Genomic DNA, 55518 nt, shown 5'->3' on the forward strand with positions numbered 1-55518 from the left:
TGCGAGGCGGCACCGTGCCGCAACGCCTACCTGGACACCTCGACCAACCGCTCACGGCGCTACTGCTCGGACCGCTGCGCGACCCGGGCCAATGTGGCCGCCTACCGGGCCCGCAAGCGCCTGGAGACGGAACGGTCGGCGGAGACGAGCCTCAGCGCGGACGCCGCCCAGCCCAGCCGGCCGAACACCGTCCTCTGATCCCGCTTCGGCGGCCGGTAGCGCGCCCGCACCCGGGCGAGCACCAGTTCCTCGGGCACGGTCCCGTAATCCGTACTGTCCCCACCCGCGAACGTGTTGTCCCCGAGCACCCACCAGCCGCCCCGGCGGCGCTCGGCGGCACGCTTCACGACCAGCAGATCCTGCTGGAAGGGGTGCCGCAGGATCACCACGTCCCCGGGGCGTACGGGCGCCCCGAACTGCACGAGCAGCCAGTCCCCGTGGTAGAGGGTGGGCACCATCGAGGGCCCCGTCACCTCCACCACCTGGAACCGTGCGCGCGTCGGCCACCCACGCCCCTGCCTCAGCCCCGGCATCTCCCTGCCACCTCCTGGTCCGTCCTCCAGTACACGCCACCCATGACGCCCCGTACTTCCGGCCACTGGTCCCATCCTCACCCTGGACTTTTGGCCTAAGCCCATGGGGGCACCCGCAAAAAGCCGGGCCTTACGGAGTAATGTCCCACCTGAGAAGACGATCACGAGGAAGGACAGCTCCATGCTTTCCCGCCTGTTTGCCCCCAAGGTGAAGGTCAGCGCACACTGCGACCTGCCCTGCGGTGTGTACGACCCGGCCCAGGCCCGCATCGAGGCGGAGTCCGTCAAGGCCGTCCAGGAGAAGTACCAGGCCAACGAGGACGCGGACTTCCGCACGCGCGCCGTTCTGATCAAGGAACAGCGCGCCGAGCTCGCGAAGCACCACGTCTCGGTGCTCTGGAGCGACTACTTCAAGCCCCCGCACTTCGAGAAGTACCCGGAGCTGCACCAGCTGGTCAACGACACCCTGAAGGCGCTCTCCGCGGCCAAGGGCTCGAACGACCCGGCGACGGGCCAGAAGGCTCTGGACCTGATTGCCCAGATCGACGCCATCTTCTGGGAGACCAAGAAGGCTTGATCTCTGGTTAGGCCGTCTGACCTGCGGTTTCGCTGGTCACATCGCCTACCGGTCCGCACCCGGTCCGCAGGCCGCCGAGAACGGCGTCCATAACGGTCCGGGTGCGGTCTTCTTCGCCCGGCCAAAGGTGCGCGTAGATCCGCAGCGTGATGACGGCGGACGCGTGGCCGAGGACCATCTGGACCTGCTTGACGCTCGCCCCGCCCGCGATGAGCGCGGAGGCGTAGAAGTGCCGCAGGTCGTGGGTCACCAGGTGCGGCAGCTCGACGGACTTGCGGCCCTCGCGCCCGGCCGCCTCGTTCTCCGCCGCTTGGAGCGCCTTGCGGGCACAGTTCCACTCGGCCTTCCACCGTCGGTAGTTCAGCGGCTCCCCCTCCTCCATCGTGAACAGCCACTCCGTGGAGGGGCGCGCGGCGAGGTGCCCGAGGAGCGCGTCTGTGACGACCTCTCCCACCGGAACCGTCCGCCGGGACTTGGCGGTCTTCGGCGGACCGATCTTCCCCGACTGCAGCCTCTGCCGCTCCACGCGGATGCTGCCGGCCTTGAAGTCGATGTCCGCCACCTTGAGGCCGAGCAACTCCCCTATCCGCAGACCTGATCCGGCGAGCGTGACGACGGCCGCGCGGATATACGGCGGCATCACGCGCGCCATGGCCTCGACCTGGGCGACGGTGGGCGGGGTGACCTCCTCGTCCGGAATGACCGGGAGGGTGATCCGGCGGCACGGACTGGAGGCGATGACCTTGTCGTCCACGGCCGCCGTCATGAGACGTACGAGGACGTCATAGACGTTTCGCACACTGCCGGGGGCGAGCTGATCGGACAGGTGCTTGAAGAGCACCTGTATGTCATTGCGGCGTATCGCCGCCAGTGAGCGCGCACCCAACGCCGGTACAAGGTGGAGCCGCAGCGCATTGTCCGTGATGCGCTCACCCGCCTCGCTGGCGATGAGCGAGCCCTGCCACCTCTCGGCGTATTTAGCGAAGGTGATGCGACCGGCGCGCGGGTCGACGTACTGACCGGTGACCACGCTGGCCGTGACCTCGTCGAGCCAGCGCTGGGCGTCGAGCTTCCGGTCGAAGTGGCGGGCGTGCTCCTTGCCGTCGAGGTCGCGGTAGCGGGCCCGCCATTTACCGTTGGGCCGCTTCTGGACGTTCGCCAAGTGACTTCTCCTTCGTGCTGGTTGTCAGTAGTGACCCCCGTCCTCGATGTCGCCGCTGAGGACACGGGCGTCTCGCTCGTCTCCCATGAGGCGGAGGCATTGCTCGTGGATCGCCCGCGAGCTGTCCGGGTGTGCCTTGATGTGGCCGGCGACGGCGACCACAGCACGGTGCAGACGATCGCGGGCGTCACGGGTTTCGTAGAACGCTTCGACGGCTTCCTGAACGAGCCGTCGGCTGTCGACGTCGAGCCCTTCGAGGGGCGGTGACATCAGCTCTTCGAGGGGGAGCTCGAAGACGCGGGAGAAGGCGAGCGCTTCGTCGAGGTTGATCCGCCTGCGGGGTGATCCGTTCTCGATGCGCCAGACAGCCGTCTGGTTCATCTTCACGCCCGCTCTGGTCACCCGCTCGGCCAGCTCGGTCGTGCTCCAGCCTCTGACCTCGCGCTCCAGGGCCACGCGGCCCGCCACGTTGCCTTCGCTGTAGAGCAGCGGCACTTCGCCGCCCTCGGCCTTCTCGCTTGCCATCGAACCTCCATCACGACCGTCGCTATCCAAATTGAAACATGGGCTTCCCGGTTTGGCTAACCGCCGATCATGAGGTACTGATTATGCAGATCGAATCACCACCTAGCCGAATGGGAACGCATGCGATACCTGACCACCGCCGAGGTCGCCGAGCGCTACCGCACCGCCGAGAGCACCGTCCGCTACTGGCGCCAGCTCAAGAAGGGGCCGCGCGGCATCAAGGTCGGCAAGCGGGTGCTCTACCCCGAGGCCGAACTTCTGCGCTATGAGGGCGCGCTGATCAACGGCGAGCACGAGTGGGGCCTGGCCTCATGAGCCGCCGCCGCCCCGCCCGGACACAGGAACGGCCCCCGGCGCGCCAACGCCGAGGGCCGGGAATTCCCCTGCACATCGCCCATTCCTGAACGATCGAACCGGTGGGGGCGAGACCTTGCCGTCTCGCCCCCACCCGAGAGGAACAGCTATGGGAGACCCTACGTCCCCCGCCGCCTCGAACACATCCGGTGTTGTCTGGCCGCCCATCGCAGTCCCGGGCCAGGGCCTGCCTCGTGACCGGGAAGCACGCCCCGCCGTCGGAGGCCCGGCCACCGATGCTCCGCACCGGAGCACGCGCGATTCGCGACCTGGCAAGGTCAGTGCCCCGACGACCGCGTCGGGCAGCGCAGGCGATCCTGCTCCAGGCGGACCAGAACCCCATGACGGCGGCGGGGCGGCAGGCGAAGGCACCGGGCTGCTGGACGACCTCCGCACGGCGATCGGGCGGTACGTGGTGCTGCCGAGCGACGAGGCCCTGACCGCCGTCACCCTCTGGGTCGCGGCCTCCCACATCCAGCCCGGCCTCCAGCACGCGCCACGGCTGGCGGTGGTCGGGCCGACCAAGGGGTGCGGCAAGTCCCGTCTCCTGGACGTTCTCTACGAGACCGTCCACCAGCCGATGATGACGGTGAACACCTCCCCCGCCGTCGTCTTCCGCGTCATCGGCAAGAACCCGCCGACGCTGCTGGTGGACGAGGCCGACACCATCTTCGGCCCCAAGGCAGGCGACAAGGAGGACCTGCGCGGCCTGCTGAACGCCGGGCACCAGCGCAACCGGCCCGCCTGGCGGATCTCCGGGCCGGAGCACAAGCCGACCGCGTTCCCCACCTTCGCCATGGCGGCGCTGGCCGGCATCGGCGACCTGCCGGACACGATCATGGACCGCGCGATCGTCATCCGCATGCAGAAGCGCAAGCCGGGCGAGCGGATCACCCCATTCCGCTCCCGGTACTCCGTCCCGGAACTGCACGCGCTTCGCGACCGGCTGGCCGACTGGCTGGTCCCGCTGCGCGGCACCGTCGCGGGTGCGGTGCCGAAGATGCCCGTCGAGGACCGCGCCGCCGACACATGGGAGCCGCTCGTCATCGTCGCCGATCTCGCCGGCGGGCACTGGCCAGCGCGGGCACGTGCCGCCTGCCTGGCGATGACGCGCAACGAGGTGGTCCAGGACGAGCAGACGACGCTGAAGACCCGGCTGCTGCGTGACATCCGCCGTGTCTTCGATCAGGAAGGCGGCAGGGAGGCTCTGCGCAGTCAGGACCTGCTCGCCGTGCTGATCCAGGACGCCGAGGCACCGTGGGCGGAGTACGGCACGAAGGGTCTGAACGCGTACCACTTGGCGAATCTGCTGCGCGACTTCGGCATCAGCCCGGCCAACCAACGGTTCGAGAACGGCAGGCAGGCCAAGGCGTACGCCCGTAACCAGTTCGTGGACGCCTGGGCCCGCTACTGCCCTGCCCCCGCCGCATCGGTACCCACCGCCGAGATCACGGCACGTCCGGCCCAGGGCAGGCCACCCGCCCCTCCGTCCGGGACGCTGCCCACCGGCCCGCCGGGAGGGCCCGCAGGGCCCAGGCCCACTCGCTGACACCAGGTCCGCATCAATCCGTCGCATCCGTCCCCGCGCAGGTCAGCGCGGGGACGGATCTCCTCGCCGTTACGGATCACTCCGTACCTGCGGCTCTCTCCGTACCTGTGCTGACCAGCCACGCGACGGATGCGACGGATGCGACGAAGCCCCACCCCCACGACTGACGGAGCACCACCATGCCCGAATCGAATGCCCACGACACCACCTCCCGCCGCCGCAGGAAACTGTTCAGCCTCACCCGACGACCAGCAGCAAGCTGGAGCGAACGAGCCTCTAACGAGGCTTCGTCCGCGCTTGCCCCCGCCCCAGGGGTGGCGGAGGACAAGGCCGAGCGCCAGGGGGCACCCGAGCCGGAGGAGGGGGCGGCCGGGGACTCTCGCCGGCCCGCAGCCGACCCCGTAGTTCCTCGCAATCCGCCGGCAGCCGATGTCCCGCTGCTCGTCGAGCAGCCGTCCTGGCGGGATATCGACGCGCCCGTCCTGCCCGCGCAGATGAACCGCAAGCGCACCGTCGAGAAGCGCGACCAGGAGAAGACCATCCGCTTCACGCGCACCGCGGTCCAGGTGATCAGCGCCGCTGCTCACCAGCGCGGTCAGAGGTTCGCCGGATTCGTCGGAGACGCCGCCCTGGCTGTTGCCCAGGGCAAAGCGGGGATGGTCGGCAGTCCGGAGGACGATCCTCTGCGCCCGCTGATCGAGGCCGTAGAGGCGCACACGGTCGCGCTGAACCGCATCGGCGGCAACCTCAACCAGATCACCGCAGCCATCAACCGAGGAACCGTGCCCGAGCGCGCCGAGGCGGTTCTGGACCGCGTCGAGCAAGCAGCACAGAACAGCTTCCACCTCATCGACCAGCTCTTGGCGGACGGCACGGCTCATGGTTCCTGACGTCTCCACCGGCTCCGACAGCCGCGGACTGATCGCCTACCTCTTCGGCCCCGGCCGCCGCGACGAGCACACCAGCCCCCACATCGTCGCCGCCTGGGACATGGCCGGCGCTCCCGACCCCGGCCACGACCCGGCAGTCACCTACTCCCAGCTCGCCAAGCGCCTCGACCACCACGTCGACCTACGCACCCGCGAGCTGGGCGGGAAGAAGCCAGCGCAGCACGTCTGGCACTGCCCGGTCCGCACCGCCCCCGGTGACCGCTACCTCACCGACGCCGAGTGGGCCGACGTCGCCCGCCGCGTCGTGCACGCCACAGGCATCGCCCCCGACGGCGACGAAAAGGCATGCCGATGGATCGCGGTCCGCCACGCCGACGACCACATCCACATCATGGCGACCACCGTCCGCGCCGACGGACGCCGCCCACGCACCCACCAGGACGGCCGACGGGCACAAGCGGAGTGCCGCAGGATCGAAACCGAGTTCGGCCTGCGCCGCCTGAAGTCCGGTGACCTCACGGCTCCCCGTACCCCCACCGGCGCCGAACGCGCCAAGGCCGAGCGTCAAGGCCAGACGATCACGGCACGACAGTGGCTGCGCGAGCGGGCCTACGCGGTCGCCGCCGCCGTACACACCGAGGCCGACTACTTCACCGTGCTCCAATCCCTCGGCATCAAGGTCAAGACACGCCTCGGCCCCGAGAGCGGCGACGTGATCGGCTACAGCCTCGCCGCGCCCAGCGACATCAACAGCGCCGGCGAACCCGTCTGGTACGGCGGCTCCAAGCTCGCCCCCGACCTCTCCATCAACCGCCTCCGCGAACGCCTGCCCGACCAGGAGGTGACCGACCGGCCCCGGTTCGCGGCAGATCCCGCCGAGCCGTGGCAGCACACCATCATGGCGATACGCACGGCACGCACCGTCCTCGACTCCGACGACGACGCTGCTGCCCAGGCCCACCTCGCTGCCTTCGGCGACGCCCTCTACAACATCGCCAGCGCCACACCCGGCCCGCACCGAGCAGAGCTACGCGCAGCGGCCACGGCGTTCAACCGAGCCCGCCGATCCGCCACCCGCGCGGACCACCAGGCCGCCACCTCCCTTCGCCAAGCCGCCAAGGAACTCGCCTACGCCTCCAACGAACCGGGCGGACTAGCCATCGCCCTACTCTTCGCCACCGTGCACCTGGCCCGCGCCGCCGCCACGTGGCACGAACAGCGCGGCCACGAACAGCAGGCCGCTGCGGCCGAGGAAGCCTTCCGCCACCTCCAGGCGGGCTACCAGCAGGCCGCCGCACCCGCCTTGGCGGAGCTCGCCCATCGCGCACCACGAGCCGCAACCACCCGCCGCTTCGAGCAGGACGTGCGCGCGGCCCTCCCCGACCACGCCGACCGGATTCTCACCGACCCCACGTGGACCGCCCTGACCACAACCCTCGCCCAAGCCGAAACCGCTGGCCACAACCCTCGACGTGTCCTGACCGAGGTGAGCGCCCAACGAGAGCTCGACAGCGCCGAGCGCCCCGCGGAGGTCCTCACCTGGCGCATCGCCGCCCAACCGAACCGGCGGACACAAGCCGCTCGCAGGCAAAGCGCCATCAGTGGCACATCGGCCAGGTCCGCCACGCCACGCCATCCGGCTACGCCAGTGGTTAAGAGGCCCGAGGAGCGCAGTCGGCACCGTTGACCCCGGTTTCTCCCTGCCAGATTCCCGACGAAGGGACCGGCAGGCGAAGGCCGGGCACATCCCCGGGTGCGACACGTTCCCCGTGGGAACACCGGAAGTGTTCCCACGGGGAACGCCCACCCCTGAGGAGACGGAGCTTTCCGTTCAGTTCCGGATGGCGTACCAGATCAGCTGGAGGGCTGAGCGGCCTGAAGGCGCTCATAGAGGAAGGGGGCGTCGAGACGTGTGTCGATGGCACGATCGCGCACGTCGGTGAGAAGCCAGCCCAGCAGTTCGGCAGTGGCGTCGTACTCATCGTAGAAGCCCATGCGCAAGTCGGTAATCTCGAACTCCAGCATCACGTCGTCAACGAGGTCTGCCAAGTGCGCGGCGGCGGCTGGGGTATTGGTCGCGGTCCATGTGTTCAGCCAAGGACGCAGGCTGTTGGTGGCCACGGTGATGGCGCTGAGGCAATCCCTGACGGGCACGGGGCTGGGATGGGTATGCCGCGTGCTCTGCCACCAAGCGGACCAGACGTCCCGCAGGGCCTCGGCCAAGGGCACGTCCCAGGTGGCCCAGCCCGCGTGGATCAGGCGGGAGGCGATGAGCTCCTCGTCGATGTGGAGCCGGCCGGTGACGAGTAGGCGAATGATGCGCGGGACGAGGTGACGATAGAGACGAGGAAAATCTTCCCAATGATCAGGCGTCTTTGCGGCAACCGAGGAAACCAGGTCGTCGCCTATGAGATGCAGCGGGCCGGAGAGTTCGGCGAAGTCGCGCTCGCCGTAGCAGTACGTGCATCCTGTGACGAGGAAGGGACCTTCTGAGGCGAAGGCGTGGTCCAGGGCATCGAGAGCTGTCATGAGCTGCTCAGAGCAAGACATGAAGACCTGCCGGGGGACTCCGTCCGGGTGACCGGCGAAGATCGCAGGCTATCAGGCCGTCCCCCGCCTATCACGGAATACCTTGATGGCCCGAGTCGAGGGAAGCGAAGGTCCGTGAAGGATCCATCTCCGATCCTCACACGGGCGACTCGATAGGGTCGGGCCATGATGGCGAGCCCCGTGGTCGAGCTACTTGAGACCGAGTACCGGCGCGTTTGGGACCGCTTCTACGACGATTTCACGTTCCGGCCGAGTACGAGTTCTCTCAAGTGGCCGGCCATCAAGGAGCCCGTCGCATCGGTTACCTGGAGCCTTGCCGCGCTTGACGACCCTGAATACGAGCGGTTGGACCGCTTGGTCGAGGTGGTCGAGCAGGGGCTGAAGTCCTGCATGGGCCCGAGCGGAACACTGCTCGCGCTCGACTGGCAGCACACGTCGTATCGCTTCGCACCGCTGGGCGTCGGTGGCCCGGGGCAGCCGGCCTGGCCTTTGAGCCCCTATCCCGATGGGGATTACTACATCTACCTCTCGGAAGACTTCCGGACGGGCAGTTTTGGGCACCCCTGGGAACAGTCGCTCTGTCTGTTCGGTCAGGAATTCCTCGACGCCGCATCCGCGGAGGTGGAGAAGCTCCTCGGCCAGCCGATCCGTAGGTCCGGCAGGGCAGTCGGCACCGCCTGAGTCGGGTTCCGACTTCACAGGCACCCAGAGAGTCAGACCCCACAGCGCATCCTGATGCCCTCGCTGCTCGCGGTAGTGAGGGCATCAGTCGTCAAACGGCGCGGGCTGTGGGTAACTGCGCGACCCACTTCGTCACCTCGGTCAGATGCTCGGGCTGCAGCCCGAGCTGCGGGTCGGGCTGAACGATCAGGGTCGGCGTTCCCCTGGCGGTACGCTCCGCCGCCCAGGCGCAGTCGAGGCTGGTGAAGTCGTCGTCGATCCAGACGGCGGGAGCGTCTGCCAGCCAGACCTCGACGTGGTCGCGTTTCCAGAGGTAGCCGTCGGGGTGACTGGTAGTGATCTGGGGGCGAGGCAGGTCGAGGTAGGGGAAGTCGGGCAGCCCCAGGAGAGGACCGATGATCGTGGTGGCGTCCCTGCGCCAGCTCGTGCACCACACGGGGGTGACGAGTCCGCTGGTCAGGAGGTCGGCGAGAAGGACGCCATGGCTCGGGTCGAGCCAGATGGGCACGGGGTCGTCTGGGTGCCGGCCGGTGGGCAGGACGGTGTGGCGGATGTGGGTGGGCGGGGTGCTGCCGTCGGCGGCCGGGAACGGTATGAGGACGCCGTCGATATCGAGGAGCAGGTAGGGCAGGGGCATCGTTTCCTCCATCGGTCAGCGTTTGCGGGCGGTGATCAGGAGGGTGGTGGGCCACGGGTCGCGGCGCGGGTGCCGCAGCTCCACCGTCGAGGTGACGCGCAGGCCCGCCCGGGAGAGGTGGGACCCCCAGCGGTGGGCGTCGAACTCCCATCGGGCGAGGGGCAGTCGGGTGCGGTCGGGCATGGTGACGTAGTCCTCGCGCGGACGGTCGTCCGTGGATGGATGTCTTCCGGCCCGTGCCGGGTGAGGGACTGAGAAGGCCAGGACACCGCCAGGCTTCAGGCGTCGTGAAACGGCGGTGAGGAGGAGCTCGGGGGCGACGAGGCCGACGGCGCCGAAGACGGAGTAGATCGCGTCGAAGGTCCGGCCGGTGGCCTGCAGGTGGTGCAGTGCGTGGCCGGCAGCGAATGTGGCGCCGTCAATGTGGCCGTAGTGGGAGCGGGCGCGGCGTACCTGGAGGCCGACCAGGTCCACGCCGGTGACGCGGGCCTGGTGGTGCTTCGCGAGGTGGGCCACGTTGTGGCCGGGGCCGCAGCCCAGCTCCAGGACGCGCTTGCCGCAGAGGTCCCGTCCCAAAATCTCGGCGCCAGGACCGATGCCGGCGTGGGTGCTCCATTCCATCCGGGCAGGCGCGGTGAGGGCGTGCGCGGGGGCAGCGGCTGTGCGCTGGGCTGCGTGGGCGTACCAAGGGCTGACCTGGGCGAGCACCTAGACCTCCAGGAGTTGGACCACATCGCCCAGGTGGCGGCGGACGACGGGAATGTACGCGGGGTCCTTGGCCGGATCGTCGATCCAGCGAATGGCCTGCTCCATGAACCACTCCACGGCCCACATGCGGTGCCAGCCCAGGGCCCATGCCCCTGCGGCCAGGCCGCCCCGCGCGGCGAGGGCGTCTTGATGGCCGCCTGCGGTGACGTACTGCTCCAGGAACACCCGCATGCGGAAGGGGCTCGGCACGTCGGTGGTGCCGTGGTACGAGGCGAGGTCGATCAGGCCGGGCCCGGTGAAGGCGCGCGCGAAGTCGATGAGGCGCCAGCCGTTCTCCCCGATGTGGACGCTCGTGGGGTGGAACTCGGAGTGCACCCAGCCGAACGGGTCGAGCGTCGCACCCTGGACACGGGCCTCGGCCGCGGCGGAGATCTTCCCCAGCGCGGTCTCGATGTCATCGCAGTCCGTCCATCGGTCGGCCTTCCGCAGCCGCTGCAGGTGATCGAGGGCTCGGCCGGGCAGAGCTGCGAGACCCGCCCCATCGAGGAGCGGCAGGCCACCCGCCGGGCGGGCGGCATGGAGCATGACGGCGGCGGCGATACCGTCGAGGTCGTCGGCTTCCCGTACAGGGGTGCCGAGGTCGTCCATGAGCATCCCGAGCCACTTGTCCTGCATCGCGGTGGCGTGGAGGGCAGGGACCGGGAGCCCGCGTTGGTATGCAGCCCGCAGGGCCTGGGCCTCGCGGTCGAAAGGCTCCTTGGCGTACTTGAAAACAGCTGTGGTGCCGTCGGAGAAGGTTACGCGTTCGACGCCGGACATACCCCAGACACGAATCTCGGCACGTTCGGGGAGGGGCTTGCCGACGAGGGTGCACAGGTCGTCCAGCAGGGTGGCGGACAGGCTCTGGTCCATGAGGGTCTCCAGGGGACTGGTGGGCTCCGGGGCGGGCGCGCGCGAGCTGGCCCGCCCCGGAGCCGTACTGGGGGCGGGGTTACTCGGCTGCGGTCACGCGGTGGGCGTAGACCTGCTCGATCCAGCCCACCTTGAACTCGGCCAGGTCATCACGGAAGTTGGCCATCGAGGCACCGTAGGGCGCGACGACGCCGCCGGACTGGTCCGGCACGGACTGGCAGCCGTGCACGAGCCTGCCGCCGAGCGCGGCGTGAGCCTTGATCGACTCGATCCGGCGGTGCTCGTTGAACCAGCCGCCGTGGTAGACCTCGTCCAGCATTCCGCCCGTCGCGTCGTCCAGGTCGAAGACAACGGACGTGGCGGCGGGGAAGAACCAGCACGGGCCGACGTTGGAGATGTGCCCGTCCAGCTCGACCTTGTTGAGCGCCATCAGCGTGGCCGCCTCGCGCAGCATGCGCAGGTGGTCAGCGGTGACCTGCGGGAGACCGAGGCCGGCCAGGTGCTGCTCACGGAAGAGGTACGCGTACACCCCGTACGCCGTCGCCAGCACGCGGGCTGCCTGGGAGGTGGACTCGCTGTGGTTCTTGATGAAGTCGAGCGCGAGCTGCTCGACCGCGCTCTCGGTGGTCTCGTCCACGTCCAGGAGCTGAGTCTTGACCAGCTCCCAGTCGGCGACGAGCCAGGTGTTGGACTCGAAGCGGAAGAAGTACTCGGCCGGGTCGATGGTGATGCGCCGGCCGTCCACGTGGATGCCGGGCAGGCGGTTCCAGCGCGGGTCGAAGGCGTCGGGCAGCTCGACCGTGATGGTCGCGGTGTCGATGGTGGTCACCGTGTTCTCCGTCTCTGATCGTCCGGGCCGGAGCACAGGAATGCCCGAACCCGTTGGGGCGTACGGAACTTGGGGCCGCCCGGCCTGAGAGTGGGGCGGCTGTCGATAAGTGAACCGCCCGCTACGCAGAGTGGGTACGGTGTGACCGAGGTCAAGCGGTATACACGGTTTACGGACCCGGAGCGGAGGCGATCGTGTCGGGACCGACCAGCGCCAACTCCCGCCTGCGCGAGACGATCAACGCCGCCGGGTGCACGTACGACGCGCTCGCCAAGGACGTACGCCGCATCGCCGCCGAGAACGGCGAACTGCTCCAGACCAACAAGTCGGCCATCTCCCACTGGGTGGGCGGTGCACGTGCGCCGTCCGGCCAGGCAGGCCAGTACCTCGCCGAAGCGCTCTCCCGACGGCTGGGCCGCGTCGTCACCCGAACCGAACTCGGCCTCCACTCACCCGACACGGAGTCGCCACCGGACACCGACCCCGTCACCGCGGTCACCGACCTCGGCCGCGCGGACGTCGAACGCCGCCGCTTCCTCGCCATCGCCGCCTTCACCACGGCCGGCGTGGCCATGCCGCTCCTCCACGACCACGAAGCCACCTCTCGGATGCTCCGCGCCCGCACCGCCAGCTCCCTCGTCGGCAGCGACGACATCGACGTCGTACGACAGATCACGGCAGCCTTCAGCGCCGCCGACGAACGGCTCGGCGGCGGGCACGGCCTGACCACAGTCACCGCGTACCTCGCCGACACAGCCGCACCTATGCTCCGTGGACGCTTCCCCTCGGAACCCTTACGCCAGGCCGCCTTCGGAGCCGTCGCCGAACTTGCCTACCTCGCAGGGTGGAAGCACCACGACTTGGGCCACGAAGGGGCAGCTCAGCGCTACTACCAGGTCGGCTATCAACTCGCCTGCGAAGCCGACCCCCACGGCCATGCCGCCTGGATGATGCGTGCCCTCGCCCACCAGTCCCTCAGCCTCAAGCAACCCCACCACTGCGTGGACCTCGTAAAAGGCGCCCTCGCCCGCGGCCTCGGCCACGTCGACGGACAGACGGAAGCGCTCCTCCACATCACGCACGCCCGCGCCTACGCAGCCGTCGGCGAGAACCCGTTGGCCGCCCGCGCTCTCCTCGCCGCCGAAGACGCCCTCCTGCGCGAGGACGGGCCCCAGCCCAGTTTCTCCCGCGTAAGTGGCCCCGCAGCAGGCACCGTGGCCAGCCACACCGCACGCACGCTGACCGACCTCGCCGACCACATCGGAACGGAACAGCAGCACCGTGACGCGCTCACCCGCTGGGACCCGGAGAAGTACAAGCGCGTACACGCCCTCACCCACGCCGACCTCGGCGACAGCCTCGCCGCCCAAGCCCGAGCCGACGAAGCGGTCGCGGCCTGGACCCAGGCCCTCGTCCTCATGGAGGGCATGACCTCCGACCGCACCCGCAAGGCGATCACCTCGATCCGCTCCACCCTCGCGATCTACCAGCGCCGCCACGTCCCCGGCGCCGCAGATCTCGCCCGCCGAGCCCGCGAGGCCCTCGCCTAACATGCCCAACAACCCGCCCGACGAAGGGAACCCCGTGGCCCAGCAGACCGACAACCGCCCCCCAGCTCTCCAGCCGGCACTCGACTCGATGACCCTGCTGGTCGCGGCCGTCATCGTCCACGACAAGGCCACCAACCGCGTCGTCCTCCTCCAGCGCAGCGAGAACGCCAAGTTCGCCCAGGGCATGTGGGACCTGCCCGTCGGCAAGAGCGAACCGGGCGAGCCCATCACTGAGACGGCAGTCCGCGAGCTCTACGAGGAGACGGGCCTCACCGTGAAGCCCGAGTCCCTCAAGGTCGCCCACATCATCCACGGCGCCTGGGGCGTCGAAGCCCCCAACGGCTTCCTCACCGTCGTCTTCGCCGCCCACGACTGGACCGGCGAACCCGAAAACCGCGAACCCCGCAAGCACGCCCAGGTCCGCTGGGTCAACGCCGACGCCATCCCTGAGGAATTCGTGGAGACCACCGCCAGCGCCCTCGACCACTACCTCGGAGGCGGGCCGCAGGTCTCTCTGAACGGCTGGCGCTAGGCTCATTTCCATGCCCGATCCAGCTCCTGGCCCTCGCCTGCAAACCTTGATCAACCAGCTCCGGCCGGGCCCCGTGAGAAGGGTGGCGGTCATCGGCTTCGACGGAGCGGATGTCGTTGTGAAGCTCGTGGATGGCGAAGGAGAGAAAGCCGAGATCGGTCGGATCCCTCGGCATGAGGCTTCGATGCGTCGGGTGGAGCACCCATCCGAGCTCTTCAAGATCGGCCAAGAGGTTAACGCCGAGGAGATCGGACGTTGGGGTGAAGGTCAGCTTCATCTCTCTGCCAGGGCATGCGAGATCCCATTCTTGCGATCGTTTCTCCTCGCCAGGGAACGCGGACAGGTTGTCACCGGGGACCGTCGCGGAAGTGCACAACTTCGGGGTCTTCGTCCACCTCGACGGCGAGCCTGATGGCTTGTGCACCGGCTTCATCCGAGTGCCAGACCTGACGTGGTCTCGGATCGACCACCCCTCCGAAGCCGTCAAAGCCGGCCAGCGGATCACTGCGGAGGTGATTGTCGCCGAGACGCGATCCGGACAAGTCACCCTCTCGCTGAAAGCCCTGCAGGAAGATCCGCTCATCCGCTTCGCGGACCACGTCGGCCGCGTCGTCACAGGGCGGATCACCAAGATCATTCCCTTCGGCGTGTTTGTGCAGCTTGCTCCGGAGGTCGAAGGACTCCTTCACATCTCAGAGCTGACCGACGAGCCGGTTGAGACCCCTGACCAACTCGTCCGCGAAGGCGAGCTGATCGCAGTGAAGGTCGCCGAGGTCGACCTTCAGCGTCACCGGGTGCGGTTGTGCGCTGCTGACGGAGCGGGCAGTTAGCGCTGGCCCGCTGAGTCACGCATCGGCCGTCACGTACTGGGTTGGGCCTGAGCCGTCCAAACCGGTCGGCACGTGCCCACGGAGGGGCGCTGTCGGTGCCTGAGGGCACACTGCCGGTATGAGATCCTCCTCGTCCATCACAGCCGAGACGCCACACGCCCCCTTTGACTGGGTGGAGTCGATGGGCGGTCCCTTGATCGTGATTCCCGTCTCCGCGCTGGATGCATGGCGCGGGTGCACGGAGAGCGGGATGGTCGTGGGGGACGGGGTCGATCCGGACGACTACGACAGGGCCTGCGCGGTGGACGATCTGGCCGGCGCGATCGCCGTCGGCGAGGACGGGGTGCAGGCGCTGGTCCTGGGGGACGAGCCCGCCACGACCTGCTACATGCCTGAGCATCACGCCTTCCTCCGCTGGCTCGCCGCCGACTCTGAAACCGGGCTCAAGGCCGCGGCCGAAGCTGTCCTCGCAGATCCCGCCACCCAGTGGGAGGAGTGCGGGATGTGGATCACGGACGGTCCCGCTGTACTCATGGACTCCGCCGAAGCAGGTGCTGAACTGAACGTGGAGTATCCGGATGGTGGACTGCCTGCACAGGCAGGAGTCTCGCTGCCCCCTGGCCGCTGGAGGGTCCGCGCCGTCCACACCGAGGCCGACGAGGCGAACTGGGTTGGCCTGGTGCAGCTCTTGGCCATCGCGGACTGAGGCGTCGTCTCGTTCTCGCTGTCAATTCACTGCCGGGTGGTGACCCGCGTCGCCACCCTCCACCTCATGCCGAAAGAGCTCATCCAGCCCACCTACGACGAGCTGATCGCCGAGGCCATCGTGAACGCAGCCATGGGCACGGTGAGGATCCGCTTCGATGACCAGAGCGCGCCGGGGCTCGTCGACTTCGGGCTGGGGCCCCGGCTGGACGCCGAAGTAACGGACGTCTTGGAGGTCTCGTCCAAGCGGGATCGAGACACCAACGCGATGTGGCAGCAGATCAACCGGGTCTACGACGGGCGTGTCCATGAGGGGCCGCAGTGCGGATGGGCTGTCCAGTTCCAGCACGGCGCGACCATAGGCAAGGGCGTGTCGAACCGTGTCATCGCCTTCCTCGTTGATCTCGAAAAGCGAGGCATAACCAAGGTCAGCGCGGACCCCGCCGATCTCTTTCAGGCGGGGCACCATTTTCCCTCGACCGACAACCTGCGCGATACAGCTACCGCTCGCGAGCTCGGCCTCAACGTCGTGCACCAGATCGGGAACTCACCCGACCTAGCAGGACGCATCTCCCCCTCCAGCTTCGTGCCCACTGGTATCGCCCGAGCGACGGCTGATGCAGTCTCCCCTTACGTCAACGACTTCCTGGACACGACTACGGGCGCTAACAAAATCAAGAAGTTGGCCGCGAAGGGCTCGGGTAAGCGGCAGCACCTCTTTATCTGGTCTGACATGTCACACACGAGTGTCGGGTTCGCGTTGAAACGGGGCTGGCTTCCGAGCGACGCACCGACGGTGCCGGACCACATCCACACCCTCTGGCTGGGCAGCTTCTTCTCGTTCGAGAACGTGTACACGTGGCGTTGCGAAGAGGGGTGGCGGGTGCACCGCGTTGCCGAAGTAGTTGATTCGGTGGAACCGCCGAGCTCATGACGGAAGCCGGCAGGGTCTATGGAACGGCTTCGCTCCTACTGGCCCGGGCCAGTCCGCACACAGTCCGCAGGACACCCGATCAGGACCGTCGCACCCCATCGCCAACCATCAACAAAAGGGCAGGTCAGCGCCCCACAGGGAAGATCCCCGCAGGTCACCGACCTGGCCAATTGCTAGGAGACCAAGAAGGCTTGATCCCCGGCTAGGCCGTCTGACCTGCGGTTTCGCTGGTCTGACCGCCTACCTGCCGTACCCGGCCCCCAGTGTCCGCCACCAAGGCGACCATGGCGGACCGGGTGCGGTTTTCTTTTCCGGGCGCGGATGCCCGTACATCCGCGCCGAACGGTTCGGCTTCACCTTCTCGGGGCGACGGACGAGGGCGCGGCAGGGACCCGGACTCACGGTGGAAGCCGCGCCCTGGGCCGTCAGCCGCCAGGCAGCAGATGCCGGTAGCTCTCCGGGTTCTCGTCCAGGTACGTGGCGAAGCTCATGGCGGGGTGGCCGGTGAGAGTCGGTACGGCGTCCGAGACGGTGTCCATCTCACCGGCCGCGATCGCCTCGTACGAGGTCACCCAGCCGGCCACCTCCCAGTCCTCGGCGCCGTGCGAGGCACGGGAGGCGTACGCCTCGTCCCTGGTCTCGGGGACGTAGCGGACGGGGCGCCCGGTGCGGCGGGTGAGCTCCTCCGCCGCTTCGGCGAGCGTGAAGGCCTCGGGTCCCGTGAGGTCGTACGTGGCGTCGTCGTGGGCCGTGCCCTCGTCGAGCAGCACGGTCGCTGCGGCGTCCGCGATGTCCTCGTGGGCGACCGCGGCCACCCGGCCGTCGCCGCCCGGTCCCCGCAGGGTGCCGTCCGTACCCGTCATCGCCGGGAGCGCGGCGAGATACCAGCTGTCGCGCAGGAAGGTGTGGCGTACATCGGCGACCCGGAGGTGCGCCTCGGTGTGCCAGTGGTCGCGCGCGAAGGTGAACGTGGCGTCGGGGGCCGCGCCGAGGAACGACACGTACACGATCCTCTCCACCCCCACGGCCACCGCCGCGTCCACGGCCGTGGTGTGCTCGCGTACCCGGTCCGGGCTCTCGTGCGCGGAGACGAGGAAGAGCGTGTGCGCGCCGTCGAGGGCCCGGCGCATCGCCTCGCCGTCGCCGTACGCGGCGGGCGGGGACGCGGTGGCACCCGGCAGGTCGGGCAGCTTGGCGGGGTCGCGGCCGAGGAGCCGTACGGGGACGCCGGTCCGGGCGAGGCGCCGGGCGACCCGTCCGCCGACCGCGCCGCTCGCACCGGTCACCGCGATGAGGGGGCCGTTCACTGGAGGTCGTTGTCCTTTCGTTGCCACGGGAGTACGTCCACGACCGCGTCCACCGGCAGCGGCCCGTAGAGGTGCGGGAACTCCTCGCCGCCGGGCGCCGTCACCTCGTACCGGACGGGGGCGGTGAGCCGGCCGGTGTCGATGACCAGCACCACCAGGTCCCCGTCGTCGTCGCCGTAGAGCGTCCTGGCCACGCCGGGGAGCTGGTGGGGCAGCGAGCAGTGGATGAAGCCCTCCTCCTGGAGGGTCCGGCCGCGGGTGGACATCGCGTACGTCCCGGTCGCGCGGGCGGCCTCCCAGAGGGGGGCTTCGGTGAGGTGCAGGAGGTGCTGCGACGGTGAGGCCATCGGGCCACGCTAACGGCCCGCCGCCCCCCGGTCCGCGACGTCCCCCGCGCGCCGCGGCGAATCCCGCTCTGCCGGCCCCCTGTCGCGGCCCCTGCCCCGGCACCTCCCGCTCCCCGGCGCCTCCCCCGCGCGCCACCGGCCCCGCGGCGCGTGCCGCCCCGCCCGCCCGCTCAGCCGGCCAGCAGCTTCGCCTCAAGCCGCGGGTCAAGACCGACCTGAGGGCGGTCCGGCCGCTGCGGCGCAGTGCCGCCGCGCCCGACCAGCCACGTCCATGTGTCGGCGACCGTCTCGCCGACCGGTCGGCAACGGAGCCCGGCCGCGTGGGCCTTGGTGACGTCGCCCTGGTGCAGGGAGTCGTACAGCTCCCCCGCCGGCAGCCAGACCGGCAGGTCGCTCCACGGTTCGACGCCCGCCGCGAGCAGCGTGCCGGGGTCGGTCCAGCGCAGGTCGGCGTCGGAGCCCGTGACCCGTACACAGGTGTCGAGCAGTTCGCCCATGGTGGTGTGGCCGGGGTGGCTGACGGTGTTGTACGGGCCGTGGAGGCCCTTCTCCGCGGCGTCCAGGAGCCAGCTCGCGAGGTCGCGGGCGTCGATGTACTGGAGGCCGGCGTCCCGTGGACCCGGTGCGATCACCGGGCCGCCGCGGGCTATCCGGCCCAGCCACCACGGGAGGCGGCCGATGTTCTCCCCCGGGCCGATGATGAGCCCTGCGCGGGCCAGCAGGGCGCGCTCGCCGAAGGCGTCGAGTGCGGCCAGTTCGCCGCCGCGCTTGGCCAGTGCGTACGAGACGTCGCCGCCGGCGTCGGGCGAGGCACCGTCCACCAGGGGGCCGTCCTCGTCCAGACCGGCCGGGGCCGGGGGTTCGTACACCGAACGGCTGGAGACGTACGTGTAGTGCCCCGCCCGGCCGGACAGCAGCCGGGCGGCGTCCCGGACCGCCGAGGGCGCCCCGCTCCAGGTGTCGACGACCAGGTCCCAGCTCCCCCCGGCCAGGGCCGCCAGACCGCCCTCCGTGGTGCGGTCACCGGTCAGGGCGGTGACCCCGGGCGGCGGCGCATGGTGCCCCCGGTGGAACACGGTGACCTGCCAGCCTCTGGCCTGCGCGTCTTCGGTGACGGCCCGTCCGACGAATTCCGTCCCGCCCAGCATCAAGAGCTTCATACGCCGACTCTGCATGTCCGGCGGCCGGTTGGGAACGCGGACTCGCTACGGGCAGAATCCGCCCGCATCGGGACTGTTCGTGCGGTACGGGCCCCGACGGGCGAGAGCCGGGTCCCGCCCGTCGAAAGGTCAGGAAGTGCGGGCCAGTGGGCTGCGGTGGCGCACCAGCCACTGGTGGTACGAGGCCGCCGCCCGGGCCGCCTCACGGTACGCCGTCTCCAGCTCTCCGTACACCACGGCCGTCTCGGTCCCCGGGCGCGAGACCAGCAGCAGACGTACGGCGAGGGGGTCGTCGCGGAGCGGGCGGATCGCCATGTCCTCGCGCGGCCCCGACGTGGGCTGGCAGGGGGCGACCACTTCGCCCAGGACGACGAGGGAGGCCGCGGTGAGGTAGTCGCCGTGCAGGACGGGCGGGTCGAGTCCGGCGGCTGCGAGGACTTTCCGTACGCCGTCCCACTCGCCGTCCACAGTGGGGTCGACCATCCACCGGTCGGTGGCGAGATCCTTGAGGTCCACCACGGGGCAGGAGGCGGCCGGATGGTCCAGGGACAGGGAGATGAACTGCGGCTCCCGGTCCAGGAGCACGTGCTGACGCAGACCGTCGGGGACGGCGAGCGGGAAGCCCTCCACCTCGTGCACGAAGGCGACGTCCAGACGGCCCGCCTCGACGCTCCGGAGCAGGGCGTGGGCCGAGACGTCGACGCGTAACGAGATGTCCGTCCCGGGGAGTCCGGCGCGGAGTCCGCGCAGCCAGCCGCCGATGACCCGGCTCGCGGTGGCGCCGATGCGCAGGAGGGGGCCGCCTTGCCCGCCCGCGCCCGCCTCCGCCAGGGCCTCGCTGACCAGTGCGCTCATGCCGTCGACGAGGGGGCGTGCCCGGCTGAGGACGGAACGGCCCAGCAGGGTCGGCCGGCAGCCGGTGCGTTCGCGGCGGAACAGTTCGGCACCGAGGGTGTTCTCGATCCGCCGGAGCTGAGTCGTCAGGGAAGGCTGGCTGACACCGAGCCGACGGGCCGCGCGGTGCAGGCTTCCCGTGTCGGCGATGGCGCAGAGCGCCCTGAGGTGCCTCACCTCCAGCTCCATGCTCCGAGAGTAGGGCGGCCGAACCGTCTCGCACCAGACGCCGCAACCGCATCAAACGCCTCTAATTCATGGGGTGTTGGGGCAGTTGATCGGTGACGGTCACCTGCGGCCGCGAGTGGCCGCGAGTGGCCGCACAACGGGTGATAGGGCGGCCCTATCACCCGTTGGCATCATCCGTGGAAGCACTGCGTGCCCTCACACTCACTCCGTACCGCACCCGTACCGAGTCCGCACACCGGACAGGTTCGCCCTCCTGGCCGGCCTGAAGGTGCGCCGGGCGCCGATCAGCGGACGGGTTCATCGTCCAGCTAGGAGAACCCCCCATGAGACACCTCCGTACCTCCTTCATGTCGGCCGCCGTCGGCCTCGGCCTCGGGCTCGTCGCCGCCCTGGGCGCTACGCCCGCGACCGCCGCGGACCCGGCATCCGCCGGCTCCCCCACGACCGCCTCCACGGCGTCGCAGGGGTATGCCGCGTACGCCGGATCGAGTGAGAACGCCGCCGCGAACCGGGCGTTCCACCAGGCCGTCATGAAGTCCGTCGCCGAGAAGCGGGCCGCCGACCCGGGCGCCGCCTCCGTCACGGTCGTCTACAACGCCGCCAACGCGCCGAGCTTCCGCAGCCAGATAGCGAGCAGCACCCGCATCTGGAACAGCTCGGTCTCCAACGTCCAGCTCCAGGAGGGCTCGAACCCCGACTTCAGGTACTACGAGGGCAACGACTCACGCGGTTCGTACGCGAGCACCGACGGGCACGGCCGTGGCTACATATTCCTGGACTACCGGCAGAACCAGCAGTACAACTCGACGCGCGTCACGTCCCACGAGACAGGGCACGTGCTCGGCCTCCCGGACCGCTACTCCGGGCCGTGCAGCGAGCTGATGTCCGGGGGCGGCCCCGGCACGTCCTGCACCAACGCCTACCCGAACGCGACGGAGCGTTCGCGGGTGAACTACCTCTGGCAGAACGGCTTCGCGGCCGCTCTCGCCGGTTCCGGTTCCTGACGCGCGGCTCGCCTCAGCCCTGACACGGGGCTCCCACCGGTCCTGACGCAAGGGGCCGCTCCCGAACAGGAGCGGCCCCTTGTACGGCGGTGCGCGGCCCCGTCCGCGCTCCTGGTGCGACGGTCCCGGTCCGGCCCCTTGCGACGATGCGGGCGGGCCGCCTGCGACGGTCCCTGTCCGGCTCCAGCGACGGAGGCCGTCCGGGAGCCGGGGCGGCGGGGTGAGGCCCCCGTGGTGACCACCGCGCCGCGCCCCCTGCGCAGTTCGTCGGGACGCGTCGCGTCGTGCTCGTGTCGCGTCCGGTGGTGTCTGGGCTGGTGGTGGCTGCGCTGGTCGTGTCTGGTCAGGTCGGGCAGGACGGTGCGGCCGGGGAGACCGGCGGGAAGGGCTGAAGGCCGGCTCTCCCCTCCGGATCAGGCGTTCTCCAGCGGGAACGCTCCCCGGTGCCCGGTGCCCGCGCCCTCCGCCGGCCGCGCCTCGAACTCGCGGCAGCTCCAGATCTCCTGGACGAACCCGGTACGCCGGTCCCACAGTTCGGCGACGTCGCCGCCGTCGGCGGCTCCCCGGTAGGCGTCCTTGGCCCCCCGGAAGCAGGCGAGAGCGCCGGAGAGCCCACGGACGGGAACCGGGAAGTAGTCGGAGAACGCGCAGGCGATGCAGGTCTGCAGACGGATCCCCGCCGGGAGGATGCGCTGAATGGTGGCCAGCGCCGCCGCGAAGTCACCGGCGGCACGGGCCGACTCGTACGAGGCACCGTCCAGGTGCAAGGCCAGCGCCAGGTCGGGGTCGGAGCGGCGCAGCGACAGCAGGCAACTGAGCGTGGCCTGGCGGACCGTGTCGGCCACGAGGACCGGGAGCGGGAGGTCCCATTCCAGTACGCAGTCGTCAAGCACGCCGTCCGCCAGGGCGAACTCCGAGCCCTCCGGCGGGACACCGGCCACCGGGCCGAGACCGTCGAAACTCGCGCCCTCGAAGTCGACCCCTCTGATCCGGATACGGAGTTGCTGTCCGTCCGTGGTGAGAATGACGGCCTCGGAACCGTGACGGTCCCGGTACCAGCCTGCCCACGACTCATCTGTCATGAGCAGGGACTGTAGCCCGTGTCCGTCGCCGCCTCGGTGGCACCCTCCGCTTCCTTCCCGGCGGCGCCCACCCGCGGCCGGGCCGATCGATCCGGACTGCCGTCAGACGGATCGGGGTTCACGCCACATGGGCCACATCGAAGGCCCGTCGGGCAGCTCGACCGTTCGGCCCGTGAAGGTGAACCCCAGCCGCTCGTAGAGTCCGCGGCTCCGCTCGCTGCTCGCCTCCAGGTAGGCCGGCGTCCCCTCCTGGTCACACCGCTGGAGGACCTCGTCGATGAGGGCGGCCCCGAGGCCCTCCCCCTGGCGCCCGGGAGACACCCCGATCATGAGCAGGTACGCGTGAGGGCGGTGGTGCGGATGGACCGCGGCAGTCAGCCTCCCGATCAGTTCGGCCCGTTCGTTGTCCGGGTCGGCGGTCTCCCTCATCAGCGCGGGGGTGGGGTCCTCCCCCTCAGGGGCTCCCGCGGGCACCGTGAGCCACAGGGCGGCGGCGGTGCCGTCCTCCAGCAGGTCGATGCGGCCCTCGTCGAGCGTGACGTCGACGAAGACGCCGAGGAACTTGCCGTGCACCGCACGGCGATGCTCCTCGTCCGGGAAGACCCAGCTGCTCACCGGGTCGAGGTGGAAGGCATCCTCCAGAATCCTCACCACCTGCTCCCGGTCCCGCCCGTCCGCTTGCCGTACGCGTACACCCATGTCCGACTCCACCCGTTCCCGTCCGGCCTCAACCGTCCTACGTGATAATAGAGTTGAGCCCTCCTTCCCGTCGCGCGAGGTCAGCGGCTCCGGCGGGTGACGAACTCGGCGAGGGCCATCAGGTCCCCGGCCGACGCCAGATCGGGCACCGCCCGGGAGAGATGGTGGGCCGCACGCGCCATCCGGTCTCCCGCGCAGACCTGCGCCCAGTCCCGTCCCCCTGCCCGCTCCACGGCGTCGGCGGCCCGGGCCACCTCGTCCGCGGTCGTCATAGGCCCTTTGTAGAGCGCGGCCAGTTCTGCGGCGGCGGGCGTACCGGACGTGAGCGCGGCCACCACCGGCAGGGACTTCTTGTGGGCGGCCAGGTCCGCACCGACCGGCTTTCCGGTACGGGCCGTGTCACCCCAGATGCCGATCAGATCGTCGATGAGCTGGAAGGCGAGCCCCGCCTCGCGGCCGAATCCGTCCATGGCGCCGACGTCCCGCTCCTCCGCCCCCGCGTAGAGGGCTCCGAGGGCGCAGGCGCACCCCAGCAGGGCACCGGTCTTGGCCGTCGCCATGGTGAGGCACTCGTCCAGGGAGACCTCGTCCGGTCCACGCTCCTCGAAGGCACAGTCGGCCTGCTGTCCGGCACAGAGCTCGATGACACAGCTGGAGAGCCGTGAGGAGGCCCTCGCGGCAGCCGGATGCGCATCGTCGGCGAGCAGCCGCTGAGCGAGGGCGAGCATGGCGTCCCCCGTGATCACGGCGTCCGGGACTCCGAAGACCGCCCAGGCGGTGGGCCGGTGGCGCCGGGTGGCGTCCTCGTCGATCACGTCGTCGTGGAGCAGGGTGAAGTTGTGTACCAGCTCCACGGCGACAGCGGCTCTCACCGCGCGGTCGGGGTCCCCTCCCATCGCGCGGGCGGCGGCGATGACGAGCGCGGGCCTGATGGCCTTGCCCGCCTGCCCCGAGGCGGGGCTGCCGTCCGCGTTCTCCCAGCCGAAGTGGTACATCGCGACCCGACGCATACCCCCCGGCAGCGACTCCACCGCTGAGCGCAGATGCGGGTCGACGGCGCTCCGGGTGTGCTCCAGGAGAGCTGCGGCCTCATGGCCTTGCGTCGTGGTGTCCGTACTCGTCATGGTCACGGTCTCTCCTCTTGAGTCGCCCATCGGGCTCCACCGGGTGCCCGGCGCCGCCGCGGCGGGGCACACCGGTGGGGTGTGCGGTGTGACGGGGCGAAGGGCCCGGACGCCCCCGTCCGGGCCCAAAGGATCACCGCCAGCGGCTGACCTCAACGTTCTCCAGTACACCGAGGGCGTCCGGTACGAGAATGGCCGCGGAGTAGTAGGCCGTCACCAGGTACGAGATGATCGCCTGCTCGTCGATGCCCATGAAGCGGACCGACAGGCTCGGCTCGATCTCGTCCGGGATGCCGCTCTGCTGGAGTCCGACGACGCCCTGCTCGGCCTCACCGGTCCTCATGCAGATGATCGAGGTGGTGCGGGCGTCGGTGACGGGGATCTTGTTGGACGGGAAGATCGGCACCCCCCGCCAGGCGGGCACGTGGTGTCCGCCCACCTCGACACTCTCCGGCACCAGGCCGCGCTTGTTGCACTCGCGGCCGAAGGCGGCGATGGCCCGCGGATGGGCGAGGAACAGCTTCGAACCACGCCGCCGGGACAGCAGCTCGTCCATGTCGTCGGGGCTGGGAGCCCCGTCGTGCGGCTGGATGCGCTGGCCGTAGTCGCAGTTGTTGAGCAGTCCGAACTCCCGGTTGTTGATGAGTTCGTGCTCCTGGCGCTCGCGCAGCGCCTCGACCGTGAGCCGCAACTGCTGCTCGGTCTGGTTCATCGGCTGGTTGTAGAGGTCGGCGACCCGGCTGTGGACCTTCAGCACGGTCTGGGCGACGCTCAGCTCGTACTCACGCGGCGCCGACTCGTAGTCGACGAACGTGTGCGGGACGACGGACTCCCCGACATGGCCGGCGGAAAGATCGATCGCCGCCTCGCCGTAGTTGTTGGTGCGCTGGTGCGGGATGGAGAGGAGTCCCGCGAGGTGATCACGGAGCGAGTCGGCGCGGGCCGCGAGGTTGAACACGTCGGCACGTCGCAAGGTGAGCAGGGTGCAGGCGGTGACGGCTCGGGCCGTGTACTCCCAGTTGGCGTCGCCGTCGATCAAGGAGTGGTCACCGAAGTAGGAACCGTCCGCGAGGACTCCGAGCACCGTCTCGTCCCCGTAGAGCCCGGAGCCGATCTTCTCCACCTTCCCGTGCGCGAGCAGGAAGACCCGGTCCGCAGCGTCTCCGGACGCTGCGAGCACCTCCCCCGGCTCGACGTCACGCTGCTCGCAACGCCGTGCCAGCTCGGCCAGCACCTCCTCGTCGCCGAACTCGCGCAGCGCGGGCAGCTCGGCGAGCTCGGCCGGGATCACGGCGACCCGGTCACCGGTCTGCACAAAGGTCACACGGCCGTCGCCGACCGCGTAGCTCAGCCTGCGGTTCACCCTGTAAGTGCCGCCCTGTACCTGCACCCACGGCAGCATGCGCAGCAGCCACCGGGAGGTGATCTCCTGCATCTGCGGCGCGGACTTGGTGGTCGTCGCGAGGTTCCGCGCGGCCGCCGTGCCCAGACTCTGCTGCGGCCGAGCCTGCGTGTCGCGAACCTCTTCACCAACGGACATCTGACGGTCCTCTCGCTATGGGCTGACCTGTACGAAAAGCCTTTCAGCAACGGGACTCGACGCGCCATTACACAAAAGAGTGCGACTAATCCATCTTCGGCGGGGCAGATCGCACGGTGTCGCCGCGCGCACCGCTTAATTTGCATCTGGAATGCAAATTACCTACGGTGAGCTCCATGCGGCTGACGAGATTCACCGACGTGGCACTGCGCGTACTCATGCGTCTGGCCGTCGCGGGGAGCGAGGACCCTCCGACCACCCGTGAGGTGGCGGACACCATGCGGGTCCCGTACACCCACACCACCAAGGTGGTCGCCAGGCTCCAGCACCTCGGCCTGGTCGACGCGCGGCGCGGCAGGGGCGGCGGCCTCACCCTCACGGAAGCCGGGCGTACGGCCTCGATCGGCGCACTCGCACGGGAGCTGGAGGGCTCCGACGACGTCGTCGAGTGCGAGGGCAACGCCCCGTGCCCGCTCCGCGCGGCCTGCGTCCTGCGCGACGCCCTCCGCCGGGCCCAGGAGGCGTTCTACGTCTCACTCGACCCGCTCACGGTGACCGAACTCGTCGCCTCACCCACCGGCCCCGTCCTGATCGGCATCAGCAGCGGCCCACCCCCGGACTGACACGCCCCCCTCACCGCTCACCCGCCTCACCACACACCTGGAGTCTTCCGATGCTCTCCGAGACGTCGACCGCCACTGTCCGTGCCACCCTGCCCGCCGTCGGCGCGGCCGTCGGAGACATCGCGGACCTCTTCTACCGGAAGCTGTTCGACGCCCACCCCGAACTGCTGAGCGACCTCTTCAACCGGGGCAACCAGGCGTCCGGGACGCAGCGTCAGGCACTCGCCGGTTCGATCGCCGCCTTCGCCACGCACCTGGTCGAGCACCCGGACACCCGCCCGGACGTGATGCTGAGCCGCATCGCCCACAAGCACGCCTCGCTCGGGGTGACCGCCGCGCAGTACAAGGTCGTGCACACCCACCTCTTCGCGGCCATAGCCGAGGTGCTCGGTGACGCGGTCACCCCGGAGGTCGCCGCCGCCTGGGACGAGGTGTACTGGCTCATGGCCAACGCCCTGGTCGCCATCGAGGAGCGGCTGTACGCCCAGCAGGGCGTCGTCGCCGGTGACGTCTGGCGCGCGTGGGAGGTGACCGGCCGCACCGAGGAGACCGAAGACGTCGTCACCTTCCGGATCCGCCCCGCCGACGGCGAGCCGGCGCCCGCCTTCCGGCCCGGTCAGTACGTCTCCGTACAGGTGGAACTCCCCGACGGCGCCCGCCAGATACGCCAGTACAGCCTGTCGTCCGCCCCTGGGTCCCCGCTGCGCTCGATCACCGTCAAGAAGGTGCGTGGAGGCCTCTCCCCCGACGGCGAGGTCTCCCAGTACCTCCACGCCCACACCCACCCCGGTGACCGGCTGCGCGTCTCCGCCCCCTACGGGGACCTGGTGCTCGACGACATCGACGCCCCCCTGTTCCTCGCCTCGGCCGGCATCGGATGCACCCCGATGCTGTCGATGCTGGACCACCTGGCGTCCACGGGGCACCGGTCACCCGTCACGGTCGTGCACGGCGACCGGTCCCCCGCCGACCACGCCCTGCGTTCCGAGCACGCCCTCCTCACCGGCCGCCTCCCCGACGCCGCCGCACACTTCTGGTACGAGAAGCCCGGGCCCGACCACGCCACCGACCGCACGGGGCTGGTCGACCTGACAGATCTCACGGTCCCCTCCGGCACCCGCGCCTACCTCTGCGGGCCGCTGCCCTTCATGCGGACCGTCCGCGCCCAACTGCTGGCCAAGGGCCTCCCCGCCGCGGACATCCACTACGAGGTGTTCGGCCCCGACCTGTGGCTCGCCGAGGCCTGAGCACGAACGGGGGCCGCGCGCGGTTTGTCCGGATCGGCTCGCACGCCGTCCGAACAGATGGCCCGGGAGGCGCGGTTCGGGCAGAAGCGCTGTACGGCACTCTCCCTCCGCACAAAAGGAGTCGGCCATGTCCTCACCCATGTCCGCGAGCAGCTTCCTCGACGCGCTGAAGGACGAAGGACTCACCGTCGTCCAGGTCTGCGACTGGCGTACCCACAACCGCGACCGCCAGGGTCCCCGGGGGCCGGTGCACGGTGTGATGATCCATCACACCGTGCACCGGCGGCACCGCCCGGACCGTCGAACTCTGCCGTGACGGCCACGCCGACCTCCCGGGCCCGCTGTGCCACGGCGTGATCCCATCGAGCGGGCGACGGCAGCGGTCTGCCGCCATCACCGCTGGGGAGCCCTCTCGGTGATCGGTCACCGGGAGTGGCAGCCCGGCAGGGTGGACCCGCGCGGCTTCTCGATGAACTCCATGCGGGCCCGTATCCACGAACGCCTGAAGTGACACGCTGCGCGACAATGCACGGGTGCACGACGAACCACCCGGTACGCCCCGGCTGCGCCCAGCCCTCCCCTCGCCGCTCCAGCCGGCCGAGGACGAGCGCTTCGCGCGCCGGGGCGTACGGCTGCTGCTCAAGCGCGACGACCTGATCCACCCGGACCTGCCCAGAAACAAGCCGACTGGTGTACGTCGGGCTGACCTGGGCGCATATTCCGTGGACAGCTCGGCCCACCTGGATTGAAGGTGGTCGTATGGGCACGGTCACAGATCCTGCCAAGCTGTGTGATCTGTTTCTTCGTCGCAGCACGTTGCAGGACGACAAGACGACTCTGAACGCACATGAACGTGATCTTCGGGAGCGCGCAGCACGAGAGGGCCTGACGGTCCGCAAGGTCTGGAAAGAGGAGCTTTCTGCCTTCAAGGTGGGGGTCAAGCGCGAGGAGTTCGACAGCGCCATCTCGGCAGTGCTGGCCGGGGAAGTACGCCACCTACTGGTCTGGAAACTCGACCGTCTGAGCCGTCGCGGCATGGGGCAGGTCGGCCAAGTTCTTGATCAGTTCGACTCCAAGGGCGCACGTCTGCTCGCCCACATGGACGGCCTGGACAGCAGCATCCCTCAGCATCGAGGGCTCTTTGCGTGGCTGGCCGAGCAGGCCCGCTCGGAGTCGTACAACACATCGACTCGTACGCGCCGGACCAAGGCGGAGAGGAAGTTCACGGGCGCCTGGCCGGGCGGGCAGCCTCCGTACGGACTGCGCGTGCGCAAGGGCAAGACATCCACGGAGCACCATCCCAAGGAGTACGCCGCCTCTCGCCGGATCGCCGATGGACTGCTCGCGGACAAGGCAGCCGGGACGATCGCCGATGAACTCAACGCGGACGGTCTGACCACCCGGCGCGGGGGCAGGTGGCGGTCATCGACGATCACTCAGCTTGCGCACTCCCCCGCGTGGGCCGGGCTGATGCCGGTGCACGATCGCTACACGGACGAGAGCGGACGCGAACGCTGGCGGGCGACGGATGAGCCGTTGATCGGTCCGGAGGGGGCCCCGTCCGTGTCGGGATGGGCGTGATCACGGTGGGCGAGCGTGCGCGCATTCTGGCCGGGCTGCGCTCCCGTACCTCCGAGGGGCTGGCGACAGGTCGGCGCGGCAAGCCCGCTGCCCAGTCGCTGCTGTCGGGGCTCCTCAAGTGCGGTCGGTGCGGAGGCGGCATGACCAAGGGCGGGCCTCAGTACCGGTGTTACATGCGAGTCAACATGGGCAAGTCGGCGTGCCAAGGAATGACGGTGTCGGTGGAGGACATTGACAGCGTTCTCTCGGCAGCGTTCATGAGCCGAGTGACTTCGTTCACGGACACACATGATCTGTTCCAGGAACTGGCGCGCCGCTGGCTGTCCTACAAAGATCCGGAAGCCGATACACGGCGCACCGAGCTCACACTCGCGCTGGACAATGCCCAGTCCCGGTTGGACGCATTGGACGATGCCTTCTACGTACAGGGTCGCTTTCAGGACCCGAAGGGACAGCACCGGTACGAGCAGATGCGTGACGCCATCGCGGGACAGATCAGCTCGTTGCAGAACGAGTTGACGGAGATCGGAACGGCGACCGATCTGATGATCTTGCGCGACTGCGATCTCCTCAACGCGGCCTGGCAGGAGGCAGACTTGACGCAAGCCCGGTCGCTGCTGCGTGTGGTGCTGCACTCCGTGCGGCTGCTGCCCCCTGACGGGCCGGGCAAGCGGTGCTCCTGGTACCAGCTCTACGCCCGCTGCTGCTTCCACTGGGTGGGGGAAAAGCCTCAGCCGCTCAAGGTCGACATGCGCCGCCTGGACGGTGTGACCCGGTATTTGCCCGAGGTACTGGAGCGGGCAGCTTAGGCACGCGGCCGGCTCCGCGAGGCTTTGGGCGGGAGCTGCCAGAGGGCGAGAGGACTGGGGGCCGTACGCTCCCGCTGCGAGTCGGGCTGGCACATTGCCTGCCCGCAGATGGCCCGACCGGCCCCCAGTCCTTCGAGGCTCGCCCCCTGGTGGCTGCCTAAAGCCTCGCGGTGCCGTCCGCCCCCAGCCACGTGGCCCGTGAGAGAGCGGCGCGCCATATAGAACCAAGTGAAGGGAAGTTGGACCGATGGCGCTCCGTCGACATCCCTACGGCTTGGGAAGCCCTGCGGCCGGGTGGCGGTCGCCCGGGTGGGACCGGCCGCCAGGCCGCATGCCCGACCGGGGCGGACCGGCCGCCCGGCGCGCCGCGGGCGCGACCTTGAACAAGTAGAGAAAAGTTGGACCGATGGCCTTCACGGCCCTCCGTCCCCACCACGCTACGGTCCCCGAGCAGCGTCCCAAGCGCTTCACAGGCTGCTCGGGCTGCGACAGATCGTTACGCCTCAGCGCTTCAGCCATGCGCTCCACCTGATCTGCGGGCAGCGACCCGAGGTGGACGTATGGCCTCCCCGAGTAGGCCACTACCGGCCGCAGGTGGCTGATCCGTTCGGCTGGGACGCCGAGCGCCATCAGAGCTTCCCTGAGCGCCTCGGTCGCGTCTCCTGCCGCCTTACGGCCGTCGCGCCATTGCTGCATCTCCACGCCCATCGCCCCTTGTGTGATCATCGGCGCCCCCTGGTCCTGTGCGGGTGGTTCCGGATCTCCACACTCGCGTCCGTCGCTGCCGAATAGTCACCCCGGTCCCTGGCTTCCTGACGCTGCGTGTCCAATGCCTTGCACACGTCACAGCGCTCCACCGGTTTCGGGGGTTCCGGGGCTAACGCGAGATGCACGGGCCCGTCCATCGTCGCCCTTGGGGTCGTCATGAACGTGATGCTCCATGCCCCCGGTGGACGTATCTCTCCGTGGACCAGCGACAGTTGGACCGTTGAGCGCTACGGTTCAAGAACGCCCAAATGTCGCAGGGGGAAGTCTTGAACACCGCTCTACGATCAGCTATGGAAGACGCCAAGCTCACGCCCCGGAAGCTTGCTGCGCGCATCGGCGTGGCACCCAAGACGGTGGAACGGTGGCTGGCCGACGCCGAGCTCGTACCTCATGCAAGGAACCGTGTCGACGCGTGCAGGGCGCTGAAGGTGGATGAAGAAATGATCTGGCCCAAGGCTGTTCAGGAGCGGGTGAAGACCGGCCATGACCGCGAATTGGTCCACGCCTACCCCTACCGGTCCGCCTGCCCGTCGACCGTGTGGGGCGAACTGATCAAGGGTGCCGACGCTGACATCTTCCTGGCCGGATACACGAACTACTTCGTGTGGCTGGAGCAACCGGCGTTCGTCGACACTCTGCGCCGGAAGATCGCGTCAGGATGCCGGGTGCGCTTCCTGCTGGGTGATCCCGAGGGAGAGGTGACCCGGCAGCGTGAGGCCATCGAGGACGTGGCTCTGAGCGTAGGCACGCGCATCCGGATCAGCCTGGAGCACCTGGAGCGCCTCGGCCCTCTGGACGGCCTTGAGACGCGCTTCAGCAGCTCCGAGGATGCCGTGAATCACGTGTCCCTGTCCGTGTTCCGGTTCGACCATGACGCACTCGTGACGCCCCACCTGGCCCGGCTCGTCGGCCACGACTCGCCACTCCTGCATCTGCGCCGCCAGGGTGACAGCGGGATGTTCGACAGGTTCGCGGAGCACGCCGAGGAACTGTGGGACCGGGGCGTACCTCAGACGCCATAGCGGCGCGGCAGGAGGTCACAGCCACAATGGCAAGGTGACCGTAGATCTCGCCCTTGCACTCCAGCCCCGGCCGCCCTCCCCTCTGGAGGAAGCCCATGACGCCCGATTCGCCAGCCGGGGCGTTCGACTGCTGCTGAAGCGGGACGATCTCATCCACACCACGATGGACTGGGATACGGCTGCGCTTGGACCAGTGGAGCTGTACCCTCCGGGCAACAAGTGGCGGAAGCTCTCCTTGAACCTGGCCTCCGCCGAGGGTCGTACCGTACTGACCTTCGGGGGCGCGTACTCCAACCATCTGCGCGCCACGGCCGCCGCCGGACGGCTGCTCGGCTTCCGCACCGTCGGCGTCGTGCGCGGCGACGAGCTCGCGCACCGGCCGCTCAACCCCTCGCTCGCGCGATGCGCGGCCGACGGGATGAGTCTGCATTTCGTGGACCGTGCCACGTACCGCTCGAAGACCGATCCTGAGGTCCTGGGCGGGCTGCTGAGCCTCTTCGGGGAGTGCAGCGTCATCCCGGAGGGCGGCAGCAACGCACCGGCCGCACAGGGCTGCACAGCGCTCGGGCGCGAACTGCTCGGCGTGGCCGACGTGGCGGCGGTCGCCTGCGGGACCGGCGGGACCCTCGCCGGCCTCGCCGCCGGTCTCGGGCCCGGGCAGCGCGCGCTGGGCATCCCGGTCCTCCGCGGCGGCTTCCTGGCCGCCGCCGTACGGGAGTTGCAGGAGGAGGCGTTCGGCGGCCCGGCAGGACAGTGGTCGCTGGACGAGCGTTTCCACTTCGGCGGTTACGCCCGTACGCCCCCGGAGCTGCACGCCTTCGCCGACGACTTCGAGGACCGGCACGGACTGCGCGTCGAGCGGCTCTACGTGGCCAAGCTGCTGTACGCGCTGACCACGCTCGCCGAAGAGGGCGCTTTCGCCCCGGGGACCCGCCTGGCGGCCGTCGTCACGGGTACGCCCTTCCCGGAAGGGGGGGACCCTCGGGCGAGTGCGCCAGATAGCCGGTGAGCGTGCCGCGGGTACGCCGGAGGTTCTCGATGTGCTCGTCCATGGCCGTCACCTCACCCTGAAGGATGCCCCGCAGGTCGGCGCACCAGTCGAACTCCGGCAGCTCCTGTGCCTCGCCCCGGACGCACGGCAGCACCGAACGGATCACGCCGGTGGACAGACCCGCGTCCAGCAGGGCGCGCACACGCCACACGGTGACGACCGCGTCCTCGTCGTAGTCCCGGTAGCCGTTCGGCTCACGCCCGGCGTCCAGGAGGCCCTGCGCCTCGTAGTACCGCAGCAACCGCGCCTTGACCCCGGTACGCCTGGACAGCTCCCCGATCAGCATGACGCCCCGTCCTCGTGTCCGGCCTTCGCCGCTTGACCTTCCCACCGATGTCAAGGCCTAACGTCGCCTCACTGGGCGGGCATTCCGCACCGGAGCCCGACCGATGACGCCCGATACCGACCGATGCCGGAGTGATACGGATGCCCTTCGTCGTTCAACGCAATGGTCAGGAAGCCACCGCCGGGGAACTCGCGCCCCTCGCCTTCGCGGGCTACGCGCACTTCACCGCACTGCAGGTCCGGGACGGCCGGGTCCGGGGCCTCGATCTCCACCTGGAGCGGCTGCGGTCCGCCTCGGTGGAGATGTTCGGGCGGGCCCTGCCCGAGGACCGGGTCCTCACCCACCTCCGGACGGCCTTGCGGGCCGGTCCGGCCGATCTCTCGCTGACGGCCACGGTCTACTCCCCCGCCGGGGAGTTCACCGCGGCCGGAACCGACGTGGAGCCCGAACTGCTGGTCCGTACGGGACCGGCGGCGACCGGCCCGGCGGGCCCGCTGTCCCTGGCCGCGGTCGAGCACGAACGGGACCTCCCGGCCGTGAAGCACGTCGGCGAGGTGGCGAAGACCTACCTCCTGCGCCAGGCAGTCGGGCAGGGATTCGACGATGCCGCCTTCGTGGACCGGCGGGGCAGGCTGAGCGAGGCCACGATCTGGAACCTGGCGTTCTGGGACGGCCACAGCGTGGTGTGGCCCGCCGCCGACATGCTGGCGGGCACGACGATGAGCATCGTCCGACGCCGTCTTGGCGACCTCGGTGTCCCCCAGCGCACGCAGGAGGTCTCCCTGGACGGCCTGGCCGCACTGTCCGGAGCCGTCGTGATGAACTCCTGGACCCCCGGTATCCCTGTACGCCGCATCGGCTCGGTCCGCCTGCCGGACGCCCCGCTCCTCCTGGAACACCTGCACAGGGCCTACGAGGCCGAGCCTTCCGTGCCGCTGTGACGGTCCCGGCCGATGTCCGCCCTACGCGTCGTCCGTTTCCCGGTAGGCCGCCGCCTCCTCCAGGTCGAGCCGGCGCAGCAGCGTGCGCATCATCTCGTCGTCGATGCGCCGCTCGTCCCTCAGCCGGACGAAGACCTCGCGCTCGGCCTCGATCATTTCGCGGGCGAGCCGCCGGTAGGTTTCGTCCGCGGACTCCCCGGTGACCGGGTTCGCCGCGCCGAGCCGCTCCCAGACGGCGTTGCGGCGGCGTTCCAGGACCGACCGCAGCCGGTCGGCGAGCGGTCCGGGCAGGCTGTTGCCCCGGTCGGCGAGCAGTTCGTCCAGGCGGGCCTCGGCGGCTCTGGAGGCCTGGCTCTGGGCCTGCGCCTCGGCCAGCGTCTCCGCGCGCAGGTCACGCCCCGGGAGCTTCAGTACGCGCACCAGGAGCGGCAGGGTGAGCCCCTGGATCACCAGGGTGCCGATGACGGTCGTGAAGGTCAGGAACAGCACCAGGTTGCGGGCCGGGAAGGCCTCGCCGTCGTCCATGGTCAGCGGGACGGAGAAGGCGATGGCGAGCGAGACGACGCCCCGCATCCCCGCCCAGCCGACGATCAGCGGCGCCGTCCAGCTCGTCCCGGGTTCCCACTCCCTGATGCCCTTGGACAGCCATCGCGGCAGATAGGTCGCCGGGTAGACCCAGACGAACCGCACGACGACGACGGCGACGAACACGACGAACGCGTACCGGAGCGCCTCACCCACGCTGTACGTTCCGAGGCCCTTCAGTACGAAGGACAGCTGCAGGCCGATGAGCGCGAAGACGACGGACTCCAGGACGAACGCGACCATCTTCCAGACCGCCGCCTCCTGAAGACGTGTCGCGAAGTCCACCTGCCAGGAACGGTGGCCCAGGTACAGCGCGACGACGACCACCGCGATCACTCCGGAGGCATGCACCCGTTCCGCAGCCGCGTACGCCACGAAGGGGATCAGCAGGGAGAGGGTGTTCTGGAGCAGGGGCTCCTTCAGATGCGTGCGGAGCCAGTGCAGCGGCACCATCAGAAGCAGACCGACGCTCACGCCGCCCACCGCGGCCAGCAGGAACTCGCCGATCCCGGCGGCCCAGCCGACTCCCTCGCCGACGGCCGCGGCCAGGGCGACCTTGAAGGCGGTGATCGCGGTGGCGTCGTTCACCAGGGACTCGCCCTGGAGGATCGTGGTCACCCGGGCGGGCAGCCCCACACGGCGCGCGATCGTCGCGGCGGTGACGGCGTCCGGCGGAGCGATCACCGCGCCGAGCACCAGGGCCGCGGTCAACGGCAGACCGGGAACCAGCCGATAGGCCAGCCACCCGACGGCAAGGGTCGCGAAGAGCACGTAGCCGACCGACAACAGGGCGATCGGCCGGACATTGGCCCGCAGATCGAGGTACGAGCTGTCCACCGCCGCCGTGTAGAGCAGCGGCGGCAGAAGGAGCGGGAGCACGATGTGCGCGTCCAGGGTGTACGTCGGCATGCCCGGCACGTACGACGCCAGCAGCCCCACGACAACCAGCAGCAGCGGTGCGGGCACCGGGGTGCGGCGCGCGGCCCCTGCCACCGCGGCGCTGGCCGCGACCAGTGCCACCAGCGGCAATGCGTCCATCTCACGGTCCTCACATCCGTCGTAACCTGCACATCATGAGTGAGTGCCCGCACCTTCCGGAACTGCCGCGCCCCGAGCCCGCCCCGCTCAGTGAGACCTGTACGGAGTGCCGCGCGGTCGGGAGCCACCCCGTGCAACTGCGTCTCTGCCTCGTCTGCGGGCACGTCGGATGCTGTGATTCCTCCCCCCTGCGGCACGCGACGGCCCACTTCGAGGACTCCGGTCATCCGGTCATGCGGAGCTTCGAGACGGGCGAGAGCTGGCGTTGGTGCTTCGCGGACGGTTCGATCGTCTGACGTCTGGGTACGTCAAACCGGCGCCGGTTCTTCGTAATTGGCCGCCGCAAACCCCTAGCCACTGTGCGTACCCATGGGCTTACCATGAGTGACGACCATCGGGTGGGGTCCTGGCGACACGGCATCATGGATCGCGATAGCGTCGCCGCACCAAGAACCGACGATCGACCGCATGGCTCCGGGGCACCCTCCCGGAGCCTCGAAAGAGTTTGTGCCACCTTGGAGGTGAGGGTGTCCCAGATCGCAGGCGAGCCCGGGAATCAGGACTTCGTGGAAGTCCGGCTGCCCGCTGCGGGTGCCTACCTGTCGGTGCTGCGAACGGCCACGGCCGGTCTCGCAGCGCGTTTGGACTTCACTCTCGACGAGATCGAGGATCTTCGCATCGCCGTCGACGAGGCCTGCGCGATCCTGCTTCAGCAGGCCGTGCCGGGCTCCGTCCTCAGCTGCGTGTTCCGGCTCATCGACGACTCGCTCGAAGTGACGGTGTCGGCCCCGACGACGGACGGTCGCGCACCGGAGCGCGACACCTTCGCCTGGACGGTGCTCTCGGCACTGGCCGGAAAGGTCGACTCGACGGTCGCGGACGACCGTACGGTCACCATCAGCCTCTACAAACAGCGCGGCGCGGGACCCGGGCCGGCGTGAGCGACAGGAACGGGGACGGACCTGTGCGGGACGAGACGATCCGCCCCGGGGTGGTGCCCGCAACAGGCATCCCGGAGCAACAGGCCCGGCCGCATCCGGTGGACGGGGCGAACGGGACGCAAGGCCGTACGGCCGCGGTGGAGCAGTCGCAGGCAGAGCGGACGGTCCAGATGAGCGAGCACGGGCATCACGATCCACGCGACCGCAGTGCGGCGCGGGCACTCTTCATCGAGCTGCGGGAGCTGCCCGACGGCTCGCCCCAGAAGGCGGAACTGCGCAACCGGCTGGTGCGGATGCACCTGCCGCTCGTGGAGCACCTGGCCCGGCGGTTCCGCAACCGCGGCGAGCCGCTGGACGACCTGACCCAGGTCGCCACCATCGGCCTGATCAAGTCGGTGGACCGGTTCGACCCGGACCGCGGTGTGGAGTTCTCGACGTACGCGACCCCGACGGTGGTCGGGGAGATCAAGCGCCACTTCCGTGACAAGGGCTGGGCCGTACGGGTGCCCCGGCGCCTCCAGGAGCTGCGGCTCTCGCTGACCACGGCCACCGCCGAGCTCTCCCAGCAGCACGGCCGTTCCCCGACGGTCCACGAGCTGGCCGAGCGGCTGGGCATCTCCGAGGAAGAGGTGCTGGAGGGCCTTGAATCGGCCAATGCCTACAGCACTCTGTCGCTGGACGTCCCGGACACGGACGACGAGTCCCCCGCGGTCGCGGACACGCTGGGCTCGGAGGACGAGGCGCTGGAGGGCGTCGAGTACCGCGAGTCGCTGAAGCCGCTGCTGGAGGACCTGCCGCCGCGGGAGAAGCGCATTCTGCTGCTGCGCTTCTTCGGGAACATGACCCAGTCGCAGATCGCACAGGAGGTCGGCATCTCCCAGATGCACGTCTCACGACTGCTGGCCCGCACGCTCGCACAACTGCGTGAGCGCCTACTCGTCGAGGAGTAGTGCAGGGCCCGGCCGCCCGGGCCCTGGAAGCCGTTCCCGGGCGGCCGGGCTCAGGCCCCGGGGGTCGTACGCGGTCCCCGGATGCCCAGCGCCCGTGTGGTCGCCGGGTTCAGCAGCAGGACGAGCGCCGTCACGGCGACGGCCGCCAGCGCCATGCCGGCGGGGATGAGCGCGCCCTGGGAGCGCAGCAGCGTCCAGGCGACCGGCAGCGCCATCAGCTGGGTGACGAGCGCGGGCCCCCGGCTCCAGCCGCGCCGCAGCAGCAGTCCGCGCGCGGCGAACAGCGGGATCAGGCCAAGCGCGATGAGGGTGAGTCCACCCATCTCCGCCTGCTCGGGGCTGTCGGGCCGGCCCAGCAGGCCCATGACCACCATGTAGATCCCGCCGACGACCAGTGCCGCACCTTCGAGGGCGTTGAGTCCGGCCACGGCGGCGATCCTGCCCGGCTTCTCCTCTGCGGCCGACGGCGAGGAAGAGGGCGTGTTCTCCTGAATGCTCACGCTGTGCAGGTTGGCATCCTCCCCCGGCGAAAGTGAAGCCGGGGTGCCCGGGCGCCGCCGCCGTTCACCGCCCGTCACCCAGCGTGACCCCAGGAGTGCGGTAATTCTGGCCGGTACCTTGGGGTAGGTAGTCTGGCTGCCATGCGCGCACTCCTTGTGGTCAATCCAGCTGCCACCACCACCAGTGCGCGGACCCGTGACGTGCTGATTCACGCTCTGGCGAGCGAGATGAAGATCGAAGCAGTGAGCACGGAGTACCGCGGGCACGCCCGGGACCTGGGCCGACGGGCCGCGGACTCCGACGACATCGATCTGGTGGTCGCCCTCGGGGGCGACGGCACGGTCAACGAGGTCGTGAACGGGCTGCTGCACAAGGGGCCCGATGTGGGCAGTCTGCCGAAGCTGGCCGTGGTCCCCGGCGGCTCCACGAATGTCTTCGCGCGCGCCCTGGGACTGCCCAACGACGCCGTGGAGGCCACCGGCGCCATCCTGGACGCCCTGGACCGGCGCAGCGAGCGCACGGTCGGCCTGGGCCTCGCGGCCGGCACACCGGGTACGGAGGACGAGTCCGTCCCGGCGCGCTGGTTCACTTTCTGTGCCGGTCTCGGATTCGACGCGGGCGTCATCGGCCGGGTCGAACAGCAGCGCGAACGCGGCAAACGTTCGACTCATGCGCTGTACGTGCGCCAGGTGGTCCGCCAGTTCGTCGAGGAGCCTCACCGGCGGCACGGTCTCATCACGCTGGACGTGCCCGGCCAGGACCCCGTCACGGACCTCGCGCTGTCCATAATCTGCAACACCGCCCCCTGGACCTACCTGGGGAATCGTCCGATGTACGCCTCTCCGAAGGCGTCTTTCGACACGGCCCTGGACGTCCTCGGACTGAAGCGTCTTTCGACCCCCGCGGTCGCCCGCTACGCGACCCAGCTGCTCACTTCGAGCCCGGAAAAGGGCCCCCACGGCAAGCACGCCGTTTCGCGTCACGACCTGACCGACTTCACCTTGCATTCAAAGGCCCCACTGCCCTTCCAGATGGACGGCGACCACCTGGGACTGCGTACGAGCGTGACGTTCACAGGCGTACGCCGTGCACTGCGTGTGATTGTGTGAGTGGAAGGGCCCAAAGTCCTTTGACTCGAACGTTTGGGCTGGCCCCCACCCCATGGAAGTACGGCTGTGACCTAGCCGACACCGAGGAATCAAAAAAAACTTTCCACAAGGGGTTGTATCCGCCGCCGAGGTTTGCGAATCTCTACATGGCGATCGGGACGGCCCGCAACACCGGCCTCCACTGAAAGCCAGAACCCCTCCTCACTGACAAGACCACAACCAGTTCATCTGGGAGTCGGCCCTGTGTCTGCGGGGGGATTCGTGAAAGCGTTCACATTCACAAGCAACAAGTTTGAAATACCAAGGAGAGGTAGCAGCCATGGACTGGCGTCACAACGCCGTTTGTCGTGAGGAAGACCCGGAGCTGTTCTTCCCCATCGGCAACACCGGTCCTGCGCTGCTGCAGATCGAGGAAGCCAAGGCCGTCTGCCGTCGCTGCCCCGTCATGGAGCAGTGCCTGCAGTGGGCGCTCGAGTCCGGTCAGGACTCCGGCGTCTGGGGTGGCCTCAGCGAGGACGAGCGCCGCGCAATGAAGCGCCGCGCCGCTCGCAACCGGGCGCGTAACGCCAGCGCCTGACCGACGCCCCCCGCTACGAGCCTCAGCCCGGCGGCGCGTACAGAGCGTACGCACAGCCCCGCCTTCGAGTCGCAGCGCGCAGTACCCCGTAGCGCATCGCAACGTACGTGCCAGACAGAGGGCCCGGACCGTCACCACGGTCCGGGCCCTCTGCTGTGCCGTCCGCACCCTGTTGTGCCCCGCTGTCGCGGCCGGCGCTCGGCTACTTCCCCGAACCCACGGGAATGTCCAGGATCACCTGGGTGCCCTGCTCCGGACCCGGGACCATGTCGAAGCCGCCGCCCAACTCGCCCTCCACCAGGGTGCGCACGATCTGCAGGCCGAGATTTCCGGCGCGCTTCGGGTCGAAGCCCTCAGGCAGTCCGCGTCCATCGTCCGACACGGTGATCAGGAGCCGCGCGTCGGACGGAGCCCCGCCCCGTACCGCCGAGACCTCCACCGTGCCGCGCTCGGCCACGGTGAACGCGTGCTCCAGGGCGTTCTGCAGCACCTCGGTGAGCACCATCGAGAGTGGAGTGGCCACTTCCGCGTCGAGGATTCCGAAGCGGCCGGTTCGGCGGCAGGTGACCTTGCCCGGCGAGATCTCCGAGACCATCGCGATGACGCGGTCCGCGATCTGGTCGAACTCCACCCGCTCGTCCAGGTTCTGAGACAGCGTCTCGTGCACGATCGCGATCGAACCCACGCGCCGTACCGCCTCGTTGAGCGCCTCGCGGCCCTGCTCGGAATCCATCCGGCGGGCCTGCAGGCGCAACAGGGCGGCCACCGTCTGGAGGTTGTTCTTCACCCGGTGGTGAATTTCCCGGATGGTGGCGTCCTTGGTGATCAACTCACGTTCGCGTCGGCGCAGTTCGGTGACGTCCCGCAGGAGGACCAGCGAACCGATGCGGACCCCCTTGGGCTTGAGCGGGATGGCTCTGAGCTGAATCACACCGCTGGCGCACTCGACCTCGAACTCGCGGGGCGCGTAACCGCTGGCCACCTTGACCAGCGCCTCGTCCACCGGCCCCCGGGAGGGGGCGAGCTCGGCCGTGGTGGTGCCGAGGTGGTGGCCGACGAGGTCGGAGGCGAGGCCGAGGCGGTGGTACGCGGAGAGGCCGTTGGGGCTGGCGTACTGGACGATCCCGTCGGCGTCGAGCCTGATCAGCCCGTCACCGACGCGTGGCGACGCGTCCATGTCGACCTGCTGGCCGGGGAACGGGAAGGACCCGGCGGCGATCATCTGAGCCAGGTCGGACGCGGACTGGAGGTAGGTGAGCTCCAGCCTGGAGGGCGTGCGGACGGTGAGGAGGTTCGTGTTGCGGGCGATCACCCCGAGGACACGGCCCTCACGGCGTACGGGGATGGACTCGACCCGTACCGGCACCTCCTCGCGCCACTCCGGGTCCCCCTCGCGCACGATCCGGCCCTCGTCGAGCGCGGCGTCCAGCAGAGGACGCCGGCCGCGCGGCACCAGATGGCCGACCATGTCGTCCTGGTAGGAGGTGGGGCCGGTGTTGGGACGCATCTGCGCGACGGAGACGTACCGGGTCCCGTCGCGGGTGGGTACCCACAGGACGAGGTCGGCGAAGGAGAGGTCGGAGAGCAGTTGCCACTCCGAGACCAGCAGGTGGAGCCACTCGAGGTCGGTATCGCTCAGGGCTGTGTGCTGGCGGACGAGGTCGTTCATGGAGGGCACGTGTGCGAGGGTACCCGTGGATACTGAATGGTTCCGAACCGATCGGCCCGCGGCCCCGTGAGAGGGGAGGGCGGGAAGATCCGCCGGAATTGCTGTGCGCACGGATGGACAGAGCCGATTGGTCTAGTCCACAATGCACAGGAAAGACCTCCGTTCTCCCCGCACAGGAGAACGGATCGAGGCACCCGGCGCTCTCTGCCCTGACTGCGCCGGTGCCTCTCTCGGCCGGAGGAACCGCACACCACCGGCCGCGCAGCTTCGGGCTGCGGTGCCGTTCGGGCCGAGGGTCCCGTCCTGGCGCCGCGGCCCGCGGGTGTTTCCGGGGCGCCCGGACCCTGAGGTCAGTGGGTCTCGGTGACCTTGGCCAGGGCGCGGGGAGCGTCCGGGTCCTGACCGCGGGCGATCGTCACCTCGTAGGCCGGCATCTGGAGCGGCAGGATCTCCAGGATCGGCTGCAGTTCCTCCGGCACTCCCGCCGTCGGCAGCGCGAAGCCCGCCGAAGCGGCCTCCACCTGGGCCTTCGGGCCGACCACGAAGAGGTCGGCGCCGCGGCCCCGCAGCCGGTCCAGGACCGGCTGGAGGGCGTCGCCGCCGCGGCCGTCGGTGACCACCGCGATCACCGGGGAGATGTTGTCGACCATGGCGAGCGGGCCGTGCGGCAGATCGGCGCCGGAGCAGGAGAGAGCGGGGATGTAGCTCGTCTCCATCAGCTTCAGCGCGGCTTCCTTGGCGGTGGGGTAGCCGTAGCCGCGCGAGGTGATGACCATCCGCTCCGCGAAGCGGTATCGCGAGGCGAGGGACTTGACCTCGCCTCTGCGGGCCAGGATCTCCTCGGCCAGAGCGGGCAGGGACTCGGCTGCGGCCGGGCCGTCCCCGCCGGCGAGACCGTCCACGAAGAGATAGAGCGCCAGCAGGGAGGCGGTGTACGTCTTGGTGGCGGGCAGCGCCTGCCCGGGGCCCGCGAGGCTCGACTCGGGACAAGTCGACCAGGTGGAGCGGTCGGCCGCCAGCGGGGCGAACGGGCGGACCGGTGTGCGAACGGTTCCCCTCCGGGCTGCCCGGTTCTGCTAGATTGACACCTTGATTGGTCTATACCACATGGCTCCACCTTCAGATCGGCAGGCACAGCGTGGAAGTTGTCATCGTCCCGGACGCCGCGGCAGGCGGCGAGCTCATCGCGGAGGCCATCGGAGCCCTGCTGCTCCGCAAGCCCGACGCTCTGCTCGGCGTGGCCACCGGATCGACCCCGCTGCCCATCTATCAGGCGCTGGCCGCCAAGGTCCGTGCCGGGTCCGTTGACGCGTCGCGTGCCCGCATCTGCCAGCTGGACGAGTACGTCGGGCTGCCGCCCGGCCACCCCGAGTCGTACCGCTCGGTCGTGCTGCGCGAGGTCGTGGAGCCGCTGGGGCTGTCCGAGGCGTCCTTCATGGGACCCGACGGCTCCGCCGAGGACGTCCAGGCGGCGTGCGAGGCGTACGACAAGGCGCTGGCCGAGGCCGGCGGGGTGGACCTCCAACTGCTCGGGATCGGCACGGACGGGCACATCGGCTTCAACGAGCCGTGCTCCTCACTCGCGTCCCGTACGCGGATCAAGACGCTGACCAAGCAGACGCGGGTCGACAACGCGCGGTTCTTCGACAACGACATCGCCCAGGTGCCGCACCACGTGATCACGCAGGGCATCGGAACGATCCTGGAGTCCCGGCACCCGATCCTGCTCGCCACGGGCGAGGGCAAGGCGGAGGCGGTGGCACAGACGGTGGAGGGGCCGGTCGCCTCGATCGTGCCGGCGTCGGCACTGCAACTGCATCCGCACGCGACGGTGGTCGTCGACGAGGCGGCCGCGTCCAAGCTGAAGCTGGGGGACTACTTCCGGGCCACGTACGCGGCGAAGCCGGCGTGGCAGGGAATCTAGTCGGCATCCGTACGAGGGCCGGGACACCGTCGGGTGCGCCGGCCCTCGTCCGCGTCCCGCCTCCGGCGCCGTCCGTGTCCCGCCCGCGGCGCACCGTCGTCGTCCTCAAGCGCCGGACGGGCTTCACCCATGGGCTCAGCCCCGGCCGGCCTTGGCGGTCGGGCGGGGCTGAGGGTGAGGTGGGGTGAGGCGGGGGGGGAGGCGCGCGGGTCAGGTGGCGGCGGAGGTGAGGGCTTCTGCCGCGGCCACACCGCACACGCGGGCCGCCCCGTGCGTGGCGACGTACAGGGCGCCCCGCGGTTCCGCCTGTGGGAGGCCCATCTCGACCACGACCGTGTCGGGACGCGCCGCCAGCAGGGCATCGAGTGCTTCTGCCATCCATGCGTGCCGGTGGACGTCGCGGACGACCGCGACGATGCGCCGCTCCCCCGCCGCCCGCAACGTGTCGGCGGCCGGAGCCGCGCTCTCGCCGCTGTACGTGCCGGTGCCGGTGCCGGGCAGGAGCCGGGACAGTTCGGCCGCGACGCCCCACGGCGTCTCGTCGCCGACCGCGATGTTCGCGACCGGGGTGAACGCGGCGACGTACGCCGGCCCCGTCAGCCGCGCACCGGTGCCCGTGACGCGTACCGCGCGGCGGGCCGCGGCGAGGCCGATGTCGTTGCTGACTCCGGTGCCGGGCGCGGTCCCCTCCTGCACTGCCGCGCCCGGCTCCGAGACAGCCCCCCTGGCTTCCCGCGTCCAGGACGCGAGAGCCCGTACCCGGGCGGCGGCGTCGGCCAACCGCTCCTCGGACAGGTCTCCGCCGCGTACCGCGGACACCAGGGCGTCGCGCAGCCGCAGCACGGTGCCCTCGTCGACCAGCCCGCCGCCGACACAGATCGCGTCGGCGCCCGCGGCGATCGCCAGGACGGCGCCGCGCTCGATCCCGTACGTCGCGGAGATGGCCTGCATCTCCATGCCGTCGGTGACGATGAGGCCGTCGTAGCCCAGTTCCTCGCGCAGCAGACCGGTCAGGATCTGCGGGCTCAGCGTCGCAGGGCGGTGCGGGTCGAGTGCGGGAAGCAGGATGTGCGCGCTCATCACCGATTTGGAACCCGCGGCGACGGCCGCGCGGAAAGGCACCAGCTCACGCGCGTACAGGGTGCCCAGGGACACATCGATCCTCGGCAGCGCGTGGTGCGAGTCGACCGCCGTGTCGCCGTGTCCGGGGAAGTGCTTCGTACAGGCGGCGACGCCCGCGGCCTGGAGCCCCTCGACGTACGCGGCGGTGTGCCGGGCCACGAGCCGGGGGTCGGCGCCGAAGGAGCGTACGCCGATGACCGGGTTGGCCGGGTTGGAGTTGACGTCCGCGGACGGCGCCCAGTTGAGGTTGACGCCGCAATCCGCGAGCCGGCGGCCGAGCTCCTGGGCGACGGCCCGGGTGAGGGACACGTCGTCGACCGAGCCGAGGGCGAAGTTGCCCGGGAACGAGGATCCGTGGCGGACCTCCAGCCGGGTGACGTCACCGCCCTCCTCGTCGATCGCGACGAGGACGTCCTCGCGCTCGGCCCTCAGCTGGGCCGTGAGCGCGGCCAGTTGCGCGGGCGACTCGATGTTGCGTCCGAACAGTCCGACGGAGGCGAGGCCCTCGCCGACCCTGCGCAGCAGCCAGTCAGGGGCGGTCGTGCCCGTGAATCCGGGCTGGAGCACGGCGAGCGCGTCGCGCGTGAGGGTGTCGGTGGTGGTTACGAGGGTGGTCATGGGCCTTATCCCTTCACGGCGCCCGAGGTGAGACCCGTGGCCATCTTGCCCTGGATGATCATGAAGAAGATGACGACCGGAATGGAGATGAGTGTGGAGGCGGCCATCAGGGCCCCGTAGTCCGTACCGCGCTCCGTGGTGAAGGTCATCAGCCACACGTTGAGCGTGTACTTGGAGTTGTCGTTGATCAGGATGTACGCGAAGAGGTACTCGTTCCAGGCGTTGACCAGCGCGAAGATCGACGCGGCGGCGAGTCCGGGGGCGAGCAGCGGGAAGATGACGCGGCGGAAGGCTCCCATGCGGGTGCAGCCGTCCACCATCGCGGACTCCTCCAGCTCCACCGGGATGTTGATCACGAAGCCGCGGATCATGATGGTCGCGAAGGGCAGCGTGGACACCAGGTAGACGACGATGAGTCCCCAGTACTCGTCGATGCCGCCCATGGCGTTGAGCTGGAGGTAGATCGGGATCAGCATCGCGGTCGGCGGCAGCATCTGGACGAGGATCATCACCATCATCAGCGCCTTCCGCCCGAAGAAGCGGAAGCGTCCGATGGCGAGTGCCGCCAGTGTCGCGATGATCATACCGCCGACCACCGCGGTGACCGAGACGATCAGGCTCGACCGGATCGCGGTGCCGAAGTTGTCCTGCTCCACCGCGCGCGCGAAGTTGTCGAAGGTGAGCGAGGAGGGCCAGAGCGTCTGGTCGTAGGACCGGATCTCGTGGTTGGGGCGCAGCGAACTGATGATCAGCCAGTAGACCGGGAAGGCCATGAGCGCCGCGGTGACCAGGGCCACGATGTTGTAGCCGAGGCGGTTCCTCTTGCGGTCGGGCCGCAGCACCTGGGCGGGAGTGTCCGTGGCGGTGGAGGTGCTCGTTCGAGTGGACGTGCTCATTCGAGTGGAGGTGCTCATTCGACCTCTCCCGTCTTGATCAGCTGGCGCAGGTAGTACACGGCGACACCGGAGAGCATCAGGACGGTGATCAAGGCGATCGCGCTGCCCTGGCTGAAGGAGGTGGACTCGAACGCCTTGGAGAAGGAGTAGAGGCCGAGGGTCTCGTACTCCGGCTCGGGCTTGTTGCCCCGCAGCAGCCAGATCTGGCCGAAGACGTTGAAGTCCCAGATGACCGACAGGGTGGCGACCATGGTGAAGACGGGCTTGATGACCGGCCAGGTGACGAAGCGGTAGACACCGAACGCGGAGGCTCCGTCGAGGGAGGCCGCCTCCTCCAGTTCCTTGGGGACCTGGGTGAGGGCCGCGTACATCGTGATCACGACGAACGGGACGGCGCCCCAGACCACCAGCAGCGTGATGATGCCGAAGCCCTGCCACGGGTCGAGGAACCAGTTGTGGCCGAGCCAGTCCTCGTTGCCCGTGAGGTCGGCGAGGAGCGTGTTGATCAGGCCGTAGTCGGAGTCGGCCAGCCAGCGGAAGACCGAGGCGGCGACCATGAGCGGCATCGACCAGGCGGCGATGAGCGCGACGGTGAGGACGAGCCGGACCCAGGTGGACAGGCGCAGCATCATCAGCGCGATCAGCAGCCCGATGCCCATGGTCAGCACCACGCAGATCGTCATGAAGACGACCGTGCGGCCGGTGACCTGCCAGAACTCGGGGTCCCCCAGGATGTTGGTGAACTGCTCGAAGCCGACCCACGGCGTCTCGCCGTTGCCCCACAGGGCTGCCCGGCCCATGTCCTGGAAAGACATGATCACGGTCTTGATCAGCGGATAGACGTACACCGCGGCGATCGCGAGGATCGCCGGCAGGATCAGGAGGTACGGAAGGAGTTCACCTTTCTTCCGCTGCCTCCTGGCGCGCGGCTTGGCGTCCTTCGCGGGGGACGACGGCCCGGTTACTTCCGGACCACGTGGTACGGGTACCGGAGGCGGCCCGGCGGCCTTGGTGTCGGCGGCAGTCACGTGGCTGACCTTCCATCGGGATTCCGGGGGCTGCACCCGGAGATCACGGCATACGTCTGCGAAAGGAAGCGGGGGCCCGGTGCGTGCCGGGCCCCCGCCTGGAGAGCCGATGGCCCTGGGGTGCTACTTGTTGATCAGCGCGTTGATCTCGTCGTCGGCCTTCTTGGCCGCGTCGGCCACCGAGGTGCCCTTGAGGATCGCCAGGAGCATGTTCTCCAGGACCTCGTCCTTCTCGATGGACGTCCAGCCCGGCGCGATCGGCGTGAACCAGGCGTCCGGCACGGCGTTGGCGACAGCGGCCGTCTCCGGCTTCGCCTTCAGCGGCTCGAGCTGCTTCTCGTTGTTGGGCAGGATGTTCTTGGAGGCGAGCACCTCCATCGACTTCTCACTGGTGAAGAGCGAGACCCACTCCTGGCCGAGGTCCGTGACCTCGGACTTCGCGGTGATGGCGAGGTCCGAGCCACCGATGAAGGACGGGAGCGCCTTGCCCTCCGGGCCGGGCATACCGGCCGGGGCGATCTTGCCCTCGAGCTTCGGGTTGCCGTTGTTGGCACCGTCGGTGACGGAGCCGGCCTCCCAGCCGTTGCCGTAGATCAGGGCCGTCTTCTCGTTGGCCATGACGTTGGCGTGGTCCTGCTCGTCCTTGGTGATGTCGGCCTTGTTGTACTTCTTCACCAGGTTGACGAAGTGCTCGATGCCCTTCTGGGACTCGGCGGAGGAGAGGTTGCCCTTCCACTCCTTCGCACCCTCGTCGTACTCGGCGATGGAGCCGCCGTACGCCGCGACGTAGGACATGGCCGCGTACCAGTAACGGCCCGGCAGGTAGAGGGACGAGAAGCGCTTGTCCTTCTTGGTGTACTCGGCCGAGACCTTGTCGAGGGCGGTGAGCAGTTCGGCCTCGGTCTGCGGGAGCGCGTCGCTGCCCGTGCCGGCCTTGAACATGTCCTTGTTGTAGATCGCCACACGCGCACCGGCGTAGTAGGGCACGCAGAACTGCTTGCCCTCGAAGGTGCAGGTGTCCTTCAGACCCTTGATCCAGGTATCCGAGTTGTCGTACTTCTTGGGGTCGATCTCGGCGAGTGCGCCGTTCAGGATGTACTGCATCGTCTCGGTGTTGCCGAGTTCGACGACGTCCGGGAACTTGTCGCCGCCGAGGGCGGTGTCGAGCTTCTTGGCCTTGTCCGCCCACTGCTGGTACTGGACGTTGACCTTGACCTTCGGGTACTTCTTCTTGAACTGCGCGTTGACGTCCTTGACCAGTTCCGGCCAGGTGCTCTGCGCGTCGACCATCAGCCAGACGGTCAGTTCTTCGGAGCGGTCCTTCGGGTCCTTCGAAGCGTTGCCGCTGTCCCCGCCACACGCCGCAATACCGGACATCATCGCCGCGACGCCGACCGCCGCTATGAGCTTGCGCTTCATGCCACACCCTCCTCAGGGATACCAGCAACCCCCGCCCACCGCGGAAACGTACGACGAGTACTGCCTGTGGGGCTGGGACTTGGTCTTTAATGGTTTAGACCAGTACCGGGAGCTTGGCCTAGACCTTTAGGGGTGTCAAGGGTGTATAAGAAGTGCACTCGCGTCCGTTATCGGACCGACACCTAGGGGAGGGCGACGACCCGTGACCGGACCGTGCCACCATGTGAGCCGCTATAGACGGAGGAGCCGGTGACGGCAGCAACGCAGCAGTCGGGAAGGCGGGCCATGGATGCCGACGGGGGCAGTACGGGGAACGAGACCGGTGCGGGTACGCGTACGGCACGCGTACCGAAGTACTACCGGCTCAAGCGCCATCTGCTCGACATGACCGAGACACTTCCGCCCGGCACCCCCGTGCCGCCGGAACGGACCCTGGCCGCCGAGTTCGACACCTCGCGCACCACGGTGCGCCAGGCGCTCCAGGAACTGGTCGTCGAGGGGCGGCTGGAGCGCATCCAGGGCAAGGGAACCTTCGTCGCCAAGCCGAAGGTCTCCCAGGCGCTCCAGCTGACCTCGTACACCGAGGACATGCGCGCCCAGGGACTGGAACCCACATCCCAGTTGCTGGACATCGGATACATCACGGCCGACGACGCGCTCGCCGGCCTGCTCGACATCACCACGGGCGGCCGGGTGCTGCGGATCGAGCGGCTGCGCCTCGCCAGCGGTGAGCCGATGGCGATCGAGACCACCCACCTTTCGGCCAAACGCTTTCCCGCGCTGCGCCGTTCACTGGTGAAGTACACCTCGCTCTACACCGCGCTCGCCGAGGTGTACGACGTCCGGCTGGCCGAGGCCGAGGAGACGATCGAGACCTCGCTCGCCACCCCGCGCGAGGCGGGGCTGCTGGGTACGGACGTCGGTCTGCCGATGCTGATGCTGTCCCGTCACTCGATCGACGGGAACGGCGAACCGGTGGAGTGGGTGCGCTCGGTGTACCGCGGCGACCGCTACAAGTTCGTGGCCCGCCTGAAGCGGCCCACGGACTGAGTCCTGCCGCCCCGGCCTGCCAGGACCGCACGACGAACGGCCTCCGTGGAGTCATTTCCCCACGGGGGCCGTTCGCTGCGCCGGCGCGGACAGCTGGCGTGAACCAGTCCGTCCTTTCTCTCGTGAGTCCCACCGGGCGCGGGTATCGCCGAGACGTCACCGTTGCACTACCGCAATGCGGACAGGGGATGACGCTGGACGGACCGCTCGCCTAGATTGCGTGCGCATTACGCCAGGTGACGAGCGAGGGGACGGAGCACCACATGCCCGAAGACAACACCGGAAAACGACCAACGATCACACCCGTGCGGGTGGTTATCGCCCTGTGTCTCATCGCACCGTTCGTGGCGATGCTGTGGGTGGACTCGTACGCGAAGGTCGATCCGACCTTCATCGGAATCCCGTTCTTCTACTGGTACCAAATGCTCTGGGTCTTCGTCTCGACCGCGCTGACGATGGTCGCGTACGTGCTGTGGCAGCGTGACCAGCGCGCCCGCAAGGGAGGTGCGTCAGCATGAAGGACGGCGTGAACGGCGTGGCACTGGCCGTATTCATCTTCTTCTTCGTGGCCGTCACGGTCATCGGCTTCATGGCCGCCCGCTGGCGGAAGGCCGAGAACGAGAACAGCCTGGACGAATGGGGCCTGGGTGGACGGTCGTTCGGCACCTGGGTCACCTGGTTCCTGCTCGGCGGGGACCTCTACACGGCGTACACCTTCGTCGCCGTCCCCGCGGCGATCTACGCGGCGGGCGCGGCCGGCTTCTTCGCCGTCCCCTACACGATCCTCGTCTACCCGCTGATCTTCACCTTCCTGCCGCGCCTGTGGTCGGTGTCGCACAAGCACGGCTACGTCACCACCTCGGACTTCGTCCGGGGCCGCTTCGGCTCGAAGGGGCTCTCGCTCGCGGTCGCCCTCACCGGCATCCTCGCCACGATGCCGTACATCGCGCTCCAGCTCGTCGGTATCCAGGCCGTGCTGGACGTGATGGGCGTCGGCGGCGGGGAGACCACGCACTGGTTCGTCAAGGACCTGCCGCTGCTGATCGCGTTCGCGGTGCTCGCCGCGTACACCTACTCCTCGGGCCTGCGCGCGCCCGCGCTGATCGCGTTCGTCAAGGACGGGCTGATCTACCTGGTGATCGCCGTGGCGATCATCTACATCCCGATCAAGCTGGGCGGCTTCGACGACATCTTCGCCAAGGCGAGCGAGGCGTTCTCGCAGACGAACGAGGCCACCGGAAAACCGCGCGGCGCGCTCGTCCCGACCGATATGGGTCAGTGGGGTTACGCCACCCTGGCGCTGGGTTCAGCGCTCGCGCTCTTCATGTATCCGCACTCGATCACGGCGACGCTCTCCAGTCGCAGCCGTGACGTGATCCGCCGCAACACCACGATCCTGCCGCTGTACTCGCTGATGCTGGGCCTGCTGGCGCTGCTCGGCTTCATGGCGATCGCGGCCGGGGTCACGGTGGACAACCCGCAGTTGGCCATCCCCCAGCTGTTCGAGAACATGTTCCCCGGCTGGTTCGCGGGCGTCGCCTTCGCCGCGATCGGCATCGGCGCGCTGGTCCCGGCGGCCATCATGTCGATCGCCGCGGCGAACCTCTTCACCCGCAACATCTACAAGGACTTCCTGAAACCGGACGCCACCCCGGCGCAGGAGACCAAGGTCTCCAAGATGGTCTCGCTCCTGGTGAAGGTCGGCGCGCTCGCCTTCGTCCTCACCATGGACAAGACGGTCGCGATCAACTTCCAGCTGCTCGGCGGGATCTGGATCCTCCAGACGATGCCCGCGCTGGTCGGCGGCCTCTTCACCCGGTGGTTCCACCGCTGGGCCCTGATCGCGGGCTGGGCGGTCGGCATGCTGTACGGGACGGTCGCCGCGTACGGTGTGGCCAGCCCGACCCAGAAGCACTTCGGCGGCTCCTCGAAGGAGATCCCGGGCATCGGCGAGATCGGTTACATCGGTCTCACCGCCTTCGTCCTCAACCTCGTGGTCGTGGTCGTGCTGACCTTCGTGCTCAACGCGCTGAAGGCCCCGGCCGGAATCGACGAGACCTCACCGTCCGACTACACGGCGGACGCGGGTGACCCGGGCGTCGAGAAGGTGCTCCCGCCCGCGACGGTGGGCGCACCGGGCGGTCACTGACACGCCGGCCGGACTCGTGCACGGGCCGCCGCGCCTTCCCTGAGGGAGGCGCGGCGGCCCGTCGCGCTTTCCGGTACCTTCACCACGCGACACAAGATGTGGGGGCTGCTTCGGCAAGGAGCCCCCACATGTATGCTCATGCTCGCTGTCGCCGCAGGGGAATCCGGTGTGAATCCGGAACTGTCCCGCAACGGTGTGATCGGTGTGCTTTTGCACATCCGAAGTCCGAAGACCTGTCGACAGCGCGCCCGGCTCGACCGAACCGGGCGCACAGACGTCCGGGCCTCGTGGATGGGCCGGTGGACGCCGCACGCAGTGCTGCCGCCTCCGGGCCCCACGCTGCCCGGCTGCCCCCGTTCCCCGCCTGGCCGGAGCCGAGCGAGGGAGAGCACCGCGTGACCATCGCGCCAGCCGATCCGGTTTCAGCAGCAGAGTCCGCCGGAAACACCGGAACCGCCGAGTCCACGGACGCCCCCGGGACCGTACTCCTGCGGACCCTCACCGAACTGACGGCGGATCTGCCCGACACCGACCCCGGACGCGTCGCCGCCGCCGCACTGCGCGGCCGCAACGCCCGGTCGGACGAGGCCGAGCTGTGCTCGCTGGCCACCGAGGCCGCCGCCGGCCTGATCTCCGAGGACCCCGCCTACTCCCGGCTCGCCGCACGCCTCCTCACCCGCACCATCGCGGACGAGGCGGCAGGCCAGGGCGCGCTCTCCTTCTCGGCCTCGGTCGCCGTCGGGCACCGCGAGGGACTGATCGCGGACCGCACCGCACAGTTCGTCCGGGTCCACGCCTCCCGGCTCGACGCCCTGGTCGGCGCCTCGCTCGTGGGCGGCGCCGACGACCGGTTCGGCTACTTCGGGCTGCGGACCCTCTACAGCCGCTATCTGCTGCGCCACCCGCTGACCCGAGAGGTGATCGAGACCCCGCAGCACTTCATGCTGCGCGTCGCGTCCGGCCTCGCCGAGGACGACTCACCGGAGGCGCTGGACGAGGTCGCCGCGCTGTACGGCCTGATGAGCCGGCTCGACTACCTCCCCTCCTCCCCCACGCTCTTCAACTCCGGCACCCGGCACCCGCAGATGTCCTCCTGCTATCTGCTGGACTCGCCGCTGGACGAGCTCGACTCGATCTACGACCGCTACCACCAGGTGGCCAGGCTCTCCAAGCACGCGGGCGGCATCGGCCTCTCGTACTCCCGTATCCGCGCCCGCGGTTCGCTGATCCGCGGCACCAACGGGCACTCCAACGGCATCGTGCCGTTCCTCAAGACGCTGGACGCCTCGGTCGCCGCCGTCAACCAGGGAGGCCGCCGCAAGGGCGCGGCCGCCGTCTACCTGGAGACCTGGCACGCGGACATCGAGGAGTTCCTGGAGCTGCGCGACAACACGGGCGAGGACCAGCGGCGTACGCACAACCTCAACCTGGCGCACTGGATTCCGGACGAGTTCATGCGCCGGGTCGACGCGGACGGCCCGTGGTCGCTGTTCTCGCCCGCCGACGTGCCCGAGCTGGTCGACCTGTGGGGCGACGACTTCGACGCGGCGTACCGCGCCGCCGAGGCGGCGGGGCTGGCCCGCAAGACGATGCCGGCCCGGGACCTCTACGGCCGCATGATGCGTACGCTCGCGCAGACCGGTCAGGGCTGGATGACGTTCAAGGACGCCTCCAACCGCACGGCCAACCAGACCGCCGAGCCGGGCCGCGTGGTCCACTCGTCGAACCTGTGCACCGAGATCCTCGAAGTCACGGACGACGGCGAGACGGCCGTCTGCAACCTCGGTTCGGTCAACCTCGGCGCGTTCGTGGCCGACGGCGACATCGACTGGGAGCGCCTGGACGCCACGGTCCGCACCGCCGTGACCTTCCTCGACCGGGTCGTCGACATCAACTTCTACCCGACCGAGGAGGCCGGCCGGTCCAACGCCCGCTGGCGCCCGGTGGGCCTGGGCGCGATGGGGCTCCAGGACGTCTTCTTCCAGCTGCGGCTGCCGTTCGACTCCCCCGAGGCGCGGGCGCTGTCCACGAAGATCTCCGAGCGGATCATGCTCGCCGCGTACGAGGCGTCCTGCGACCTCGCCGAGCGCTCCGGGCCCCTTCCCGCCTGGTCGCAGACACGCACCGCCCGCGGTGTCCTGCACCCCGACCACTACGCCACCGCGCTGCACTGGCCGGAGCGCTGGAACGCACTGCGCGCCCGGATCGCGACGACCGGGATGCGTAACTCCCTGCTGCTGGCCATCGCGCCGACGGCGACGATCGCCTCGATCGCCGGGGTGTACGAGTGCATCGAGCCGCAGGTCTCCAACCTCTTCAAGCGCGAGACGCTCAGCGGTGAGTTCCTCCAGGTCAACGCCTACCTCGTCGCCGAGCTGAAGAAGCTCGGCGTGTGGGACGCGCGGACCCGTGAGGCGCTGCGCGAGGCCAGCGGTTCCGTGCAGGGCTTCGCGTGGATCCCCGAGGACGTGCGGGCGCTGTACCGCACGGCGTGGGAGATCCCGCAGCGCGGACTGATCGACATGGCGGCGGCCCGTACGCCGTTCCTCGACCAGAGTCAGTCGCTGAACCTGTTCCTGGAGACGCCGACGATCGGCAAGCTCTCCTCGATGTACGCGTACGCCTGGAAGCAGGGGCTGAAGACGACGTACTACCTGCGCTCGCGCCCGGCCACCCGGATCGCCCGCGCGGCGTCCGCCGCCCCCGTCCCCGCCCAGACGGCCGCGCCCGACGCGGACGCGATCGCCTGCTCCCTGGAAAACCCCGAGTCCTGCGAGGCCTGTCAGTGATGAGTTCCGACGCGACCAAGAACCTGCTCGACCCGGGTTTCGAACTGACCCTGCGGCCCATGCGGTACCCGGACTTCTACGAGCGCTACCGCGACGCGATCAAGAACACCTGGACGGTGGAGGAGGTCGACCTCCACTCGGACGTGGCGGACCTCGCGAAGCTGTCGCCCGGCGAGCAGCACATGATCGGCCGGCTCGTCGCCTTCTTCGCGACGGGTGACTCGATCGTCTCCAACAACCTCGTGCTGACGCTGTACAAGCACATCAACTCGCCCGAGGCGCGGCTGTACCTGTCCCGGCAGCTCTTCGAGGAGGCCGTGCACGTCCAGTTCTATCTGACGCTGCTCGACACCTATCTGCCCGACCCGGACGACCGCGCGGCGGCGTTCGACGCGGTCGAGGAGATTCCCTCGATCCGGGAGAAGGCGCGGTTCTGCTTCAAGTGGATCAACGAGGTCGAGAAGCTGGACCGGCTGGAGACACAGGCCGACCGGCGTCGCTTCCTGCTGAACCTGATCTGCTTCGCGGCCTGCATCGAGGGGCTGTTCTTCTACGGGGCCTTCGCGTACGTGTACTGGTTCCGCTCCCGCGGTCTGCTGCACGGCCTCGCCACGGGAACCAACTGGGTCTTCCGTGACGAGACGATGCACATGAACTTCGCGTTCGAGGTCGTGGACACCGTCCGCAAGGAGGAGCCGGAGCTCTTCGACGACGCCCTCCAGCAGCAGGTCACCGACATGCTGAAGGAGGCCGTCGAGGCGGAGCTGCAGTTCGGCCGGGACCTGTGTGGTGAGGGCCTGCCCGGGATGAACACCGAGTCGATGCGCCAGTACCTGGAGTGCGTCGCCGACCAGCGCCTCACCCGCCTGGGCTTCGCCCCGCTGTACGGCTCGGAGAACCCGTTCTCGTTCATGGAGCTCCAGGGCGTCCAGGAGCTGACGAACTTCTTCGAGCGCCGGCCGTCCGCGTACCAGGTGGCCGTGGAGGGCTCGGTCGGGTTCGACGACGACTTCTAATGCCG

General features: G+C 69.3%; 55 protein-coding genes, 3 pseudogenes and 1 riboswitch (1 of these 59 only partly in view). Of the genes and pseudogenes, 33 read left to right on the top strand and 25 right to left on the bottom strand.

The window, feature by feature from the left end; genetic code table 11:
- On the top strand, positions 1-198 hold the end of the coding sequence (locus tag F0344_RS10530) for a CGNR zinc finger domain-containing protein (protein WP_185298532.1). It extends 432 nt beyond the left edge of the window; 198 of the gene's 630 nt are visible here — the last part of the coding sequence; the start codon falls outside the window, past its left edge; its stop codon occupies positions 196-198.
- On the opposite strand, the gene sodX is transcribed toward F0344_RS10530, so the two are convergent.
- Entirely contained in the window at positions 102-533 is a 432-nt protein-coding gene (sodX, locus tag F0344_RS10535) for a nickel-type superoxide dismutase maturation protease (protein WP_185298533.1), read from the bottom strand. The two genes, F0344_RS10530 and sodX, sit on opposite strands and share 97 nt — an antisense overlap.
- Positions 534-714: 181 nt before the next feature.
- Here sodX and sodN point away from each other — a divergent pair, with 181 nt between their 5' ends.
- Complete coding sequence (gene sodN, locus F0344_RS10540) at positions 715-1110, top strand: superoxide dismutase, Ni (RefSeq protein WP_185298534.1); 396 nt, start codon at positions 715-717, stop codon at positions 1108-1110.
- 7 nt (positions 1111-1117) lie between these two features.
- Here sodN and F0344_RS10545 read toward each other — a convergent pair whose 3' ends face one another.
- Together F0344_RS10545 and F0344_RS10550 are read right to left on the bottom strand one after the other, a co-directional pair.
- A complete protein-coding gene (locus F0344_RS10545) occupies positions 1118-2272 on the bottom strand; it encodes a tyrosine-type recombinase/integrase (RefSeq protein WP_185298535.1) in 1155 nt (384 codons plus the stop codon).
- Positions 2273-2296: 24 nt separating this feature from the next.
- Positions 2297-2797, bottom strand: a complete 501-nt coding sequence (locus tag F0344_RS10550) for a helix-turn-helix transcriptional regulator (protein ID WP_100561490.1) — start codon at positions 2795-2797, stop codon at positions 2297-2299.
- A gap of 120 nt (positions 2798-2917) precedes the next feature.
- On the opposite strand from F0344_RS10550, the gene F0344_RS10555 reads away from it, so the two are divergent.
- From F0344_RS10555 to F0344_RS10570, 4 genes are all read left to right on the top strand, one after another.
- A complete protein-coding gene (locus F0344_RS10555; protein WP_185298536.1) occupies positions 2918-3112 on the top strand; it encodes a helix-turn-helix transcriptional regulator in 195 nt (64 codons plus the stop codon).
- A 148-nt stretch (positions 3113-3260) separates the two neighbouring features.
- Positions 3261-4700, top strand: a complete 1440-nt coding sequence (locus tag F0344_RS10560) for a DUF3631 domain-containing protein (RefSeq protein WP_258049839.1) — start codon at positions 3261-3263, stop codon at positions 4698-4700.
- Between the two features lie 314 nt (positions 4701-5014).
- Positions 5015-5590, top strand: coding sequence for a hypothetical protein (locus F0344_RS10565; protein ID WP_185302614.1), 576 nt, complete (start codon positions 5015-5017; stop codon positions 5588-5590).
- Positions 5580-7277, top strand: a complete 1698-nt coding sequence (locus F0344_RS10570; protein WP_185298537.1) for a relaxase/mobilization nuclease domain-containing protein — start codon at positions 5580-5582, stop codon at positions 7275-7277. Before F0344_RS10565 ends, F0344_RS10570 begins: the two co-directional genes overlap by 11 nt.
- 167 nt (positions 7278-7444) lie before the next feature.
- Here the strand turns inward: F0344_RS10570 and F0344_RS10575 are convergent, their stop codons facing one another.
- Positions 7445-8140: a hypothetical protein gene (locus F0344_RS10575; protein ID WP_185298538.1), complete on the bottom strand. Its 696-nt coding sequence runs from the start codon at positions 8138-8140 to the stop codon at positions 7445-7447.
- Between the two features lie 165 nt (positions 8141-8305).
- Here F0344_RS10575 and F0344_RS10580 point away from each other — a divergent pair, with 165 nt between their 5' ends.
- The gene (locus F0344_RS10580; protein ID WP_185298539.1) at positions 8306-8821 is read left to right on the top strand and encodes a DUF2716 domain-containing protein; all 516 of its coding nucleotides are present in this window, start codon (positions 8306-8308) and stop codon (positions 8819-8821) included.
- 91 nt (positions 8822-8912) lie between these two features.
- On the opposite strand, the gene F0344_RS10585 is transcribed toward F0344_RS10580, so the two are convergent.
- The 4 genes from F0344_RS10585 to F0344_RS10600 all read right to left on the bottom strand — a co-directional run bounded on the left by F0344_RS10585 (position 8913) and on the right by F0344_RS10600 (position 11907).
- Positions 8913-9458, bottom strand: coding sequence for an HAD domain-containing protein (locus F0344_RS10585; protein ID WP_185298540.1), 546 nt, complete (start codon positions 9456-9458; stop codon positions 8913-8915).
- 15 nt (positions 9459-9473) lie between these two features.
- A complete protein-coding gene (locus tag F0344_RS10590) occupies positions 9474-10166 on the bottom strand; it encodes an SAM-dependent methyltransferase (RefSeq protein WP_185298541.1) in 693 nt (230 codons plus the stop codon).
- On the bottom strand, positions 10167-11078 hold the full coding sequence (locus F0344_RS10595) for a phosphotransferase (protein WP_185298542.1): 912 nt from the start codon (positions 11076-11078) through the stop codon (positions 10167-10169).
- 79 nt (positions 11079-11157) lie between these two features.
- Entirely contained in the window at positions 11158-11907 is a 750-nt protein-coding gene (locus tag F0344_RS10600) for a hypothetical protein (protein ID WP_185298543.1), read from the bottom strand.
- Between the two features lie 194 nt (positions 11908-12101).
- On the opposite strand from F0344_RS10600, the gene F0344_RS10605 reads away from it, so the two are divergent.
- The 5 genes from F0344_RS10605 to F0344_RS10625 all read left to right on the top strand — a co-directional run bounded on the left by F0344_RS10605 (position 12102) and on the right by F0344_RS10625 (position 16458).
- Positions 12102-13457 (top strand): tetratricopeptide repeat protein, encoded by a 1356-nt coding sequence (locus F0344_RS10605; protein WP_185298544.1) that lies wholly within the window; start codon positions 12102-12104, stop codon positions 13455-13457.
- A gap of 1 nt (position 13458) precedes the next feature.
- Positions 13459-13989 carry an NUDIX domain-containing protein gene (locus F0344_RS10610; RefSeq protein ID WP_185298545.1) on the top strand — a complete coding sequence of 177 codons (531 nt, stop codon included), beginning with the start codon at positions 13459-13461 and terminating at the stop codon, positions 13987-13989.
- Between the two features lie 368 nt (positions 13990-14357).
- The gene (locus tag F0344_RS35650) at positions 14358-14819 is read left to right on the top strand and encodes a S1 RNA-binding domain-containing protein (protein WP_258049840.1); all 462 of its coding nucleotides are present in this window, start codon (positions 14358-14360) and stop codon (positions 14817-14819) included.
- A 118-nt stretch (positions 14820-14937) separates the two neighbouring features.
- Positions 14938-15525: an immunity 21 family protein gene (locus tag F0344_RS10620; protein ID WP_185298546.1), complete on the top strand. Its 588-nt coding sequence runs from the start codon at positions 14938-14940 to the stop codon at positions 15523-15525.
- A gap of 66 nt (positions 15526-15591) precedes the next feature.
- Positions 15592-16458, top strand: coding sequence for a hypothetical protein (locus tag F0344_RS10625; RefSeq protein WP_185298547.1), 867 nt, complete (start codon positions 15592-15594; stop codon positions 16456-16458).
- A gap of 425 nt (positions 16459-16883) precedes the next feature.
- Here F0344_RS10625 and F0344_RS10630 read toward each other — a convergent pair whose 3' ends face one another.
- The 4 genes from F0344_RS10630 to F0344_RS10645 form a co-directional block, all read right to left on the bottom strand.
- A complete protein-coding gene (locus tag F0344_RS10630) occupies positions 16884-17765 on the bottom strand; it encodes an SDR family oxidoreductase (protein ID WP_185298548.1) in 882 nt (293 codons plus the stop codon).
- Positions 17762-18112, bottom strand: a complete 351-nt coding sequence (locus tag F0344_RS10635) for a DUF952 domain-containing protein (RefSeq protein ID WP_185298549.1) — start codon at positions 18110-18112, stop codon at positions 17762-17764. Before F0344_RS10635 ends, F0344_RS10630 begins: the two co-directional genes overlap by 4 nt.
- Positions 18113-18282: 170 nt before the next feature.
- A complete protein-coding gene (locus F0344_RS10640) occupies positions 18283-19260 on the bottom strand; it encodes an NAD-dependent epimerase/dehydratase family protein (protein WP_185302615.1) in 978 nt (325 codons plus the stop codon).
- Positions 19261-19401: 141 nt separating this feature from the next.
- A complete protein-coding gene (locus F0344_RS10645; protein WP_185298550.1) occupies positions 19402-20355 on the bottom strand; it encodes a LysR family transcriptional regulator in 954 nt (317 codons plus the stop codon).
- 323 nt (positions 20356-20678) lie between these two features.
- On the opposite strand from F0344_RS10645, the gene snpA reads away from it, so the two are divergent.
- Positions 20679-21359 carry a snapalysin gene (gene snpA / locus F0344_RS10650; protein ID WP_185298551.1) on the top strand — a complete coding sequence of 227 codons (681 nt, stop codon included), beginning with the start codon at positions 20679-20681 and terminating at the stop codon, positions 21357-21359.
- Between the two features lie 413 nt (positions 21360-21772).
- Here the strand turns inward: snpA and F0344_RS10655 are convergent, their stop codons facing one another.
- From F0344_RS10655 to F0344_RS10670, 4 genes are all read right to left on the bottom strand, one after another.
- Positions 21773-22441 (bottom strand): DUF6304 family protein, encoded by a 669-nt coding sequence (locus F0344_RS10655; protein WP_185298552.1) that lies wholly within the window; start codon positions 22439-22441, stop codon positions 21773-21775.
- A 102-nt stretch (positions 22442-22543) separates the two neighbouring features.
- A complete protein-coding gene (locus tag F0344_RS10660) occupies positions 22544-23140 on the bottom strand; it encodes a GNAT family N-acetyltransferase (RefSeq protein ID WP_185298553.1) in 597 nt (198 codons plus the stop codon).
- 80 nt (positions 23141-23220) lie between these two features.
- Positions 23221-24264, bottom strand: coding sequence for a family 2 encapsulin nanocompartment cargo protein polyprenyl transferase (locus F0344_RS10665; RefSeq protein ID WP_185298554.1), 1044 nt, complete (start codon positions 24262-24264; stop codon positions 23221-23223).
- 133 nt (positions 24265-24397) lie between these two features.
- Entirely contained in the window at positions 24398-25804 is a 1407-nt protein-coding gene (locus F0344_RS10670; protein WP_185298555.1) for a family 2B encapsulin nanocompartment shell protein, read from the bottom strand.
- Between the two features lie 176 nt (positions 25805-25980).
- Here F0344_RS10670 and F0344_RS10675 point away from each other — a divergent pair, with 176 nt between their 5' ends.
- The 8 genes and pseudogenes from F0344_RS10675 (at position 25981) to F0344_RS10710 (ending at position 32863) form a co-directional block, all read left to right on the top strand.
- On the top strand, positions 25981-26427 hold the full coding sequence (locus tag F0344_RS10675) for an RrF2 family transcriptional regulator (protein WP_185298556.1): 447 nt from the start codon (positions 25981-25983) through the stop codon (positions 26425-26427).
- Between the two features lie 50 nt (positions 26428-26477).
- The gene (locus F0344_RS10680) at positions 26478-27674 is read left to right on the top strand and encodes a globin domain-containing protein (RefSeq protein ID WP_185298557.1); all 1197 of its coding nucleotides are present in this window, start codon (positions 26478-26480) and stop codon (positions 27672-27674) included.
- Positions 27675-27801: 127 nt separating this feature from the next.
- Positions 27802-28185 (top strand): annotated as a pseudogene (locus F0344_RS10685) (hypothetical protein).
- Between the two features lie 22 nt (positions 28186-28207).
- Positions 28208-28357: pseudogene (locus F0344_RS10690) on the top strand (1-aminocyclopropane-1-carboxylate deaminase); the annotation flags it as partial.
- Between the two features lie 7 nt (positions 28358-28364).
- Positions 28365-29255 carry a recombinase family protein gene (locus F0344_RS10695; protein ID WP_185298558.1) on the top strand — a complete coding sequence of 297 codons (891 nt, stop codon included), beginning with the start codon at positions 28365-28367 and terminating at the stop codon, positions 29253-29255.
- A complete protein-coding gene (locus tag F0344_RS10700) occupies positions 29246-30064 on the top strand; it encodes a zinc ribbon domain-containing protein (protein WP_185298559.1) in 819 nt (272 codons plus the stop codon). Before F0344_RS10695 ends, F0344_RS10700 begins: the two co-directional genes overlap by 10 nt.
- Before the next feature lie 1058 nt (positions 30065-31122).
- Positions 31123-31854, top strand: coding sequence for an XRE family transcriptional regulator (locus tag F0344_RS10705; RefSeq protein WP_185298560.1), 732 nt, complete (start codon positions 31123-31125; stop codon positions 31852-31854).
- Positions 31855-31888: 34 nt separating this feature from the next.
- Positions 31889-32863, top strand: a complete 975-nt coding sequence (locus tag F0344_RS10710; protein WP_185298561.1) for a 1-aminocyclopropane-1-carboxylate deaminase/D-cysteine desulfhydrase — start codon at positions 31889-31891, stop codon at positions 32861-32863.
- On the opposite strand, the gene F0344_RS10715 is transcribed toward F0344_RS10710, so the two are convergent.
- Positions 32802-33191 (bottom strand): MerR family transcriptional regulator, encoded by a 390-nt coding sequence (locus F0344_RS10715; RefSeq protein ID WP_185298562.1) that lies wholly within the window; start codon positions 33189-33191, stop codon positions 32802-32804. The genes F0344_RS10710 and F0344_RS10715 overlap by 62 nt on opposite strands.
- A gap of 140 nt (positions 33192-33331) precedes the next feature.
- On the opposite strand from F0344_RS10715, the gene F0344_RS10720 reads away from it, so the two are divergent.
- Positions 33332-34132, top strand: a complete 801-nt coding sequence (locus F0344_RS10720) for an aminotransferase class IV family protein (protein WP_185298563.1) — start codon at positions 33332-33334, stop codon at positions 34130-34132.
- A 21-nt stretch (positions 34133-34153) separates the two neighbouring features.
- Here F0344_RS10720 and F0344_RS10725 read toward each other — a convergent pair whose 3' ends face one another.
- Positions 34154-35755: a Na+/H+ antiporter gene (locus F0344_RS10725; protein WP_185298564.1), complete on the bottom strand. Its 1602-nt coding sequence runs from the start codon at positions 35753-35755 to the stop codon at positions 34154-34156.
- 35 nt (positions 35756-35790) lie between these two features.
- On the opposite strand from F0344_RS10725, the gene F0344_RS10730 reads away from it, so the two are divergent.
- The 3 genes from F0344_RS10730 to F0344_RS10740 all read left to right on the top strand — a co-directional run bounded on the left by F0344_RS10730 (position 35791) and on the right by F0344_RS10740 (position 37646).
- Complete coding sequence (locus F0344_RS10730) at positions 35791-36051, top strand: UBP-type zinc finger domain-containing protein (RefSeq protein ID WP_185298565.1); 261 nt, start codon at positions 35791-35793, stop codon at positions 36049-36051.
- Between the two features lie 231 nt (positions 36052-36282).
- On the top strand, positions 36283-36696 hold the full coding sequence (locus F0344_RS10735) for an anti-sigma regulatory factor (RefSeq protein WP_173315837.1): 414 nt from the start codon (positions 36283-36285) through the stop codon (positions 36694-36696).
- Positions 36697-36719: 23 nt separating this feature from the next.
- Positions 36720-37646: an RNA polymerase sigma factor SigF gene (locus tag F0344_RS10740; RefSeq protein WP_185302616.1), complete on the top strand. Its 927-nt coding sequence runs from the start codon at positions 36720-36722 to the stop codon at positions 37644-37646.
- Positions 37647-37696: 50 nt separating this feature from the next.
- Here the strand turns inward: F0344_RS10740 and F0344_RS10745 are convergent, their stop codons facing one another.
- Positions 37697-38074 carry a hypothetical protein gene (locus F0344_RS10745; RefSeq protein WP_374940149.1) on the bottom strand — a complete coding sequence of 126 codons (378 nt, stop codon included), beginning with the start codon at positions 38072-38074 and terminating at the stop codon, positions 37697-37699.
- A gap of 213 nt (positions 38075-38287) precedes the next feature.
- Between F0344_RS10745 and F0344_RS10750 the strand changes: the two genes are divergently transcribed.
- Together F0344_RS10750 and F0344_RS10755 are read left to right on the top strand one after the other, a co-directional pair.
- Positions 38288-39256 carry a diacylglycerol/lipid kinase family protein gene (locus F0344_RS10750; RefSeq protein ID WP_185298567.1) on the top strand — a complete coding sequence of 323 codons (969 nt, stop codon included), beginning with the start codon at positions 38288-38290 and terminating at the stop codon, positions 39254-39256.
- Positions 39257-39575: 319 nt separating this feature from the next.
- Entirely contained in the window at positions 39576-39833 is a 258-nt protein-coding gene (locus F0344_RS10755) for a WhiB family transcriptional regulator (RefSeq protein WP_003953983.1), read from the top strand.
- A 202-nt stretch (positions 39834-40035) separates the two neighbouring features.
- Here F0344_RS10755 and F0344_RS10760 read toward each other — a convergent pair whose 3' ends face one another.
- Positions 40036-41502 carry a sensor histidine kinase gene (locus F0344_RS10760; RefSeq protein WP_185302617.1) on the bottom strand — a complete coding sequence of 489 codons (1467 nt, stop codon included), beginning with the start codon at positions 41500-41502 and terminating at the stop codon, positions 40036-40038.
- A 350-nt stretch (positions 41503-41852) separates the two neighbouring features.
- A pseudogene (locus tag F0344_RS10765) lies at positions 41853-42476 on the bottom strand (SIS domain-containing protein); the annotation flags it as partial.
- 164 nt (positions 42477-42640) lie between these two features.
- Between F0344_RS10765 and nagB the strand changes: the two are divergent.
- Positions 42641-43426 (top strand): glucosamine-6-phosphate deaminase, encoded by a 786-nt coding sequence (gene nagB / locus F0344_RS10770; protein ID WP_185298568.1) that lies wholly within the window; start codon positions 42641-42643, stop codon positions 43424-43426.
- A 210-nt stretch (positions 43427-43636) separates the two neighbouring features.
- On the opposite strand, the gene F0344_RS10775 is transcribed toward nagB, so the two are convergent.
- From F0344_RS10775 to F0344_RS10790, 4 genes are all read right to left on the bottom strand, one after another.
- Positions 43637-45166 (bottom strand): glycoside hydrolase family 3 protein, encoded by a 1530-nt coding sequence (locus F0344_RS10775; protein ID WP_185298569.1) that lies wholly within the window; start codon positions 45164-45166, stop codon positions 43637-43639.
- Between the two features lie 5 nt (positions 45167-45171).
- Positions 45172-46062 carry a carbohydrate ABC transporter permease gene (locus tag F0344_RS10780; protein WP_185298570.1) on the bottom strand — a complete coding sequence of 297 codons (891 nt, stop codon included), beginning with the start codon at positions 46060-46062 and terminating at the stop codon, positions 45172-45174.
- A 14-nt stretch (positions 46063-46076) separates the two neighbouring features.
- Positions 46077-47090: a carbohydrate ABC transporter permease gene (locus F0344_RS10785; protein ID WP_185298571.1), complete on the bottom strand. Its 1014-nt coding sequence runs from the start codon at positions 47088-47090 to the stop codon at positions 46077-46079.
- Positions 47091-47213: 123 nt separating this feature from the next.
- The gene (locus tag F0344_RS10790; RefSeq protein WP_185298572.1) at positions 47214-48509 is read right to left on the bottom strand and encodes a sugar ABC transporter substrate-binding protein; all 1296 of its coding nucleotides are present in this window, start codon (positions 48507-48509) and stop codon (positions 47214-47216) included.
- A gap of 285 nt (positions 48510-48794) precedes the next feature.
- On the opposite strand from F0344_RS10790, the gene F0344_RS10795 reads away from it, so the two are divergent.
- The 5 genes from F0344_RS10795 to F0344_RS10815 all read left to right on the top strand — a co-directional run bounded on the left by F0344_RS10795 (position 48795) and on the right by F0344_RS10815 (position 55513).
- A complete protein-coding gene (locus tag F0344_RS10795; RefSeq protein WP_185302618.1) occupies positions 48795-49559 on the top strand; it encodes a GntR family transcriptional regulator in 765 nt (254 codons plus the stop codon).
- Between the two features lie 263 nt (positions 49560-49822).
- Positions 49823-50077, top strand: coding sequence for a DUF3311 domain-containing protein (locus F0344_RS10800; RefSeq protein ID WP_185298573.1), 255 nt, complete (start codon positions 49823-49825; stop codon positions 50075-50077).
- Positions 50074-51708 (top strand): monocarboxylate uptake permease MctP, encoded by a 1635-nt coding sequence (gene mctP, locus F0344_RS10805; RefSeq protein WP_185298574.1) that lies wholly within the window; start codon positions 50074-50076, stop codon positions 51706-51708. Before F0344_RS10800 ends, mctP begins: the two co-directional genes overlap by 4 nt.
- 132 nt (positions 51709-51840) lie before the next feature.
- Positions 51841-51963, top strand: a riboswitch (cobalamin riboswitch).
- A 140-nt stretch (positions 51964-52103) separates the two neighbouring features.
- The gene (locus F0344_RS10810) at positions 52104-54497 is read left to right on the top strand and encodes a ribonucleoside-diphosphate reductase subunit alpha (protein WP_185298575.1); all 2394 of its coding nucleotides are present in this window, start codon (positions 52104-52106) and stop codon (positions 54495-54497) included.
- On the top strand, positions 54497-55513 hold the full coding sequence (locus F0344_RS10815; protein WP_185298576.1) for a ribonucleotide-diphosphate reductase subunit beta: 1017 nt from the start codon (positions 54497-54499) through the stop codon (positions 55511-55513). The genes F0344_RS10810 and F0344_RS10815 overlap by 1 nt, the downstream gene beginning before the upstream one ends.
- Positions 55514-55518 lie beyond the last annotated feature (5 nt).

The sequence above is a fragment of the Streptomyces finlayi genome (genome assembly GCF_014216315.1).
Classification (GTDB): Bacteria; Actinomycetota; Actinomycetes; order Streptomycetales; family Streptomycetaceae; genus Streptomyces; species Streptomyces finlayi_A.

Excerpts from the sequence above, each read along its gene's own strand:
- sodX (WP_185298533.1), bottom strand. The coding sequence starts at position 533 with ATGCCGGGGCTGAGGCAGGGGCGTGGGTGGCCGACGCGCGCACGGTTC.
- sodN (WP_185298534.1), top strand. The coding sequence starts at position 715 with ATGCTTTCCCGCCTGTTTGCCCCCAAGGTGAAGGTCAGCGCACACTGC.
- F0344_RS10550 (WP_100561490.1), bottom strand. The coding sequence starts at position 2,797 with ATGGCAAGCGAGAAGGCCGAGGGCGGCGAAGTGCCGCTGCTCTACAGC.
- F0344_RS10555 (WP_185298536.1), top strand. The coding sequence starts at position 2,918 with ATGCGATACCTGACCACCGCCGAGGTCGCCGAGCGCTACCGCACCGCC.
- F0344_RS10560 (WP_258049839.1), top strand. The coding sequence starts at position 3,261 with ATGGGAGACCCTACGTCCCCCGCCGCCTCGAACACATCCGGTGTTGTC.
- F0344_RS10570 (WP_185298537.1), top strand. The coding sequence starts at position 5,580 with ATGGTTCCTGACGTCTCCACCGGCTCCGACAGCCGCGGACTGATCGCC.
- F0344_RS10575 (WP_185298538.1), bottom strand. The coding sequence starts at position 8,140 with ATGTCTTGCTCTGAGCAGCTCATGACAGCTCTCGATGCCCTGGACCAC.
- F0344_RS10580 (WP_185298539.1), top strand. The coding sequence starts at position 8,306 with ATGATGGCGAGCCCCGTGGTCGAGCTACTTGAGACCGAGTACCGGCGC.
- F0344_RS10585 (WP_185298540.1), bottom strand. The coding sequence starts at position 9,458 with ATGCCCCTGCCCTACCTGCTCCTCGATATCGACGGCGTCCTCATACCG.
- F0344_RS10595 (WP_185298542.1), bottom strand. The coding sequence starts at position 11,078 with ATGGACCAGAGCCTGTCCGCCACCCTGCTGGACGACCTGTGCACCCTC.
- F0344_RS10610 (WP_185298545.1), top strand. The coding sequence starts at position 13,459 with ATGCCCAACAACCCGCCCGACGAAGGGAACCCCGTGGCCCAGCAGACC.
- F0344_RS10620 (WP_185298546.1), top strand. The coding sequence starts at position 14,938 with ATGAGATCCTCCTCGTCCATCACAGCCGAGACGCCACACGCCCCCTTT.
- F0344_RS10625 (WP_185298547.1), top strand. The coding sequence starts at position 15,592 with ATGCCGAAAGAGCTCATCCAGCCCACCTACGACGAGCTGATCGCCGAG.
- F0344_RS10635 (WP_185298549.1), bottom strand. The coding sequence starts at position 18,112 with ATGGCCTCACCGTCGCAGCACCTCCTGCACCTCACCGAAGCCCCCCTC.
- F0344_RS10640 (WP_185302615.1), bottom strand. The coding sequence starts at position 19,260 with ATGCTGGGCGGGACGGAATTCGTCGGACGGGCCGTCACCGAAGACGCG.
- F0344_RS10645 (WP_185298550.1), bottom strand. The coding sequence starts at position 20,355 with ATGGAGCTGGAGGTGAGGCACCTCAGGGCGCTCTGCGCCATCGCCGAC.
- snpA (WP_185298551.1), top strand. The coding sequence starts at position 20,679 with ATGAGACACCTCCGTACCTCCTTCATGTCGGCCGCCGTCGGCCTCGGC.
- F0344_RS10655 (WP_185298552.1), bottom strand. The coding sequence starts at position 22,441 with ATGACAGATGAGTCGTGGGCAGGCTGGTACCGGGACCGTCACGGTTCC.
- F0344_RS10660 (WP_185298553.1), bottom strand. The coding sequence starts at position 23,140 with ATGGGTGTACGCGTACGGCAAGCGGACGGGCGGGACCGGGAGCAGGTG.
- F0344_RS10665 (WP_185298554.1), bottom strand. The coding sequence starts at position 24,264 with ATGACGAGTACGGACACCACGACGCAAGGCCATGAGGCCGCAGCTCTC.
- F0344_RS10670 (WP_185298555.1), bottom strand. The coding sequence starts at position 25,804 with ATGTCCGTTGGTGAAGAGGTTCGCGACACGCAGGCTCGGCCGCAGCAG.
- F0344_RS10675 (WP_185298556.1), top strand. The coding sequence starts at position 25,981 with ATGCGGCTGACGAGATTCACCGACGTGGCACTGCGCGTACTCATGCGT.
- F0344_RS10680 (WP_185298557.1), top strand. The coding sequence starts at position 26,478 with ATGCTCTCCGAGACGTCGACCGCCACTGTCCGTGCCACCCTGCCCGCC.
- F0344_RS10700 (WP_185298559.1), top strand. The coding sequence starts at position 29,246 with ATGGGCGTGATCACGGTGGGCGAGCGTGCGCGCATTCTGGCCGGGCTG.
- F0344_RS10705 (WP_185298560.1), top strand. The coding sequence starts at position 31,123 with ATGGAAGACGCCAAGCTCACGCCCCGGAAGCTTGCTGCGCGCATCGGC.
- F0344_RS10715 (WP_185298562.1), bottom strand. The coding sequence starts at position 33,191 with ATGCTGATCGGGGAGCTGTCCAGGCGTACCGGGGTCAAGGCGCGGTTG.
- F0344_RS10720 (WP_185298563.1), top strand. The coding sequence starts at position 33,332 with ATGCCCTTCGTCGTTCAACGCAATGGTCAGGAAGCCACCGCCGGGGAA.
- F0344_RS10725 (WP_185298564.1), bottom strand. The coding sequence starts at position 35,755 with ATGGACGCATTGCCGCTGGTGGCACTGGTCGCGGCCAGCGCCGCGGTG.
- F0344_RS10730 (WP_185298565.1), top strand. The coding sequence starts at position 35,791 with ATGAGTGAGTGCCCGCACCTTCCGGAACTGCCGCGCCCCGAGCCCGCC.
- F0344_RS10750 (WP_185298567.1), top strand. The coding sequence starts at position 38,288 with ATGCGCGCACTCCTTGTGGTCAATCCAGCTGCCACCACCACCAGTGCG.
- F0344_RS10755 (WP_003953983.1), top strand. The coding sequence starts at position 39,576 with ATGGACTGGCGTCACAACGCCGTTTGTCGTGAGGAAGACCCGGAGCTG.
- F0344_RS10760 (WP_185302617.1), bottom strand. The coding sequence starts at position 41,502 with ATGAACGACCTCGTCCGCCAGCACACAGCCCTGAGCGATACCGACCTC.
- F0344_RS10775 (WP_185298569.1), bottom strand. The coding sequence starts at position 45,166 with ATGACCACCCTCGTAACCACCACCGACACCCTCACGCGCGACGCGCTC.
- F0344_RS10780 (WP_185298570.1), bottom strand. The coding sequence starts at position 46,062 with ATGAGCACGTCCACTCGAACGAGCACCTCCACCGCCACGGACACTCCC.
- F0344_RS10790 (WP_185298572.1), bottom strand. The coding sequence starts at position 48,509 with ATGAAGCGCAAGCTCATAGCGGCGGTCGGCGTCGCGGCGATGATGTCC.
- F0344_RS10795 (WP_185302618.1), top strand. The coding sequence starts at position 48,795 with ATGGATGCCGACGGGGGCAGTACGGGGAACGAGACCGGTGCGGGTACG.
- F0344_RS10800 (WP_185298573.1), top strand. The coding sequence starts at position 49,823 with ATGCCCGAAGACAACACCGGAAAACGACCAACGATCACACCCGTGCGG.
- mctP (WP_185298574.1), top strand. The coding sequence starts at position 50,074 with ATGAAGGACGGCGTGAACGGCGTGGCACTGGCCGTATTCATCTTCTTC.
- F0344_RS10815 (WP_185298576.1), top strand. The coding sequence starts at position 54,497 with ATGAGTTCCGACGCGACCAAGAACCTGCTCGACCCGGGTTTCGAACTG.